Source organism: Vibrio sp. PID17_43 (assembly GCF_002608565.1).
Lineage (GTDB): Bacteria > Pseudomonadota > Gammaproteobacteria > Enterobacterales > Vibrionaceae > Vibrio.
In genome coordinates this window covers 57,672-115,342 of sequence record NZ_LIXM01000009.1, presented here as the reverse complement: position 1 = coordinate 115,342, position 57,671 = coordinate 57,672, and the positions used below count along the sequence as shown (strand labels likewise).

The 57,671-nt window shown below is 47.5% G+C and carries 54 protein-coding genes (2 of these 54 cut by a window edge); 28 read left to right on the top strand and 26 right to left on the bottom strand.

Annotated elements, in window-relative coordinates:
- From AK965_RS08435 to AK965_RS08380, 11 genes are all read left to right on the top strand, one after another.
- On the top strand, nucleotides 1-1,280 hold the 3' portion of the coding sequence (locus AK965_RS08435) for a MotA/TolQ/ExbB proton channel family protein (RefSeq protein ID WP_099079188.1). It extends 82 nt beyond the left edge of the window; 1,280 of the gene's 1,362 nt are visible here — the last part of the coding sequence; the start codon falls outside the window, past its left edge; its stop codon occupies nucleotides 1,278-1,280.
- A 9-nt stretch (nucleotides 1,281-1,289) separates the two neighbouring features.
- Complete coding sequence (locus tag AK965_RS08430) at nucleotides 1,290-1,817, top strand: MotA/TolQ/ExbB proton channel family protein (RefSeq protein WP_010445056.1); 528 nt, start codon at nucleotides 1,290-1,292, stop codon at nucleotides 1,815-1,817.
- A 25-nt stretch (nucleotides 1,818-1,842) separates the two neighbouring features.
- The gene (locus AK965_RS08425) at nucleotides 1,843-2,250 is read left to right on the top strand and encodes a biopolymer transporter ExbD (protein ID WP_010445055.1); all 408 of its coding nucleotides are present in this window, start codon (nucleotides 1,843-1,845) and stop codon (nucleotides 2,248-2,250) included.
- A gap of 4 nt (nucleotides 2,251-2,254) precedes the next feature.
- A complete protein-coding gene (locus AK965_RS08420) occupies nucleotides 2,255-2,887 on the top strand; it encodes an energy transducer TonB (RefSeq protein WP_099079187.1) in 633 nt (210 codons plus the stop codon).
- 11 nt (nucleotides 2,888-2,898) lie between these two features.
- The gene (locus tag AK965_RS08415) at nucleotides 2,899-4,113 is read left to right on the top strand and encodes a lipopolysaccharide assembly protein LapB (RefSeq protein ID WP_099079186.1); all 1,215 of its coding nucleotides are present in this window, start codon (nucleotides 2,899-2,901) and stop codon (nucleotides 4,111-4,113) included.
- A gap of 324 nt (nucleotides 4,114-4,437) precedes the next feature.
- On the top strand, nucleotides 4,438-5,061 hold the full coding sequence (gene gmk, locus AK965_RS08410) for a guanylate kinase (RefSeq protein WP_099079185.1): 624 nt from the start codon (nucleotides 4,438-4,440) through the stop codon (nucleotides 5,059-5,061).
- Nucleotides 5,062-5,224: 163 nt separating this feature from the next.
- Nucleotides 5,225-5,497, top strand: coding sequence for a DNA-directed RNA polymerase subunit omega (gene rpoZ / locus AK965_RS08405; protein ID WP_005379346.1), 273 nt, complete (start codon nucleotides 5,225-5,227; stop codon nucleotides 5,495-5,497).
- A 39-nt stretch (nucleotides 5,498-5,536) separates the two neighbouring features.
- A complete protein-coding gene (gene spoT / locus AK965_RS08400) occupies nucleotides 5,537-7,657 on the top strand; it encodes a bifunctional GTP diphosphokinase/guanosine-3',5'-bis pyrophosphate 3'-pyrophosphohydrolase (RefSeq protein ID WP_099079184.1) in 2,121 nt (706 codons plus the stop codon).
- Between the two features lie 55 nt (nucleotides 7,658-7,712).
- The gene (gene trmH / locus AK965_RS08395; RefSeq protein WP_099079183.1) at nucleotides 7,713-8,396 is read left to right on the top strand and encodes a tRNA (guanosine(18)-2'-O)-methyltransferase TrmH; all 684 of its coding nucleotides are present in this window, start codon (nucleotides 7,713-7,715) and stop codon (nucleotides 8,394-8,396) included.
- A 250-nt stretch (nucleotides 8,397-8,646) separates the two neighbouring features.
- Nucleotides 8,647-10,728, top strand: a complete 2,082-nt coding sequence (recG, locus tag AK965_RS08390) for an ATP-dependent DNA helicase RecG (protein WP_099079182.1) — start codon at nucleotides 8,647-8,649, stop codon at nucleotides 10,726-10,728.
- Between the two features lie 234 nt (nucleotides 10,729-10,962).
- Complete coding sequence (locus AK965_RS08380) at nucleotides 10,963-12,354, top strand: uracil-xanthine permease family protein (RefSeq protein WP_172438111.1); 1,392 nt, start codon at nucleotides 10,963-10,965, stop codon at nucleotides 12,352-12,354.
- Nucleotides 12,355-12,428: 74 nt separating this feature from the next.
- Here AK965_RS08380 and envZ read toward each other — a convergent pair whose 3' ends face one another.
- Both envZ and ompR read right to left on the bottom strand, forming a co-directional pair.
- Nucleotides 12,429-13,721, bottom strand: coding sequence for a two-component system sensor histidine kinase EnvZ (gene envZ / locus AK965_RS08375; RefSeq protein ID WP_099079180.1), 1,293 nt, complete (start codon nucleotides 13,719-13,721; stop codon nucleotides 12,429-12,431).
- Nucleotides 13,722-13,843: 122 nt separating this feature from the next.
- Nucleotides 13,844-14,563 carry a two-component system response regulator OmpR gene (gene ompR, locus AK965_RS08370; protein WP_099079179.1) on the bottom strand — a complete coding sequence of 240 codons (720 nt, stop codon included), beginning with the start codon at nucleotides 14,561-14,563 and terminating at the stop codon, nucleotides 13,844-13,846.
- A gap of 213 nt (nucleotides 14,564-14,776) precedes the next feature.
- Between ompR and greB the strand changes: the two genes are divergently transcribed.
- Entirely contained in the window at nucleotides 14,777-15,262 is a 486-nt protein-coding gene (gene greB, locus AK965_RS08365) for a transcription elongation factor GreB (RefSeq protein ID WP_099079178.1), read from the top strand.
- 54 nt (nucleotides 15,263-15,316) lie between these two features.
- On the opposite strand, the gene AK965_RS08360 is transcribed toward greB, so the two are convergent.
- The gene (locus tag AK965_RS08360) at nucleotides 15,317-17,227 is read right to left on the bottom strand and encodes a RimK/LysX family protein (protein ID WP_172438110.1); all 1,911 of its coding nucleotides are present in this window, start codon (nucleotides 17,225-17,227) and stop codon (nucleotides 15,317-15,319) included.
- 321 nt (nucleotides 17,228-17,548) lie between these two features.
- Here AK965_RS08360 and AK965_RS08355 point away from each other — a divergent pair, with 321 nt between their 5' ends.
- The gene (locus tag AK965_RS08355; RefSeq protein WP_099079177.1) at nucleotides 17,549-19,864 is read left to right on the top strand and encodes a Tex family protein; all 2,316 of its coding nucleotides are present in this window, start codon (nucleotides 17,549-17,551) and stop codon (nucleotides 19,862-19,864) included.
- A gap of 73 nt (nucleotides 19,865-19,937) precedes the next feature.
- On the opposite strand, the gene AK965_RS08350 is transcribed toward AK965_RS08355, so the two are convergent.
- Nucleotides 19,938-20,402, bottom strand: a complete 465-nt coding sequence (locus AK965_RS08350; protein WP_099079176.1) for an ATP-dependent Lon protease — start codon at nucleotides 20,400-20,402, stop codon at nucleotides 19,938-19,940.
- 116 nt (nucleotides 20,403-20,518) lie between these two features.
- A complete protein-coding gene (bioH, locus tag AK965_RS08345; protein ID WP_172438109.1) occupies nucleotides 20,519-21,286 on the bottom strand; it encodes a pimeloyl-ACP methyl ester esterase BioH in 768 nt (255 codons plus the stop codon).
- Between the two features lie 84 nt (nucleotides 21,287-21,370).
- On the opposite strand from bioH, the gene AK965_RS08340 reads away from it, so the two are divergent.
- The 4 genes from AK965_RS08340 to cysQ all read left to right on the top strand — a co-directional run bounded on the left by AK965_RS08340 (nucleotide 21,371) and on the right by cysQ (nucleotide 24,435).
- Entirely contained in the window at nucleotides 21,371-22,096 is a 726-nt protein-coding gene (locus tag AK965_RS08340) for a phosphoribosyltransferase family protein (protein ID WP_099079174.1), read from the top strand.
- A gap of 97 nt (nucleotides 22,097-22,193) precedes the next feature.
- Complete coding sequence (nfuA, locus tag AK965_RS08335) at nucleotides 22,194-22,778, top strand: Fe-S biogenesis protein NfuA (RefSeq protein WP_099079173.1); 585 nt, start codon at nucleotides 22,194-22,196, stop codon at nucleotides 22,776-22,778.
- Between the two features lie 214 nt (nucleotides 22,779-22,992).
- Nucleotides 22,993-23,562 carry an ADP compounds hydrolase NudE gene (gene nudE, locus AK965_RS08330; protein WP_099079172.1) on the top strand — a complete coding sequence of 190 codons (570 nt, stop codon included), beginning with the start codon at nucleotides 22,993-22,995 and terminating at the stop codon, nucleotides 23,560-23,562.
- A 45-nt stretch (nucleotides 23,563-23,607) separates the two neighbouring features.
- The gene (gene cysQ / locus AK965_RS08325) at nucleotides 23,608-24,435 is read left to right on the top strand and encodes a 3'(2'),5'-bisphosphate nucleotidase CysQ (protein ID WP_099079171.1); all 828 of its coding nucleotides are present in this window, start codon (nucleotides 23,608-23,610) and stop codon (nucleotides 24,433-24,435) included.
- A 291-nt stretch (nucleotides 24,436-24,726) separates the two neighbouring features.
- On the opposite strand, the gene AK965_RS08320 is transcribed toward cysQ, so the two are convergent.
- From AK965_RS08320 to gspC, 12 genes are read right to left on the bottom strand one after another with little or no spacing between them, the layout of a single operon-like run.
- A complete protein-coding gene (locus AK965_RS08320) occupies nucleotides 24,727-25,488 on the bottom strand; it encodes a type II secretion system protein N (RefSeq protein ID WP_099079170.1) in 762 nt (253 codons plus the stop codon).
- A 1-nt stretch (nucleotide 25,489) separates the two neighbouring features.
- Nucleotides 25,490-25,981 carry a type II secretion system protein M gene (locus AK965_RS08315; protein WP_172438108.1) on the bottom strand — a complete coding sequence of 164 codons (492 nt, stop codon included), beginning with the start codon at nucleotides 25,979-25,981 and terminating at the stop codon, nucleotides 25,490-25,492.
- An 8-nt stretch (nucleotides 25,982-25,989) separates the two neighbouring features.
- The gene (gspL, locus tag AK965_RS08310) at nucleotides 25,990-27,192 is read right to left on the bottom strand and encodes a type II secretion system protein GspL (protein ID WP_172438107.1); all 1,203 of its coding nucleotides are present in this window, start codon (nucleotides 27,190-27,192) and stop codon (nucleotides 25,990-25,992) included.
- Nucleotides 27,161-28,171, bottom strand: a complete 1,011-nt coding sequence (gene gspK, locus AK965_RS08305) for a type II secretion system minor pseudopilin GspK (RefSeq protein WP_099079167.1) — start codon at nucleotides 28,169-28,171, stop codon at nucleotides 27,161-27,163. Before gspK ends, gspL begins: the two co-directional genes overlap by 32 nt.
- A complete protein-coding gene (gene gspJ / locus AK965_RS08300) occupies nucleotides 28,164-28,883 on the bottom strand; it encodes a type II secretion system minor pseudopilin GspJ (protein WP_099079166.1) in 720 nt (239 codons plus the stop codon). Before gspJ ends, gspK begins: the two co-directional genes overlap by 8 nt.
- A complete protein-coding gene (gene gspI, locus AK965_RS08295) occupies nucleotides 28,870-29,265 on the bottom strand; it encodes a type II secretion system minor pseudopilin GspI (RefSeq protein WP_172438106.1) in 396 nt (131 codons plus the stop codon). Before gspI ends, gspJ begins: the two co-directional genes overlap by 14 nt.
- Complete coding sequence (gene gspH, locus AK965_RS08290) at nucleotides 29,246-29,851, bottom strand: type II secretion system minor pseudopilin GspH (protein ID WP_099079165.1); 606 nt, start codon at nucleotides 29,849-29,851, stop codon at nucleotides 29,246-29,248. Before gspH ends, gspI begins: the two co-directional genes overlap by 20 nt.
- 31 nt (nucleotides 29,852-29,882) lie before the next feature.
- Complete coding sequence (gene gspG / locus AK965_RS08285) at nucleotides 29,883-30,326, bottom strand: type II secretion system major pseudopilin GspG (RefSeq protein ID WP_099079164.1); 444 nt, start codon at nucleotides 30,324-30,326, stop codon at nucleotides 29,883-29,885.
- 60 nt (nucleotides 30,327-30,386) lie between these two features.
- Nucleotides 30,387-31,604, bottom strand: a complete 1,218-nt coding sequence (gene gspF / locus AK965_RS08280; RefSeq protein WP_099079163.1) for a type II secretion system inner membrane protein GspF — start codon at nucleotides 31,602-31,604, stop codon at nucleotides 30,387-30,389.
- Nucleotides 31,604-33,106 (bottom strand): type II secretion system ATPase GspE, encoded by a 1,503-nt coding sequence (gene gspE, locus AK965_RS08275; RefSeq protein ID WP_099079162.1) that lies wholly within the window; start codon nucleotides 33,104-33,106, stop codon nucleotides 31,604-31,606. Before gspE ends, gspF begins: the two co-directional genes overlap by 1 nt.
- Complete coding sequence (gene gspD / locus AK965_RS08270; protein ID WP_099079161.1) at nucleotides 33,106-35,130, bottom strand: type II secretion system secretin GspD; 2,025 nt, start codon at nucleotides 35,128-35,130, stop codon at nucleotides 33,106-33,108. The genes gspE and gspD overlap by 1 nt, the downstream gene beginning before the upstream one ends.
- Nucleotides 35,131-35,166: 36 nt before the next feature.
- Nucleotides 35,167-36,090, bottom strand: a complete 924-nt coding sequence (gspC, locus tag AK965_RS08265) for a type II secretion system protein GspC (protein ID WP_099079160.1) — start codon at nucleotides 36,088-36,090, stop codon at nucleotides 35,167-35,169.
- A 251-nt stretch (nucleotides 36,091-36,341) separates the two neighbouring features.
- Between gspC and hslR the strand changes: the two genes are divergently transcribed.
- From hslR to AK965_RS08245, 4 genes are all read left to right on the top strand, one after another.
- Complete coding sequence (gene hslR / locus AK965_RS08260) at nucleotides 36,342-36,728, top strand: ribosome-associated heat shock protein Hsp15 (RefSeq protein ID WP_099079159.1); 387 nt, start codon at nucleotides 36,342-36,344, stop codon at nucleotides 36,726-36,728.
- 31 nt (nucleotides 36,729-36,759) lie between these two features.
- The gene (gene hslO, locus AK965_RS08255; protein WP_099079158.1) at nucleotides 36,760-37,635 is read left to right on the top strand and encodes an Hsp33 family molecular chaperone HslO; all 876 of its coding nucleotides are present in this window, start codon (nucleotides 36,760-36,762) and stop codon (nucleotides 37,633-37,635) included.
- A 335-nt stretch (nucleotides 37,636-37,970) separates the two neighbouring features.
- On the top strand, nucleotides 37,971-39,599 hold the full coding sequence (pckA, locus tag AK965_RS08250) for a phosphoenolpyruvate carboxykinase (ATP) (RefSeq protein WP_099079157.1): 1,629 nt from the start codon (nucleotides 37,971-37,973) through the stop codon (nucleotides 39,597-39,599).
- A 163-nt stretch (nucleotides 39,600-39,762) separates the two neighbouring features.
- The gene (locus AK965_RS08245) at nucleotides 39,763-41,859 is read left to right on the top strand and encodes an AsmA family protein (RefSeq protein ID WP_099079156.1); all 2,097 of its coding nucleotides are present in this window, start codon (nucleotides 39,763-39,765) and stop codon (nucleotides 41,857-41,859) included.
- Here AK965_RS08245 and AK965_RS08240 read toward each other — a convergent pair.
- The 3 genes from AK965_RS08240 to AK965_RS08230 all read right to left on the bottom strand — a co-directional run bounded on the left by AK965_RS08240 (nucleotide 41,845) and on the right by AK965_RS08230 (nucleotide 44,243).
- On the bottom strand, nucleotides 41,845-42,762 hold the full coding sequence (locus AK965_RS08240) for a bifunctional GNAT family N-acetyltransferase/hotdog fold thioesterase (protein WP_099079155.1): 918 nt from the start codon (nucleotides 42,760-42,762) through the stop codon (nucleotides 41,845-41,847). The genes AK965_RS08245 and AK965_RS08240 overlap by 15 nt on opposite strands.
- 130 nt (nucleotides 42,763-42,892) lie before the next feature.
- The gene (gene dtd / locus AK965_RS08235; RefSeq protein ID WP_099079154.1) at nucleotides 42,893-43,327 is read right to left on the bottom strand and encodes a D-aminoacyl-tRNA deacylase; all 435 of its coding nucleotides are present in this window, start codon (nucleotides 43,325-43,327) and stop codon (nucleotides 42,893-42,895) included.
- Nucleotides 43,299-44,243 (bottom strand): virulence factor BrkB family protein, encoded by a 945-nt coding sequence (locus tag AK965_RS08230; protein WP_099079153.1) that lies wholly within the window; start codon nucleotides 44,241-44,243, stop codon nucleotides 43,299-43,301. The genes dtd and AK965_RS08230 overlap by 29 nt, the downstream gene beginning before the upstream one ends.
- Before the next feature lie 35 nt (nucleotides 44,244-44,278).
- Between AK965_RS08230 and AK965_RS08225 the strand changes: the two genes are divergently transcribed.
- Nucleotides 44,279-44,920, top strand: a complete 642-nt coding sequence (locus tag AK965_RS08225) for a DUF2959 domain-containing protein (protein WP_099079152.1) — start codon at nucleotides 44,279-44,281, stop codon at nucleotides 44,918-44,920.
- Between the two features lie 51 nt (nucleotides 44,921-44,971).
- On the opposite strand, the gene AK965_RS08220 is transcribed toward AK965_RS08225, so the two are convergent.
- On the bottom strand, nucleotides 44,972-45,505 hold the full coding sequence (locus AK965_RS08220; protein WP_099079151.1) for an AAA family ATPase: 534 nt from the start codon (nucleotides 45,503-45,505) through the stop codon (nucleotides 44,972-44,974).
- 140 nt (nucleotides 45,506-45,645) lie between these two features.
- The gene (gene typA / locus AK965_RS08215) at nucleotides 45,646-47,478 is read right to left on the bottom strand and encodes a translational GTPase TypA (protein ID WP_099079150.1); all 1,833 of its coding nucleotides are present in this window, start codon (nucleotides 47,476-47,478) and stop codon (nucleotides 45,646-45,648) included.
- A 528-nt stretch (nucleotides 47,479-48,006) separates the two neighbouring features.
- Here typA and glnA point away from each other — a divergent pair.
- The 6 genes from glnA (at nucleotide 48,007) to add (ending at nucleotide 54,718) form a co-directional block, all read left to right on the top strand.
- On the top strand, nucleotides 48,007-49,416 hold the full coding sequence (gene glnA, locus AK965_RS08210; RefSeq protein ID WP_099079149.1) for a glutamate--ammonia ligase: 1,410 nt from the start codon (nucleotides 48,007-48,009) through the stop codon (nucleotides 49,414-49,416).
- Nucleotides 49,417-49,612: 196 nt separating this feature from the next.
- The gene (locus AK965_RS08205) at nucleotides 49,613-50,194 is read left to right on the top strand and encodes a DUF4124 domain-containing protein (RefSeq protein ID WP_099079148.1); all 582 of its coding nucleotides are present in this window, start codon (nucleotides 49,613-49,615) and stop codon (nucleotides 50,192-50,194) included.
- Between the two features lie 165 nt (nucleotides 50,195-50,359).
- Nucleotides 50,360-51,370, top strand: coding sequence for a nitrogen regulation protein NR(II) (gene glnL / locus AK965_RS08200; protein ID WP_253252678.1), 1,011 nt, complete (start codon nucleotides 50,360-50,362; stop codon nucleotides 51,368-51,370).
- 61 nt (nucleotides 51,371-51,431) lie between these two features.
- Entirely contained in the window at nucleotides 51,432-52,835 is a 1,404-nt protein-coding gene (glnG, locus tag AK965_RS08195) for a nitrogen regulation protein NR(I) (RefSeq protein ID WP_099079146.1), read from the top strand.
- 395 nt (nucleotides 52,836-53,230) lie between these two features.
- Nucleotides 53,231-53,533, top strand: coding sequence for an EAL domain-containing protein (locus AK965_RS20670; RefSeq protein WP_367379306.1), 303 nt, complete (start codon nucleotides 53,231-53,233; stop codon nucleotides 53,531-53,533).
- A gap of 180 nt (nucleotides 53,534-53,713) precedes the next feature.
- A complete protein-coding gene (gene add / locus AK965_RS08185; RefSeq protein ID WP_099079145.1) occupies nucleotides 53,714-54,718 on the top strand; it encodes an adenosine deaminase in 1,005 nt (334 codons plus the stop codon).
- 68 nt (nucleotides 54,719-54,786) lie between these two features.
- On the opposite strand, the gene hemN is transcribed toward add, so the two are convergent.
- From hemN to AK965_RS08165, 4 genes are all read right to left on the bottom strand, one after another.
- Nucleotides 54,787-56,178, bottom strand: coding sequence for an oxygen-independent coproporphyrinogen III oxidase (gene hemN / locus AK965_RS08180; protein WP_099079144.1), 1,392 nt, complete (start codon nucleotides 56,176-56,178; stop codon nucleotides 54,787-54,789).
- A gap of 183 nt (nucleotides 56,179-56,361) precedes the next feature.
- A complete protein-coding gene (locus AK965_RS08175) occupies nucleotides 56,362-56,850 on the bottom strand; it encodes a DUF2489 domain-containing protein (protein ID WP_099079143.1) in 489 nt (162 codons plus the stop codon).
- 7 nt (nucleotides 56,851-56,857) lie between these two features.
- Complete coding sequence (gene yihI, locus AK965_RS08170) at nucleotides 56,858-57,400, bottom strand: Der GTPase-activating protein YihI (RefSeq protein WP_099079142.1); 543 nt, start codon at nucleotides 57,398-57,400, stop codon at nucleotides 56,858-56,860.
- On the bottom strand, nucleotides 57,400-57,671 hold the 3' portion of the coding sequence (locus tag AK965_RS08165) for a class I SAM-dependent methyltransferase (RefSeq protein ID WP_172438105.1). The gene runs 367 nt beyond the window's last position; the window shows 272 of its 639 coding nt (coding positions 368-639); the start codon falls outside the window, past its right edge — the gene reads right to left on this strand; it ends in the stop codon at nucleotides 57,400-57,402. Before AK965_RS08165 ends, yihI begins: the two co-directional genes overlap by 1 nt.

The window sequence follows — 57,671 nt, the reverse complement described above, 5'->3', positions numbered from 1 at the left end:
ACCTTTCTGAGCTACTGAAAAACGTCAAGTCAGAGAGTATTGTTGAATCAAAAGAGAACAAAGAACGTGAAGCGGCGTTCAAGCGTGACCGCGATCAGCAAGCTGCGTTACTGCAGCAAGCTCGTCAAGAGTTAGCATCGCAGCAAGCGCTAGGTGATCAACTAAAAACCACGTTTGATGAAAACGACAAGCAGTTGACTGAGCTAACCGAAACACTACGCGTTCGTTCTGGTACGCTAGGCGAGATGTTTGGTGTCGTTCGTCAGTACGCGGGTGAATTTAAAGGTCTGTTTGCTGCCTCTCAAAACGCAGTTCAATTCCCAGAGCGTAATGAACTGCTAGCGAAACTTGCCGAAAGTAAAGAACTCCCATCAACGCAAGAGCTTGAAGCGTTTTGGCACACAATCCTACAACAAGTCGTGGCTTCAGGTGACACAACAACCACACCAGCAACCGTTGTATACGGTGAAGGTAAAGAAGCAGTACGTGACGTCACTCTAGTGGGTGAGTTCAACGCAATCGCAGATGGCAAGTACGTTACTTACGTCCCTCAAACAGGTAAGTTCGAAGAACTATCGCGTCAGCCTCGCAAAAACATCACTCGTCATGTTGGCGGTTTTGAAGCGGCAGACGGCACTTACGAACCACTGTTTATCGACCCATCTCGTGGTGTGATTCTGTCTCTACTAGTCCAAAGCCCTACCGTTCAGGAACGTATTGACCAAGGTGGTATCGTTGGTTACGTAATCCTCGCTATGGGTGCTGTTGGTGCATTGATTGCACTTGCTTGTTACCTACGCCTATTGGTTATTGGTGGCAAGATGCGTAAGCAAGCGAAATCAGACACCGTTATTCCTGGCAACCCTCTAGGTGAAGTTATCCAAGCTTACCAAGAGCACAAAGGTGACAACCTTGAAGATCTTGAAGCGAAACTGGACGAAATCATCCTACGTAATGCACCGAGCATTGAACGCTTTATCAGCTCAATCAAACTGTTCGCTTCTGTAGCACCACTTCTAGGTCTACTGGGTACGGTGATGGGTATGATCGGTACGTTCCAAGCCATCACCCTATTTGGTACAGGTGATCCGAAGCTAATGGCTGGCGGTATCTCTGAAGCACTTGTTACTACGATGCTTGGTCTGGTTGTCGCAATTCCTCTACTGTTCCTGTACACCATCGTACACAGTAAAGGTCGTCGTTTGGTTCAAACTCTTGAAGAACAGAGTGCAGGCTTCATCGCTCGCTATCAGGAAAAACTGCATAAAGCCGAAAGCTAAGGAGGCATTATGTGGTGGTTAGTTGGAGAACTTGAATCAATTAGGCGCTTCTTGGGAATGGGTGGCGACGTACTTGTCGTCATCTTTATCCTCAGCTTCATGTTGTGGGCAGTATTGCTAGAACGTTGGTTTTACTTCGCTGCCGTCGCTCCAAAAGCAATGAAAAAAGCCGTTAGCTTTTGGGAAGAGCGCTCAGAACATAAAAGCTGGAACGCTAAGATGATCCGACAAGAAATCGTTTCTCGTCAGGATATTGAGAATAAGAAAGGGCTGCCAATCGTTAAGGTACTGATTGCACTTTGTCCCCTACTTGGTCTACTCGGCACTGTTGTCGGTATGATTCAAGTATTCGATATCTTAGCGGTTACAGGTACAGGAAGCCCTCGAGCAATGGCCTCGGGGATCTCAAAGGCAACAATCCCAACATTAGCGGGAATGGTGGCTTCTCTATCAGGACTTTTCTTTAGTACTCGTCTTGATCATTTAGCCAGAGTCACCACGCAGAAGCTTGAAGACAAGCTAAAGCACATTGCCTGAGTAAACGGAATTAGAGGTATAGGTCATGAAGAGACGCTATAGCAGTGATAGTAGCGAAGAAGCCGCTATCGATATGACACCGATGCTAGACATCGTATTCATCATGTTGATCTTCTTTATCGTAACAACATCGTTTGTTAAAGAAGCAGGTCTAGAAGTAAATCGTCCTACGGCAAGCTCCGCGCAAACCGTTAAGAAAGGTAACATCATGGTTGCCATCGGCGCAGCCGGAGATGTTTGGGTTGATAAGCGCCGTATCGAAGTTGATGCTGTACGTGCCAACATCGAACGTCTACGTGCTGAAAGCCCAGATGGTGCGGTTGTTATCCAAGCGGATACAGAAGCTAATGCTGGCGTAGTCGTGAAGGTAATGGACCAGATTAAGATGGCAGGTGTAGAAAGCATCTCCATTGCCGCAACCAATAAGGATTAAGCTTATGCGGTATCTGGCCTCAATTGCACTGGCGCTCATTGTCTCCCTCGGATTGTTCTGGGGGATGGACAAGCTAGTAAACAAAGAGCGCCACGAGCTAGTGTCGAATGAAGACCTTCGTATGGTGGAATTTATTCGCATTAAACCGGACGAAAAAATACAGGAGAAGAAACGCGAACTCCCGAAACCACCACCGCCTAAGCGACCGCCGCCACCTCCAGAGATGAAGGTTACGTCGACTGTTAAGCCGGTGATGGATCAAATTCCAATGGATATGCCAAAGCTGGACTTGCCGGTCAATGTAACCGGTGGCTCAGTACTCGGTCACTACACCCAAGGTGGCGGTGCTCAAATGGCAGGCAGCGGAGGCCCAGTTCCTCTTGCGACATTCCAACCGCAAATGCCGCGTAAAGCAGCTAGAGCAGGAATTGAAAAAGGTATTGTACTGATCGAATTTACCGTTAACGAGCGTGGCAGTGTTCAGGACGTCAAAGTACTGAAAGAAACACCACGTAAGTTAGGGTTAGGTAAAGCGGCGAGAAAAACCGTGTCTAAATGGACCTTTAAACCGAAAATGGTGGATGGTAAGCCGGTTGCCTCTCGCCTTTCTCAAGAGATCGAGTTCTCTACCAACTAAGGAGTCGCAATATGAAAGCATACACAAAATTGTTGGCTTCTCTGGTGTTTATTTCAGGCGCGTATTGCGCGCCTGTTTTTGCCAGTAATCCAGAGCTGTCAAACAGAACGTTCAAAACCGTAAATAAGGTACAAGAACTCATAGCAACAGAGCAGTACTCTGAAGCAATTGCAAAACTAGATTCCGCACTAGAAAGTTCAAGCAAAAAACCTTATGACAGAGCGGTCTTACTGCAACAAAAAGGCTTTCTGTTTTCTCTGCAAGACAACTACCCCAAAGCGGCTAGTTACTTTGCTAAGTCATTGGAATTAAATGCACTCCCTACACCTATTGCACAGCAAGTCCGTTACAGCCTTGCTCAACTGTATTTGGCTGAAGGGCAGTTCAAAAAATCCATCAAGACGATGAACGAGTGGTTCAAAATTGCGGAAACAACCGAAGAAAAGCCACAAGCACACGCTTACATCACGTTAGCCAGCGCCTATATTCAACTAGATGACTACAAAAACGCGATTCCGCCAACCAAGAAGGCGATCGCATTGAGTAAAAACCCTAGTGAATCTTGGTACCAATTGCTGATGTCAGCCCACTACGAACTCAAGCAGTTTAAGAGTGTTGCTGGTGTGCTGAAAATTCTGACCACTAAGTATCCAAAAAACAAACGTTACTGGACGCAGTTATCTGGTATCTACATGGAACTTAATCAGGAGCGAAACGCACTTTCTACGTTAGAAATGGCACATAAAATGGGCCTATTTGATAAAGAGAAAGAGTACTTACGCTTAGTCAACTTTCAAGCTTACCAAGGTGTACCCTACCGTGCGGCCAAGACGTTGAAAGAGGCGATAGAACAAGGCCATGTTGATGGTAACGTCGACAACTTAGAGAAGTTAGGTGAGTTTTGGCAACAAGCTCAAGAGCTTGGGTTCTCGATTGAGGTCTACCAGCAAGCCTACCGACTTGCGCCAAAGGCAAAGACTCAGATCAAAATTGCCCGCTTAATGGTCTTGGATAAGCAGTATGTGGCGGCCACAAAGTTTGCCAAGAATATCGCCCCCGACGCCAATCGTGAGCAGAAGGGTGAGCTGAATTACATTCGTGGTATGGCTTACTTTGAATTGAACCAACCGGGCAACGCACTCAAAGCGATGAAAAGTGCCGCTCAATCTCCGGACATGAAAGCAGCAGCGAACCCTTGGATTAACTTCCTCGAGTCGCAAGGCTAATTTGACGTAGATATAAATGTAAGTCGCAAGCGAATTTATCCGATTGCACCGAAAATTAAGTGTGAGTCAGTCGCACGCCTGGGGAAGTGAAAGCTTCCCCTTTTTTCGTTTCTATATTCAATCACGACAGCAAATCAAAGTTCCAAAAGATCGGCTGGCAACAAATAGGAGATCGTGATACTCTTCGCCTCCATTTTTCTGGCGAGATTATCACCAACCTCAAATCCATTTGGTGGCTGACTCTTAAATGCCAGTGCTATCGTTATAAACTGTCGAGTCTATCCTTCGGCATTCACTCAATCCAACCAAAAGTGGAACAGTACAATGGGCAAAGGTACTCTCTATATCGTATCTGCACCTAGCGGCGCAGGTAAATCTAGCTTGATCTCAGCAATGTTGGAACGTAACCCAACGTACGCAATGAAAGTGTCTGTGTCTCACACCACTCGTGGCATGCGCCCAGGCGAAGAGAACGGTATTCACTACCACTTCGTAGCAAAAGAAGAGTTTGAAGCTCTGATTGCACAAGGCGACTTCTTAGAGTACGCAGAAGTGTTTGGTAACTACTACGGCACATCACGCGTATGGATTGAAGAAACGCTAAACAAAGGCATCGACGTTTTCCTAGACATCGACTGGCAAGGCGCGCGTCAAATCCGCGAGCAAATGCCAGAAGCGAGAAGCATCTTTATCCTGCCACCATCAAATGGTGAGCTAGAGCGCCGTCTAAACACTCGTGGTCAAGACAGCGAAGAAGTGATCGCAAAACGCATGGCAGAAGCCAAGTCAGAAATCTCGCACTACAACGAGTACGATTACGTGATCGTAAACGACGATTTCGATACGGCATTGATGGACTTTAAAGCCATCCTACGTGCGGAAAGATTGAAGCAAGAAAAACAAGCTGCTAAATATAAAGGTATGCTTGATGCGCTTCTAGCAGAGTAATTCTGCACTAAAATACAAATTTTCGCTTCTTTATTACGGTAAGGAAGCTTATATTGCTTATATAGAAAGTCATTGTTGTTGCACGTCTTATCGCTAGTAAATATTACGCTGAGACTGTATACTTTCTCGTCATTCAAAATTTAGTTAACTATTTGGAGTCCTCATGGCACGCGTAACTGTTCAAGACGCTGTTGAAAAAGTTGGCAACCGTTTCGACCTAGTACTGATTGCGGCTCGCCGCGCTCGTCAAATGCAAACTGGCGGTAAAGATGCACTAGTGCCAGAAGAGAACGATAAGCCAACGGTTATCGCTCTACGCGAAATCGAAGAAGGTTTAATTACTAAAGAAGTTCTAGACGCTCGCGAACGTCAAGAACAACAAGAACAAGAAGCGGCAGAGCTAGCGGCAGTAAGCAGCATCGCTCACAACCGTTAATTCTGGCTTTAGAATTCAACAACCTCCCGGGCCTATAATTTGTATCTATTTGATAGCCTCAAAGACGTTGCCCAAGAATACCTAACAGAGCCTCAAATTGAGGCTCTGCGTCAATCTTATGTGGTAGCGAGAGATGCCCATGAAGGGCAAACCCGTTCAAGCGGGGAACCATATATCATCCACCCCGTCGCTGTTGCTCGTATCTTAGCTGAGATGCGTCTTGATATCGAAACCCTCCAAGCTGCTTTACTGCATGACGTCATCGAAGACTGTGACGTAACCAAAGAAGATCTCGAAGAGAAGTTCGGCACGACCGTCGCAGAATTGGTTGATGGTGTCTCTAAACTGGACAAACTCAAATTCCGCGATAGAAAAGAGGCGCAAGCTGAGAACTTCCGTAAGATGGTTCTGGCGATGGTGCAAGACATCCGCGTTATTTTGATCAAACTGGCTGACCGTACGCACAACATGCGCACGCTAGGCGCACTTCGCCCAGATAAAAAGCGTCGCATTGCTCGTGAAACCCTCGAGATCTACTCGCCACTGGCTCACCGTCTTGGTATTCACAATATCAAAACAGAACTCGAAGAGCTTGGTTTTGAAGCGCTTTACCCGAACCGCTACCGTGTTCTAAAAGAAGTGGTACGAGCGGCACGTGGTAATCGTAAAGAGATGATCCAACGTATCCACAGCGAGATTGAAGGTCGACTGCAAGATGTGGGTTTAAATGCTCGCGTGTTGGGCCGTGAAAAGAACCTGTTCTCCATCTACAACAAGATGAAGACCAAAGAACAGCGCTTTCACACCATCATGGATATCTACGCCTTCCGAGTGGTTGTTGATACGCCGGATACCTGCTATCGCGTGTTAGGCCAAGTGCATAGCTTGTATAAGCCACGCCCGAGCCGCATGAAAGATTACATCGCGGTACCAAAAGCGAACGGCTACCAATCGCTGCACACTTCAATGGTTGGTCCTCACGGCGTGCCGGTTGAGGTCCAAATCCGTACCGAAGATATGGATCAAATGGCGGATAAAGGGGTCGCGGCTCACTGGTCTTACAAAGACAAAGGCGAAAAGTCTGGCACTACAGCACAAGTGAAAGCACAGCGTTGGATGCAAAGCTTACTTGAGCTACAACAAAGTGCAGGTAACTCGTTCGAATTCATCGAAAACGTAAAATCCGATCTGTTTCCTGATGAGATTTACGTCTTCACGCCAAAAGGCCGCATTGTCGAATTACCATTAGGCGCAACAGCCGTTGACTTCGCTTACGCGGTGCATACTGACGTGGGCAACTCATGCGTTGGTGCTCGTGTAGACCGTAATCCTTACCCACTGAGTAAGGCGCTGAAAAACGGTCAAACGGTGGAAATCATCAGCGCGCCGGGGGCTCGCCCAAATGCCGCATGGCTAAACTACGTGGTGACATCGCGTGCCCGCACCAAGATCCGTCAAGTATTGAAGACCATGCGTCGTGAAGAGTCGATTACGCTTGGGCGTCGTCTGCTAAACCATGCACTAGGTCGACACTCGATTGATTCTATCTACCCTGAAAATATCCAGGAAGTTTTAGCGGATCTACGCCTAGAAAGCGTCGATGATCTGTTAGCCGCGATTGGTTTGGGCGAATTAATGAGTATCGTCATCGCTCGTCGTTTGTTGGGTGATACGGAAGAGCTCACCACGACAAGCTCCATTCCAACCGACTCGAAGAAAAAGCTGCCAATTCGTGGGGCTGAAGGCATATTACTGACCTTCGCTAACTGCTGTCACCCGATCCCGGATGACCATATCATTGCGCACGTATCACCGGGTCGTGGCTTAGTGGTTCACCGAGAAACGTGTCCAAACGTACGTGGTTACCAAAGAGAGCCAGACAAGTACATGGCCGTCGCTTGGTCTGAGGATTACGACAAAGAGTTCATTGCTGAACTGAAAGTCGACATGCTCAATCACCAAGGTGCCCTTGCTGAGTTAACCAATGTGATTTCGAAAACAGGCTCGAACATCCATGGTCTCTCGACGGAGGAACGCGACGGACGTTTGTATACCGTTACGGTACTGCTCACCACCAAAGACCGTGTTCATCTTGCTAGTATCATGCGAAAAATCAAAGCGATGCCACAGGCGACACGCGTCAGACGCAGAAAGAACTAACCTTTATCGCCACCCACTCAAACTGGGTGGCGATTTTTTATATCCCAAATTGACTATGAATCTAGAACGTTACAACCGCATCCATCAAGTCCTTACCGCACGCCAGACCGATCTGACTCTTTGCCTTGAAGAAGTACACAAGCCCAATAACGTCTCTGCCGTGATCCGCACTGCCGACGCAACTGGATTACACAAAGTTCATGCTATCTGGCCTGATAAAATGCGCACACTCACCCACACTTCCGCAGGTGCGCGTAACTGGGTAGAGGTCGAGACGCATCGCTCGATTGAAACGGCCATCACCGAGCTCAAAGCGCAAGGCATGCAAGTGTTGGTCACCAACCTGTCAGACACAGCGGTTGATTTTCGTGACATCGACTACACCAAGCCAACCGCAATCATATTGGGCAGCGAAAAAATAGGGGCATCAGAACAAGCGAAAAAACTGGCTGATCAAGACATCATTATTCCAATGATCGGTATGGTGCAGTCTTTGAATGTCTCCGTCGCCAGCGCTGTGATTCTGTATGAAGCGCAGCGTCAACGCCAAGCAGCAGGCATGTACGATAAAGAAGAAAGCACACTGCCAAAAGAGACCATCAACCGCATTCTATTTGAGCGTGGCCATCCGGTATTGGCGAAAGTTGCAAAACGTAAAGGGCTTGATTACCCACAACTCGATGATGAAGGCCAAATCATGGCCGATGAAGCGTGGTGGAAAGAGATGCAAAGTAAATAATCAACTCTTGTCATCCTGAACAGCGACGAAGGAGCGTGATTCAGGATCGACTATCTGAGTGCACTAATGTTACTGGCGTTAACTTCGCTGGCACACTAGCGACAAGTAGATTCCTGATGTCGCTCCGGCTCCTCGGAATGACGGGGCAGCGAAATCCTACTCCTCATGAAGACTTACCTATTTTTTCCTGTACAAAAACACAGCTCCATGGTTAACATACTGCTATGTTAACCATTTTCTTGAGCCCATTATGTCTGCCCAACTGTTATCTGCTATTCCTTTAACCTCACTGTCTGGGGTTGGCGCTAAAGTCGCAGAAAAACTGGCCAAGGTCGGCTTACATACGGTTCAAGATCTGCTATTCCACCTTCCTTTACGGTACGAAGACCGCACGCGCATTTACCCAATAGTCAAGCTGCATGCTGGCCTTTGGGCTGCTGTGCAAGGCAAGGTCATGGCTGTCGATACCATTTTCGGCAAGCGTAAAATGTTGACGGTAAAAATCAGTGACGGCAATGGCACCATCACACTGCGTTTTTTCAACTTCACCGCCGCAATGAAAAACAACTTCTCGCAAGGTAAGTTAGTGCATGCTTACGGCGAGATTAAGCGTGGCGGTATGGGCCTAGAGATTGTTCACCCTGACTATAAATTTTATGCTAGCGAACAAAAGCCCGATGTGGAGCAAAGCTTAACACCGGTTTATCCAACCACTGATGGGCTGCGTCAAATCACCCTGCGTAATCTTACCCAGCAGGCACTGGCTCTACTCGACAAAGCGGCGGTACAAGAGTTGCTGCCATCCGGCTTGTACAATCACCAAATCACCATGTCGCAAGCGCTGCACACCATCCATCGCCCACCACCAAACATCAACTTAGATGAATTTGACCAAGGTAAACACCCTGCACAAATTCGCCTGATCATGGAAGAGTTATTGGCGCAAAACCTTTCTATGCTGGCGGTACGCAGTAAAGGCCAACAAGATGTGGCGCTGCCACTCCCTCCTTGCGATAAGCTCAAAAAGAACTTGCTAGCACAGCTGCCGTTTTCACCGACCAATGCGCAAGCACGAGTGGTGAAAGAAATTGAAGCCGACTTAGAAAAAGCCCACCCAATGATGCGCCTAGTGCAAGGTGATGTGGGCTCAGGTAAAACTTTGGTTGCCGCTTTAGCCGCCGTCAGAGCCATCGAACATGGCTACCAAGTCGCCTTGATGGCACCGACCGAACTGCTTGCTGAGCAGCACGCAACGAACTTCGCCAACTGGTTTAAAACAATGGGCATTCAAGTTGGTTGGCTCGCGGGCAAGCTCAAAGGCAAAGCTAGAGAAGCCGAGATGGCACGCATTGCCAGTGGTGAAGCACAAATGGTAGTGGGTACTCACGCCCTATTCCAAGAACATGTTGATTTCCATCATCTCGCTTTGGTCATCATTGATGAACAGCACCGCTTTGGTGTCCACCAGCGCTTGGAGTTGCGCGAGAAAGGCGCGAAACAAGGCGCTTATCCACATCAGCTCATCATGACAGCAACGCCGATTCCGCGGACGTTAGCGATGACCGCCTACGCTGACTTGGAAACCTCTGTGATTGATGAGTTGCCACCAGGGCGAACACCCATTCAAACCGTGGCGATCCCTGACACCAAACGTGATGACATCGTCGAACGTGTGCGCAATGCCTGCTTAAACGAAGGCAAACAAGCGTATTGGGTATGTACCTTGATTGATGAATCCGAAGTGCTGGAAGCTCAAGCCGCCGCCGACACCGCCGAAGAGCTGCAACGTAAACTGCCCGACGTAAAAATTGGTCTAGTGCACGGACGAATGAAGCCGACAGAGAAACAAGCGGTAATGCAAGATTTCAAAGACAACAAGCTGCACCTGCTCGTCGCAACCACCGTTATTGAGGTCGGCGTGGACGTACCAAACTCTAGCTTGATGATCATCGAAAACCCAGAGCGATTAGGCCTGGCTCAACTACACCAATTACGAGGTCGTGTAGGGCGAGGCTCAGTTGCCAGCCACTGCGTGCTCCTCTACCACTCTCCCCTATCGAAAACCGCCCAGAAACGCTTAGGCGTACTGCGTGAAAGCAACGATGGCTTTGTGATTGCACAGAAAGACTTGGAGATTCGTGGGCCGGGTGAACTACTAGGAACCAAGCAAACCGGCTTGGCAGACTTTAAAATTGCCGATTTAGTGCGAGATCAGCGCTTAATTCCAGAAGTTCAGCGCATTGCTCGCCATATTCATGATACTTACCCAGACAATGCGAGTGCCATCATCGATCGCTGGCTTGGTGAGCGCGATATTTACTCTAAGGCGTGAGCGACAGTGGCGAGCAAATTAGCTCGCCTTTTTTTTTATCCAAAAGGCAAACGTTTGCTTTCTAAATAAATACCTCTATAATCGCGCTCAAAATTGATGATGTGCGCCTTGTCACATCAAACCAACCTGAGTTGACACTGATTAACAGCAATCACAGGCAATAACGTCAACTCCACCCAGCACTCCCATTCAGCGAGCTCTGGGCAAGAACTATTGCGACTAGCGAGACAAACAATGACAACTTCAAACCGAGCTTCGGAACTGGTCTATCAGTTAAACGATCGTCCACCACTACCTCAAACTCTTTTTGCGGCACTTCAGCATCTATTGGCGATGTTCGTTGCGGTCATCACCCCATCTCTGATCATATGTCAGTCATTGGGGGTGCCAGCAGACCAAACCAACACCATCATCAGCATGTCCTTATTCGCATCCGGGGTATCTTCATTCATTCAGATTCGTACTATTGGCCCTATTGGCTCTGGCTTGTTATCAGTACAAGGCACCAGCTTTAACTTCTTAGGTCCAATTATTGGTGCAGGATTGTCGCTTAAAGCCGGTGGGGCTGATATCAACACCATGATGGCGGCCATTTTCGGTACTATTTTGGTCGCCTCATTTGCAGAGGTGTTCTTATCTCGCGTTCTAGAACACGCACGCCGCATTATTACCCCCTTAGTGTCAGGGATCGTCGTAACGCTTATCGGCCTAACCCTAATCCAAGTGGGCTTGGTATCGATGGGCGGCGGCTACGCAGCGATGAGTGATGGTACATTTGGCAGCTTAGATAAACTCGCGCTAGCCGGTACCGTGCTTGGCTTGATCGTGATACTAAACCGCTCTAAAAACCCATACTTACGCGTTGCTTCTATCGTGATTGCGATGCTGGTTGGCTATGTGATGGCGTACTTTATGGGCATGGTCGATACCGCTAAGCTCGGCAAAACAGAGCTGATTGCGCTACCGATTCCAATGCAATACGGCCTTAGCTTCGACTGGTCACTGTTCATTCCATTAGTGCTGATCTTCTTCATTACCGCACTAGAGGCGATTGGCGACATCACCGCAACGTCTGAAGTGTCCGGCGAGCCAGTAAAAGGCCCGGTCTACATGAAACGTATTAAGGGTGGTGTTTTATCCGATGGCCTCAACTCAGCAATCGCAGCCGTATTCAACAGCTTCCCAAACTCTACCTTCAGCCAAAATAACGGCATCATTATGCTAACGGGCGTTGCAAGCCGTTATGTGGGTTACTTCATTGCGGGTATGTTGGTTATTCTCGGGCTATTCCCTGGGGTCGCAAGCTTCGTGCAGTTGATTCCTGAACCCGTGCTTGGCGGATCAACGATTGTGATGTTCGGTACGATCGCGGCAGCAGGTGTACGCATCATCTCTCGTGTTGAGTTAGACCGCCGTGCTGTCCTGATCATGGCACTGTCATTCTCAATGGGGTTGGGAATCGCACAAAAACCGGAAATTCTTCAGTTTATGCCGGAATTCATTAAGAGCATTTTTTCAACCGGTGTTGCCGCTGGCGGTATCACTGCGATCGTATTGAACCTGTTGCTTCCAGAGAAATTGGAAGAGGAAGATGAGCTCGTTGCTCAAGAGGGACAAAAATCCTAACCTTGCCTAGGATTATCGGGTAGCCCAACCTAGCAATAGGTTGGGCTTTTTTATTGGAAGCGTTTGAGAAAAGATTACTTGGTAGGGAAACTGATCTGTGCAATTAAGCCGCCTTCGCTGCGGTTACGCACCACAACCGAGCCTGAATGCTGACTAACGATGCGCTTCACGATAGCTAGGCCCAACCCCGTCCCTTCACTGCCTCGCGCCGTATCGCCACGAGTGAAAGGTTCAAACAAACGCGCAATTTGGGATTGCTCGATACCCGGACCATTATCTTCAACGCACACCCACACCAGCTGTTTGTCCGCAGTCACGCCAGTACTGATTTTCACCCAGCCATTACCGTAACGCAGAGCATTGACCACAAGGTTACTCACCGCGCGTTTAATTGCGATTGGGCTGCCCTTGGCGGTCGGCATCGTTGGGTTGAACTCAGTTTCGATTTCGACTTCATAACCCCCTTCCGACGTCGCGACATCGCTAGTGATGGTATTGATGTCCACCTGCTCAAACGATTCTTTATTTACCGGCTTGAGGTAGTCCATAAACTGGCTGATGATCTCATTACACTCTTCAGTATCGCTGATGATGCCTTCGGCTAAATAACTGTCTTCTGGCGACATCATTTCTGTCGCGAGGCGAATACGCGTCAGTGGCGTCCGTAAGTCATGACTGATACCCGCCATCAATAGCGCACGGTCTTCTTCCAGTTCTTGGATGCCTTTCGACATCTGGTTAAACGCACGGGTTACTGAACGAATCTCCGATGCGCCTTTCTCCGGCAATAGTGGTGGAATTTCACCTCGACCGACGCCTTTTGCCGCCTTCTCCAGTGCGATAAGTGGACGATTCTGCAAGCGAATAAACAGCCACCCTCCCGCAATGATCAGCAGTGCCATGATTAAGCTATTACGGAACAGCGGTGCAAAGTCCTCTTCTTGCAGTTCAGAAAGTGGAATGCGAATAATGGAATTCGGTAGTTGATCAATACGCATCCACAAGATGTAGCTCTCGCTGCCTAGCTGTAAGCGTACTTCCGTTGGTGAACCCAGTTCCTGCGTCATCTCTTCAGACATCAGGTCGATAGGCATCGCATGATTGAATTCATTCATCACCTCACTATCTACGCTATGCACCGTCACACCCAAGCTTTCCAACAGCTGATGACGCAATGGTGCATCCGATTTGAGTGGACCATTTTCATCCAGTACTAGATTCAATTCATGAGCGAGAATTTTGTTGAACTGCTGCAAACTTGGCATCAACGCATAATTAAAAACAGCGTAATAAGAAAAGACTTGGCTAGCGAGCAACAAGGAGATAAACAACAGGATAGATTGTGTAAATGAACTTCGGATTCGCATGGAGAGTTCCTAATGGACCGTTCCTAGTGGAAAGCCTTAATTGCGAGGTTCCAGCCCTCAATCAGGAAGGAGGCTTGAGGGCGGAATATGAGTTGCGAATATCGGCAAACCTTTTTGAAAGATTATGTCTCTTTACCGTCTGGGACAAATACGTAGCCTAAGCCCCATACTGTCTGAATGTAGCGAGGCTTGCTTGGATCATCTTCCAACATGCGGCGCAAACGCGAAATTTGCACGTCAATTGAACGCTCCATTGCTGAGTACTCGCGACCACGAGCCATGTTCATCAGCTTATCGCGAGACATAGGCTCACGAGCGTTTGTTACCAAGGCTTTCAGTACCGCAAACTCACCAGAAGTGAGCGGCATTGCCTCTTCACCATGGAACATTTCGCGCGTACCTAAGTTCAGACGGAAGTCACCGAATTCCACCACTTTTTCTTCCGTGCTTGGCGCGCCTGGCAGTTCAACCGTTTGGCGACGCAATACCGCCTTAATGCGTGCGAGCAGCTCACGAGGGTTGAACGGCTTCGGCAGGTAATCATCAGCCCCGACTTCCAAGCCAACGATACGGTCGACTTCGTCACCTTTTGCGGTCAGCATCAAGATCGGTAACATGTTATTGGCATGACGAAGACGACGACAAATCGACAAGCCATCCTCGCCCGGCAGCATTAAATCGAGCACCATAAGGTGGAAATTTTCACGGGTCAGAAGACGGTCCATCTGTTCGCCATTAGCAACACTTCTCACCTGAAAACCTTGCTCAGAAAGGTAACGCTCCAAAAGAGCACGCAAACGAGCATCGTCATCAACCACTAAAATTTTATGATTTTCCTGCATTGAAACATCCTTTCAAAAGCATCTAATGGCAAAAATGTATCACTGTTTTTTCAAACGTGCTTGTGCAAATTGTTACTCTTTTTATCTTAGCCACTGTTTTTGCATTTATTTCGGGTTGCTAGAGGCTTTATCTCCCTTTCACAACAATTTACAGTCGGCTTAATTCAAGGCTAATATGAGCAGCAGAACCCAATAACCTCTGATTTACGTCTGATGAAAACCAATCTAATTACTCGCGAAGGCTACAACCGCTTAAAAACTGAACTCGATTTTTTGTGGCGAGAAGAACGGCCGGAAGTCACCAAGAAAGTCACTTGGGCAGCAAGTTTGGGCGATCGCAGTGAGAACGCAGATTACCAGTACAACAAAAAGCGTCTGCGTGAAATTGACCGTAGAGTCAGATATTTACGCAAACGCCTTGAGCAAGTCAAAGTCGTGGATTATGCCCCCCAGCAGGAAGGAAAAGTCTTCTTTGGGGCATGGGTAGAAATTGAAAACGAAGCAGGTGATGTCAAAAGCTTCCGCATTGTTGGACCGGATGAAATCTACGGCGATGCAAAGGGCTACATCTCCATTGACTCACCAATGGCACGCGCTCTACTAAAAAAAGAAGTCGACGACGAGTTCGCGGTAAAAACCCCGGAAGGGTACAAAGAATGGTTTGTGAATAACATTCGCTACCAAGCAGACGAACAGTAAAACAATGCCGCCCTTTTTGTTCAAAAGGGCGGCATTGTTTATTTCTCATACAGATCACTCTTCGTAATCCGGTTTATCCGTCAAGATATAGTTCGTATCACTGGCCACCAACGCGCCATTTTTTAAGAAGTTCTTGCCCAAAATCATGCTGTAATGGAAGCGGCTACGATCTTGTAAATTCACTCGAACTTTCTTCTCTAAGTCACCAAGTTTGACATGCATTTCTACAACCGGCCGCACATTTGCTTTTTCGCCTTTCTTAGCGGTAATGCGCATGACCCCCACCACTTCTTTGGTGAACGATTTCGTCATTCCCAGATCGTTCTCGTAGGTAAAGCTCACCATATCAACGCCATCTTTCTTAAATTGTTTGATGTCCTTCGCGTTAATCGAGCTCACATCTGCGCCCGTATCCAGTTTGACAGGGAACGACATGCCTTCGACTTCCGCCACTTCAATATGACCCGCTTTAAACAGTGGTCTCGCATCCAGTAAATGGTCTGTGCGGGTATTTAAGAAAACGCCCCCCTTGGCCATGTTGTGGCCAAAGACAAAAAATGGCTGCGTTTGATTCTCTTTCTCCAGCACATCAATCGCGAATTCGATGGGTTTCTCTTTGCCTTCAAGCATAAAGTCCCCCTCGACGACCGGACGAACCGCCTCACCCACTTTTAACTTTTTCAGTACAGGTTTGGTGATTTTCTCTTCTTTTCCTTTACTTGTCGGTAGGTAGAAGGTCACCACTTCTTCTTTGCCTTTTTCACTCAGCTCAAATCCATTGACGCGCAATAGTGGTGTTTTTACCGCAAAGGTGGGATAAGCAGGCAGTAGATAGCCATCAATATTGATCGACTCTTGTGGGGAAATCACCAGAGGCTTGGACTTCAGTGCGCTCTTATAGGATTTCTCAACACCACCTAACAAGTTTTCTTTATCTGTATCAATCACAAAATGTTGGCTAGCGACATCTTTGCCAAGGCGAATTTGTGAGCTGAGCTTACTGCGATCTCGCAAGTAAACCAGCCATTGTTGCGTTTCGTTTTCACCCACTTTAACCGGTAAGTAGACCAACGGACGCTCAGTCTTACTGGTTTTCAGCATACGCACCAGAGGCAATGTCATAGAGTGACGCTTACCGTTTTCACCTTCTAAGGTAAAGGAGACCTGTTTTTTATTTTTATCAACGTGAATATCCAGCGCATGTACGTTGGTGTAACGACTGGTGGTCGAAACGCTGACTTTGTACGGAACCCCTTCAACGTCGACGGTCTCTTTTTTGCCAATCATCTGCGCATTGGGTTGCTCTTGCAGATAGTCGTAGCCTGCAAACACCCAAGCGTTATTATCAAGGTACGTTTTACCAATTAAAATAGGGGCAGAAAACTGACTACGCTTGGTTAAATTCACCTCGGTATCGACCGTTTTACCCGCAATGGTCATCGGCAAACTGATGGTTGGTCGTAAAATCGGCGTTTCACTAGTACGATTGCGGATAATGCTCAGCCTCTCGAGCTCATCATCCACCTTGATCTGCTCACCCGTAAATGGGTGCTGCATGGTAAATGTGACATGCACTTGATAAGCATCAAAATCCTCTTTATCCCAATCTGCACGAGCAAATTTCTCCGCATCCCACGTTCCATCTGTGCCAATGAGATCGCCGAGTACTGCCCACATTAACTCGTTATCTTTCAGTTTATTGAACTGAGGATGATTGCTGTATAAATGAATATTTTCAGCATGCATCGATGTGGTATCCGCACCAGTATCGATCTTACCGATAAAAGGAACGCCACTTAACTCAGGGATATCACTGTAATAGACGCTTTCTACTCGCCCCAGAACAGGTTTGTCATCCAGTTGATAAATTGGGTTTTGCGTGGTCGCAGAAAGCGATTGTGACCACGCGAATGGTGCCCCCAGCAAGGCTGCCGAAAGCGCTAAAGCCAAAGGGATTTTCTTCATCAGTGTTTTCCGTATGGGCAAAATTACAAGGGTTAGTTGACAACCAGGCGTATAAGTTCTCAATTTAATTACAGTTTTGACATAAATCTGACCAATGTCCATCAGCGCTAGGTAAATTTTTGCTCGGTTTAGAGTTACGTTGAATCATTGTTGCACAAAAGTCGCTGATAAAGCGCAGCACCTCGTATTTCGAAGCTCATTGGGGATAAAACATTGCAAATTCCCGCAATAACCCCAATGTTTAAACCTAACAATACAAACCCACTATACCCAAGTCACCTCGAGATGCTTGGTTTATAGAGAATTAAAGAGAATACACGGATGAGCCAAGCTATCTGTCGCATGATCGCTCAAGAGCTGAATGTTCGCCCAGAGCAAGTCACTGCTGCTGTCACCTTAATTGATGACGGCAATACCGTCCCTTTTATTGCCCGTTACCGTAAAGAGGTAACGGGCGGTCTTGATGACACCCAACTGCGTAATCTGGACAGCCGTCTGTCTTACCTTCGTGAATTAAACGATCGCCGCCAGACCATTCTGAAATCGATTCAAGAGCAAGGCAAACTAACGCCCGAGCTTGAGCAAGCGATTACTCAGGCAGACAGCAAAACTCGCCTAGAAGACCTGTATCTCCCATACAAACCGAAGCGCCGTACTAAAGGCCAGATAGCCATTGAAGCCGGGCTTGAACCATTAGCGGATCAGCTTTGGGATCACCCACAGACCGAGCCAGAAAGCGAAGCCGCCAAATACCTAGATGCAGATAAGGGCATTGCCGATACCAAAGCCGCCCTTGATGGTGCACGTGCCATCATCATGGAACGCATTGCTGAGGACGCAAACTTACTGGAAAAAATCCGCGGTCACCTAAACCGTCATGCCGATATAGTGGCGCGAGTTGTGGAAGGCAAAGAGCAAGAAGGTGAGAAGTTTAAAGACTACTTCAACCACAACGAAGCACTAAGCAAAGTGCCATCACACCGTGCTCTAGCGATGCTACGTGGTCGTAACGAAGGCTTCCTAACGCTAGCGATGAATGCCGACCCTGAGCAGGAAGAAGGCGCTCGTCAGTCTTATTGTGAAACGATTATCGCGGATCACTATGGCGTAACACTGAGCAGCGCACCAGCGGATACATGGCGCAAGCAAGTGATCAGTTGGGCATGGCGCATCAAAGTGTCGATGCACATGGAAACCGAGCTGATGGGCGCAATGAAAGAGCGCGCAGAACTCGAAGCTATTGAAGTGTTCGCGACCAACCTCAAAGATTTGTTGATGGCTGCGCCGGCTGGTCCTCGCGCCACTCTGGGTCTGGATCCGGGGCTGCGTACAGGCTCAAAAATCGCCGTTGTCGATTCAACCGGTAAGGTTCTGACCACAGAAACCATCTACCCTCACCCACCGCAAAAACAATACGACAAATCAGCGCAAATCGTTGATCAGTTAGTGCGCAAGTACAATGTGGATTTGATTGCGATTGGTAACGGCACCGCTTCGCGTGAGACGGACAGTTTTGTCGCAGATCTCATCAAACGCGGCAACCTCAAAGTACAGAAGATCATGGTTAGCGAAGCCGGTGCATCGGTTTACTCTGCCTCTGAACTCGCGGCGAAGGAATTCCCGAATATGGACGTATCGCTGCGCGGTGCGGTTTCGATTGCACGCCGCCTGCAAGATCCACTTGCAGAGCTGGTGAAAATCGATCCGAAATCGATCGGTGTAGGCCAATACCAACACGATGTCAGCCAATCGATGCTCGCGAAACGTCTAGATGCCATTGTCGAAGACTGTGTAAACGCAGTGGGTGTGGATGTGAACACCGCCTCTGCGGCACTATTAACGCGGGTGGCAGGTCTATCCACCACCATCGCACAAAATATTGTCGATTACCGTGATGAAAATGGCCGCTTTGACGCACGCACCACCTTGAAAAAGGTGCCGCGCTTAGGGCCAAAAGCGTTCGAACAGTGTGCAGGTTTCTTACGTATTATGGATGGCAAGAACCCACTTGATGCCTCTGCGGTTCACCCTGAAGCGTACCCAGTGGTCAAAGCGATTTCTGAGAAAAACAACAAAGACATCAAAGCACTGATTGGCGATTCGAGCTTCCTAAAAGGTCTGCACGCCGTGGATTACACCAATGACAGTTTTGGTATCCCAACCGTCACCGACATTATCAAAGAGCTGGATAAGCCAGGTCGTGACCCGCGTCCAGAGTTCAAAACTGCCACATTCACCGACGGCGTCAATTCCGTGTCCGATCTAGAGCCTGGTATGATTCTAGAGGGCGTGGTCTCTAACGTCGCGAACTTTGGTGCGTTTGTCGACATCGGTGTTCACCAAGATGGCCTGGTGCATATCTCTGCCCTAACCGACCGCTTTGTGTCTGATCCACGAGAAGTGGTGAAAGCGGGCGACATCGTAAAAGTCAAGGTGATGGAAGTCGACGTACAGCGTAAGCGTATTGGTCTATCGATGCGTTTGAACGACGAACCAGGCCAAGACAATCGCAGCCAGCGCGCCTCCGCGCCAAGCCGCAATGACCAACAACGTCGCCAGCCTCGCCGTGATGATGCCTCACAAAACAATGCGATGGGTGGCGCTTTTGCCGCCGCATTTGCTAAAGCGAAGAAGTAATCGCATTCAACCGCGCTATTGCTAAAAAACGCACCAGTCAGAAGCTCTGACTGGTGCGTTTTTGTTTGAGTCGTCATAGTACTGCAATCACTTCTGACGGTGTATGGGGCGCAACTGAGTGACCATAATGAAACTTAATCACCTTCCTGCGCTTTTCCATCAATCCCTCTTTGATCGCTGCATCCAAAATGCGCTTAGGTAACCGAAAGCGTATCGTGTAACCCTTCCCCTGCTCTTCACTGTAGGACTTGAGCGCTAGCAAACCGAAAAGACGCTCAAGCGCATCCTCAGATTCGTTGTGATAACGGCTATCCACTTCTGGCTCCACTTCATAACCTGGATGTTCTGAAGGATCCCAAGCCGACTGGCGTCGCCTTTTCTCATCACTTTTTACTTTGCGCTCTGCATTGGCTTTCGCTAATGCGACTGTCGGTGTCACAGGTTCTCGGATTTTATTATCCCGAGCCGCTTGTTCCGTTTGCACATTCACAGATGGGGCGATCAACGGCACACTTACGTTCGCCGGTGACACAATCATTGCGAACCCTCCTCAGAGCCGCCCACTCATCAATATGACCGGTTTATTCACATAAAACGAGGTCAATATTTATATCGACCACTTTTTGAACAGCTTTAGTGTTTTTCGGTGCTTCTTTATCTGTGAGCAAAATCTCGAACTTGTGAGCAAAACGCGTCATGTTCAGTCATAAATGGCGCATGAGAAGATTGATTAAATACAAACTGTTGTGTGTTAGGCAACTGCTCGTTCAAATCCGTAGCCACTTTTATCGGCACTAAACCATCCAGTCGACCATAAAGGCGCAGCATTGGCATCGTCAGAGCCGTTAAAGCATCTCTCAGATCAACGTCAGCAAGAATATTCAAGCCCACTAACAACGAGTCGGGGTTCGGTTGGGGACGCGATAATACCGCTTGTTTAAGTTGCTTCACATCTTGACGCGCAGATGGACTGCCCATGGCTTGCAATGCCATAAAGCGCTCAACAGTAAGAGAAAAGTCTTCCATTAACTGTTCGGTAAAAGCACTGAGTACATTAGGTTGAATCCCTCGCCAAGGACGCTCAGCCGCAAACTTAGGTGAGCTGGCTACGGTAATTAACTTACTGACTCGCTCCGGTGTATTGAGCGCAATATGTGTCGCAACTAAGCCTCCCAGAGACCAACCTAGCCAAACTGCTTTTGATGGCGCGCCTTGCAAGACCATCTCTGCGATCTGTGCTAAATCCTGTGCGTGATGTTCGGCACTGTGTCCATAGCCAGGTAGATCAACGACATGCAAACGAAAGTAAGGCTGAAGTGATTCTACGGTTTGCTGCCACACAGCACCATTCATACCCCAGCCATGAAGCAACACCAAGTCGGGCCCTTGACCAAACGACTGCCAGTGTAAATTCGTGTTCATGCTCTCGTTCTCCCCCACTATTTTTATTCCTTAGCACTTTAAACAAGCGTTAGCCTAACTAGACTCCAACCTTGAATAAAATGTATGTTATCTCATCAATGGCAAAACATCATGCATCGCGTACTCGGCAGCCAATGTGGCTTATGCCGATTTCCTCTCGATGTCACTCACCAAACGAATAGCATCCGTTGGTGTGGCAGCTGTTTTGAATTATTAGCCCCTATCAAGCGCTGCCATCGCTGTGGCCTCGTACTCAATGAAGAGGAGCTACCCTTGGGAACTGAGTGCGGGGGATGTCTCAAAGAGCCTCCGCCTTGGCAACGGCTGTTCACACTTGGCGATTATGACTTTCCTCTTGCAAATGAAGTGAGGCGCTTTAAAGACCATGGTGAGTCTTGGCATGTGAGTGCGTTAACCCAACTGCTGGCAGAACGAATAGTACAACCGGCCCCTGTCGTGACAAGCGTGCCACTACACTGGCAAAGGTACTTACGACGAGGTTTTAATCAAAGCCACGTCTTAGCCACGCACCTCGCTCATCACCTGAATGTGTCATTTGATGGCGAGATTTTTCAACGCGCAAAGCCGACAAAAACTCAGCGTGGCAACAAAAAAATCACCCGTGAGCAGAACCTAAAAGGGGCGTTTTCGTTGCGAACCCAAATAGATTACTCTCATGTCGCCATTGTTGATGATGTGGTGACAACAGGCAGTACCGTTCGACAATTATGTCATTTACTACTTGAAGTTGGCGTAGAAAGCATTGATATTTACTGCATATGCAGAACTCCTGCTCCCGGTTCAACTTAGATGACTTCGCCATGCCTTAGCATCAAAAAGACTAGACCGAGACATAAACAGGAGTAAAATAGCATCAATAACCTACAAATTCACTCAGGTATTCGTCGTGTCAAATATTACTATTACAGAATCTGCGCAAACACACTTCGCCAACCTCTTAGGCCAACAGCCTGAAGGGACTAACATTCGTGTATTTGTCGTAAACCCAGGAACACAAAACGCTGAGTGTGGCGTATCTTACTGCCCACCGGAAGCGGTTGAAGCAACCGATACTGAGATCGCTTACAGCGGCTTTTCAGCATTCGTAGATGAGCTAAGCTTGCCTTTCCTTGAAGACGCGGAAATCGACTTCGTCAATGACAAAATGGGTTCACAACTGACCCTAAAAGCACCTAACGCGAAAATGCGTAAAGTGGCTGACGATGCACCATTAGTAGAACGTGTTGAGTACGCACTTCAAACTCAGGTGAACCCACAACTGGCTGGTCACGGTGGCCACGTAAACCTCGTTGAAATTACAGACGATGGCATTGCTATCGTTGCATTCGGTGGCGGTTGTAATGGCTGTTCAATGGTTGATGTAACATTGAAAGAAGGCATCGAAAAAGAGCTATTGAACCAATTCGCTGGTGAACTGACGGCCGTGCGCGACGCAACGGAACATGACCGTGGCGACCACTCTTACTATTAAGAGCATCAACCATCGTCTTCTGAATACGTCTGCACCGAGTACTTGCGAAAGCGACCTGCTACTTATTTAGATCGATTTAACTGAATAAAATGGGAGGCATTTGCCTCCTATTTTTGTTTTCACCCGTTTATCAAACTAGAAACTCAAGCGTTCTTCTCATATATTAAGAAATCTCATTTCCCTTATTGAGTCAATGCACCAAGGAACCAGCACTATGTCGAAAAGGACCCCACCAGAGATTCTCTCTTGCCAGACGGTCGCAAAATCAAACCTGTTTGTAGTGGAAGCCCTCGACCTTCGCTTCTCCAATGGCGAACACCGTATTTATGAGCGCTTGAAACCAAGCGGACGCGATGCCGTGATGATAGTGCCAGTCACAGAGCAAGGTGATTTGCTGCTGGTACGCGAGTATGCTGCAGGAACGGAACGCTATGAGTTAGGTTTTCCTAAAGGACTCATCGATCCAGGGGAAACACCACAACAAGCGGCCGATCGCGAGCTCAAAGAAGAAATCGGCTTTGGTTCTCGAGACTTAGTCCCTCTAAAACGGGTGATCCTCGCACCATCCTACTTCTCAAGTAAGATGACACTGTTTTTAGGGCAAGCTCTTTATCCAGAGAAACAACAAGGTGACGAGCCAGAATCCTTGGAAATCGTTCGCTGGCCACTGGCGCAAGCTGAAGAGCTATTAGCCCACTTGGATTTTTGTGAAGCACGAAGCATCACAGCGTTAATGTTGGCACTAAAACACTTACAAAACACCACTCACATCCAAAACCAATAACGGTTTTAAAAACCGAGCAATCATTGTGAGAAAGGATCCATACTTATGCCAATGACCAAAGATTTATCTCATCTGCTTCCGCAAGTTATCGAGGTCGCCCGCAGCGCTGGGCAAATGATTTTGGATATCTACGAAAATAAGCAGTTCAAAGCCTACACCAAAAGTGACAAAACCCCAGTCACCAGTGCCGACATTGCTGCGCACAAACTGATCACAGAACGCCTAAGCGAGCTAACCCCTGATATTCCGGTACTTTCTGAAGAAGATGCAGACATCAGCTTAGAACAACGCGCTCAATGGCAGCGCTACTGGCTAGTCGACCCTCTCGATGGCACACAAGAATTCATTGCAGGTAGTGGTGACTTCGCAACCATTATCGCTTTGGTCGACAACAACAAACCGACCATGGGCGTCGTTTATGGCCCTGTCTCAGGTGTTACTTACTACGCCTATAGCGGCAAAGGTGCATGGAAAATTCCTGACATGTCTGAGAGCGTGAAAATTCACACGCACAAGCATGAACAACCAGGGCAAAACATCGCGATTGCCATCAGCCGCCGTCAAGATATCAACCGCATCACCAGCCGCATGAGCAGCGCTTGGAACTACGACTTAATTCCACTCGGTTCAGCAGCACTGAAAGCATGTTTGGTTGCAGAAGGTGCCGTGGATTGCTATCTGCGCTTGGGCCCGACGGGAGAATGGGATACCGCCGCGACTCAGTGTATTGTGGAAGAAGCCGGTGGACGCATTCTAAGCACCCAACTTGAGCCCCTGTCTTACAACGAACGCGAGACGCTGGAGAACCCGAACTTCATCGTTCTTGGGGATGCAGACTTACCTTGGGATGAGATTTTACAACGCAAAGATTAATTGCCAGACTCACCATTCTTTCCATTCATTCAATAAGGTCACGAAGTCTGTTCGTGACCTTCCTTTTTATCGACGGTACAGCGTTAAGCACATTTTTCCTATGGCAACCCAAAGACTTTCATACCTGTACGCCAACCAGATAAGCATTTAAAAATCAATTTTTTAACCAATGCGGCAATGTTGGATAAAAATGACTGTACAGCAAAATTAGATTTTGGCCTATGATGATCCAAAAGCAAAAAGAGCTGCACATTGGCAGCTCTTTGACGATGAGATAGTTTCTAGATGTGATTAAAAACGCCCTTTGTAATCAAACTCGTATTGGCCTTGAGGGTTTGGATTCCCCAACCACTTAAGCTGATCGGCCATGCCAGAAGGAAACTCTGCCCCCGGCTTAAACCATGCTTTGGTTGAGTACTGCTGATTCGGTGTCAGCTCCGCAGAAAATGCGGCCGATACCTGCTTACTTTGCTGCTCGCCTGATGCGGTTAGCACACTGTCTTTACAGTTCAAATCTGCAATGACAGGACCAAGCTCAAGGCTACCTAGCGGGCTTTGAATACCACTCGCACTCCAAACTAACGTACCTTCGCCTGTCTTACACCAAGGCGCGGCGTAAGTCGCATGACGGATATTAAGCTCTAGCTGACCTTCCACACCGACTGGTACCGGAATTCGCGCTTGCTCAACCACTTTGGCAGCAGGGATCGAAGCAACAAGGTTTTCTGCATAAGGACCGCTCGTTAAGCTATAACCCACTAAGCCACGGCCACGCACATCCATATCGCTGCCACGGCCAAAGCGAACCGAAAACTCGGTTTTACCAGCAAACAAGCTCGATAATTGGAAGTCCCAGTTCACTTCTCCAATGTCTTGGTTCTGCCAACGCACGCTCGTTGCACTGCCTTGCCATACTGTGCCTTGTGCACCTTGAATATCCAAGCCTCTCACGGTAGGTGCTTGCTTCAACACCCAAGAGACAGGCAAACCAGCAAGTAAGCTAACTGAGAAAAAGGCAATAAAAATAACAACGTAAAGTACTGCTCGTTTCACCTTAACCTCGCTTAAATTGCAAACGGTTGACATCGATCATACCGGCTTGCTCTGTTCGATCGATATCTAGGAATTCCACTTCAATGCCTTGCTGTTCTTTCAAGTATCGCAGCCAATCTACCATCTGGTTGAACGCTAATGGCTTGATCCAAACTTGAACACTGTCATTTCGTGGTTGCACTCGAATTAATTCAACCTTGTATCGGCGGGCAGAAGAGGACACCACTTGGTTAAGTGGCTGGCTAGAAAAGCTGACACCACCGCTTTTGCGCAGCGTTGTAATGTCATCGGCTTTATCTTGCACCCAGTTCAGCAACTGCTTTTCACTTTGAATGCGAGATTGAACTAACTCAGCACGCTGATTCATTGGTTGCAGAATTCCCCAATAGAGAACGCCCACCACCGCCATCGCGCCGCAACCCATCACTAGACGTTGCTCGCGTTGCGAGATGCTGCTCCACCAAGTTTGAACTGGAGAGATTAAGTTCTTCATCATCAACCTCATAAACGCTTCAACACAAAGCTGCCCATTACCACATCCCCGTTGCGGTTAAGCTGGCCTTGTTCGACATTAAATTTCTCGGCCAACTTCACTCGCGCTTCCTCAAATGGTTGGAAGCCGGAGCTACTCGCTTGAATTCGGACTTCACCTCGTTGGCCATCATATTTGAAGCTGGTGATCTGCAATGCTTTTACCTGACCAAGAGTAGAGGGCAACGCTGCCAACCAAGAGAGCATAGACTCATCACTTGCACCACCGGATAAACGACGCTCTTCATCTGTCATCTGACGTTTCAGATAACTAACGGTTGGAATGCGGCGCTTGTCCGGAAAAACTTGGCGGAAGATACGTTCACTTTCATCTCGGTAAGCTTGAGCTTGCGCCTCGTACTTGTGCACCATCAACAATTGTTGAGCCACCATCACAACCAGTAACACGCCAGCGGCGATCGCCGTGGTTTGCCATACCTTCACGTATTTGCCCCATGAAGATTTTGGCTTAAAGCGACCAGTCAGAAGATTGGTTTTGCTATCTGCCACGCCTTTTGCGAGTAACGCCATGGCCATCTCTTCTGGCTTCGCAACCCAAAGCTCATTGGCGGCTGACTCTGGCAGTGAACTGTAGCACTCCAACTTCCACCCCGGGTTACTTTGCAGATAAGCCGACAGATATAAGTCCAGCCAAGAGGTATCCACCGCGACACCTTGAGTGTGCGTATGACGGATCAACCATTGCTCTCCGATTGATACCGCCGTGCTGCTTTCATTCGCAGCTGGCAGCGCCAATACATCCGGTAAGAGTCGTTTAATCGTAATACCTTGACTGGAAAAGCGCTTCAAAATGGTTTGAATCCATGCCCGTTCAACCGCACATATCTGCGCTTTGTCAGCTTGCTTACCTAATACGGTAAAATGCAAACCTTCGACATCTTGCGCGACGTCGTCTTCAACCAAGTACGGCAACATGCTATCAAACTGACGTGCGGCACCCGGTGGGATATCCACTTCGGTGAGTACCACATCATTACTTGCCAACAACGCCACCACGGGACGCTGCTCAGCATACGCGACCAGTTCATCCAGATGTTCCCATCCGGCGATTTCACCACTGGCAATCACTTCTTGCTGTTGTGTCGACCAAACCAACCATGGAATGGTGCTTTGTTGTTCGCTACTCAGCCGAACGGTCAGAAACTCGCTCACTGATTCCTCCAAAACGACGGCGAACGACTGTCACCGTTTCTCTATTCGTACTTTGCAAAAGACTGCGGATACGTACTCGGGATTCATCCACCAGCACTTGCGCATCCAACTCAAAAAAGGCGCTGTCTACACCCAAATAGCCTTTGGCCTTTTTCTTTACATCATCACTTAAGCCAGCTAATTCTGACTCGGCTAAAAATTCATCAACACTGTCCCAACCATCGAAAGGGCGTTTCTCGATCAACTGCACCGCATCACTGTTGCTCAATCCTGGAGTAAACATCGCCACCAGAATCGGCGCTTGCTCTACCTCAATGGTATTGACATTCAATCGCCAATCATCGCTAGGGAGTGCACAAATTAAAGGCGCCACCTTTTGAAAAATGTCACCCGAAACCTGGTACACCGCGCGAAGCTCACTGGCATCCGCCATCCAAGCATTTGGCGGCAAGTAAGCAGGCTTCATCGCTTCGTAAGTACTGTCTTCTACGCCCGTTGTCGAACGCACGCTATTGTCACTGTCAACGTATTCCCAGGTGGAGTCAGCAATAACTTCCGCTTGATACGGCTCAACATCAGACTCTTCCAACAAACGCTGGAGCACTTGCACTAAATACGGCCGTGTTGTTTGTTCACCTGTCGGTTGGACACTTGCGAGTGCATTCAGATTGAAGCAAGCTTGCTTATCAATAATGCGCCCCGCGGCTTGGCCATAATCAAGCGGATACACTTGATCTTTAATTGCCCAAGGCTGGCTTAAGTTAATGGTATCGCTGTCTTTATAGCTCTGTTCGATACCCACTTCGGCCAACGCTTCGACTCCCAAGCTGTACCAATAGGCTTGCTGGTAATGAATCTGATTTGCGCCGCGCTGAAACTGCAAAAACAAACGCTCAGACATGCTCGCTGCAATCGTGGTCATGATCGCGAGCAGCATCAGGACAATAATGAGCGCAACGCCGCGCTGACGGTTAGCCATTGTTGCCTCCGGATCCGCCATTGGCAGAGTCATTTCCCGAGGCCTCCTCTTGTTCACTTGCGATCAACTTGCCATTGGGCGTCAAATAAGTACGCGTAATTTCACCGTAATCTTTCAACTGCAAGATCACCGAGACGGCTTGGGGTAATTCTTGATTGCTTTCCCACGTTTTTTTCCACGATTTACCATCGTAAAATCGCATATCCAACCCGTCGACCTGAGTCAAAAGTGGGGTAATAACCCCTTCTTGACCAACTGGCGTGTCAGGATAGCGCCACCAGACTCGCTGCAACACATTGTCTTTAATGCGGTAACCCACTTTCGTCACTTCGCCTCGTGGGAATTGCTGTTGTGGGTTGTGCCACCCAACACGCGTAAACATCACCCCTTTCGCGTCCGAATCCAACAGATAATCCGACCAAAAAATCAGTTGATTCGACGGTTCTTCACCGTTGGTGCGCATTTGCCGCATTGCCATCTGACGAAAATCGTTATCCATCATCACCATGGCACGCTGCAGTTCATTCAAACGCTGTGTACGCTCTTGTGATAACACATTACTGCGCTGTACCTGAGACACCACTTGATAGGCTGCAACGCTCAAACTGGCAAAAATCGCAATGGACACCAACACTTCGATCAACGTAAAGCCACGTTGCTGACGCTGTCGATTGGCGCGTTTAGCGGTATGTTGAATTCTACTGAGCCACATAACTTCTCACCGTCACCACTGGACTCGCGTTTTTCTCCGTCGCAACGCTAATATCAAATGCTTTCAGCAATGGCTGCGTAGTGGCAACCGGCGTGACTTTCCAGTACCAAGTGCGCCCTGCTAGCTCTTCGGTACCGTTTTTAGCTTTTAACTTTTCAGTTGCGAGCATCACATTGGCCATTTGGTTATCCACAACCATGGCTGCAAACATTTTTTCTTCTAAATAGCTGACGGTATTGATGTGCTGGCTCACCGAGCGAATGACACTGATCGCCGCCGTGGCAAAAATCGCGAGCGCTACCAACACCTCAAGCAACGTCATGCCTCGTGTTTGTCGGTGCGATGCGCCAATACGATTTGGCTTAGAATGTCGTATTGTCATCGTCTTCCGCTTCTTCTCCTGGTGCGAGTAGTTTTATCTCACCAGTTTCTTTACCAATGATTCGCCAACCGTCATTAAACGTATCACCATCTTCAGGAAAGAAAGAAAGCGTGAATGGCGTAATCTCTGCACTTGAAAAAATGAACACCTGAGGTGGCTTCACTTTTTTCTTCTCTTTGTCCTCTTCCTCAGCAAACATGTCCTCATCAAACAAAGAGCCAGGTTCAAACAACCGTTCGTCTTTATCCCACGCACCGCCACCTAAATCCAATTGCAGTGAAATATCCCCCTCGAGCTTTGTTTCGCTTGGGATCTGCTTTAATTCAAGTGGTTGCCAACCGTCTTGGGTCAAACTGAGCAATGCATAACTAGATTTAACGTCATCAACACGCAGACCGAAATCTTTGCCACTTAGCACCGCTTCTTCATTGAGCAGTTGTAAGCGCTGAAAAAAACTTTGTGCGTACTGTTTAGAAAGGTCTTTTTGACTGGTCGGCAAAGTAGCGATCACCGCAACGGCGGTAAGAGATAACAAAACCAGCACCAATAGAATTTCTATTAATGTAAAACCTTGATGTTTTTGCATTTGCTTCATTAGCGCTGGTTTAAGCTCAATATTATTGGAAATCTTGCATGTTCCAGTTGCCGATATCTGTTGCAGGGCCTTCACCACCCTCTTGGCCATCTGCGCCTAGGGTGAAAATATCAATCGTACCGTTATCGCCAGGACTTAGGTACTGGTACTCGTTACCCCAAGGATCGTTTGGCAAACGCTTAATGTAACCACCATCACGGTAGTTGCGTGGCTCTGGGTTAGACGGTTTGCTTACTAATGCGTCTAGACCTTGGTCTGTCGTTGGGTAAACGCTGTTATCCAACTTGTACATGTCCAATGCGTTTTCCAACGCCACAATGTCTGTGATCGCTTTTTGTTGATCGGCTTTCTCTTTGTTACCAAGTAGGTTTGGCACCACAAAGCTCGCCAGAATACCCAAGATAACGACAACAACCATCACTTCTAAAAGTGTAAAGCCTTGCTGTTTACTACGCTTAAATTTCATTGTTTTCTCCAAAAGTTAGATTCAAGCCATGTCATCAATAGACACGTCTTAACCCGAATTTTATCCGCTCATCAAGTTATTCATTTCCAACATTGGCATCAAGGTCGCCATCACGATGAAAAGCACCAGGCCAGCCATCAATGCAATCAATGCGGGCGTAAAAATACCTAAAGCAATATTAACTGTGGATTCAAAGTTTTGATCTTGGTTATCTGCCGCACGAGTCAACATGCTTTCCAGTTCACCACTTTGTTCACCACTGGCGATCATATGCAGCATCATAGGTGGAAACAGACGAGTCTGATCCAATGCCTTACGCAAGCTCGCCCCTTCTCGTACGTTATCTGCCGCAATGAGTACTTGCTGTTTCACGTAACGGTTCGACATCACGTCCACCGCCACTCTCATGCCTTCAAGAATTGGAATCGCGCTTGATGTACAAATAGACAAGGTACGCGCAAATCGTGCCGTGTTGAGTCCTTTTGAAATTTTGCCGACCAGCGGCAAACTGAGTATTTTTCTATCCCAAGACAAGCGAAAGTTTGGTTTTTGCAATGCGAGTTTGAGGCCGTAAAAAAACACCACCACCACGACAAAGATAATGAAGCCCCACGCTTGAACAAACTCACTGGCTGCCAGCAGAATTTGGGTCGATTGCGGTAATTCTTGTCCCATTTGAATGATAGGTTCGATGATTTTCGGCACCACAGAAGAGAGCAGCAAAGAGACGATGCCCACAGCAAAGACCACCAATACCACTGGGTAAATCATCGCTTGCAGCAATTTAGATCGCATCTTCTGACGGTTTTCTACGTAGTCGGCCAAACGCGCCAAAACCGCATCAAGATGACCCGACTTTTCACCCGCCGCCACCATTGAACGATACAGCTCATCAAACACATGCGGGTAATCACCTAAGCTATCAGCCAGTGGGTAACCTTCGGTGACCTTGGAGCGAACAGCAGCAATCATCGAACGAATACGCGGCTTCTCTGCTTGTTCTGAAACCGCCTTGAGGCACTCTTCAAGCGGCATGCCTGACTGTACTAACGTAGAAAGTTGGCGCGTGATCAGTGCGAGCTCGGCAGTCTTGATGCCACGCTTAAACCCCACCGTCGTTGAAGACTTAGCGGCTTTTGCTTTGGCTTCCATCACCTCTACAGGGATCATTCCCTGCTCTTTTAGGCGTTGGCGCACCTGACGGGCATTATCCCCTTCAATCGTGCCTTTCTTTTGCTTGCCTTTCGCATCCAGCGCTTTGTATTCAAATGCCGCCATTACACTTCCTTGGTTACGCGCATCACTTCCTCAAGAGAAGTAATACCAAGACGTACCTTACTCAGTCCATCGCTGCGAATACTTGGCGTGTGCGCACGTACCGCTTTTTCAATTTCTTGTTCACCCGCTTCGCGATGGATAAGTTCTTGCACTTTCTCATCCATCATCAGTAGCTCGTGAATACCAGTACGGCCACGATAGCCTTTATGGTTACACGCTTCACAGCCATTGGCACGATGCAGAACCAGAGACTCATGCTCTGCCATGCCAAACAATTTCTTCTGTTCTTTGTCCGCTTCGTAAGGCTCTTTACAGTCTCGACAAAGCGTACGAACTAAGCGTTGCGCAAGTACGCCAAGTAGCGAAGATGAAATGAGGAAAGGTTCAATACCCATATCACGCAGACGCGTAACCGCACCAATCGCGGTATTGGTGTGCAGGGTCGACATCACTAAGTGACCCGTCAACGAGGCTTGAACGGCAATCTGCGCCGTTTCCAAGTCACGGATCTCACCCACCATCACCACGTCCGGGTCCTGACGTAAAATCGCACGCAAACCACGGGCGAAAGTCATGTCCACTTTTGGATTGACCTGTGTCTGACCAATACCATCGATATCAAATTCGATCGGGTCTTCAACCGTCAGAATGTTACGTTCGTTGCTGTTAATCTCTTGCAAGCCCGCATACAAGGTGGTTGATTTACCAGAACCGGTTGGGCCGGTCACCAAAATGATGCCGTGAGGGCGCTGAATCAGGTGAGCAAAGCTGCTATGCACCGATGGCGTCATACCTAGGCTATGCAAATCAAGCCGAGTGGCATTTTTGTCTAATAGACGCATTACCACACGCTCGCCGTGTGAAGAAGGCATGGTCGAGACACGCACGTCAACGGCACGCCCACCAATACGTAGTGAGATACGACCATCTTGAGGCACGCGCTTTTCTGCGATATCCAGTTTCGCCATGACTTTCACACGGGAGACCAGCAACGGTGCCAGCTTACGGCTTGGGGTTAAGACTTCACGTAGAACACCATCGACACGGAAACGAATAGAAAGGGTTTTCTCAAATGTCTCGATATGGATATCCGACGCCCCTTCTTTGATCGCTTCACCCAACATGGCGTTGATCAATTTGATGATTGGCGCGTCATCTTCAGACTCTAACAAGTCCTCATCATGTGGCAGCTCTTCCGCCAGAGAGAAGAAGTCATCGCTATCCGCACCAATGTCCTCCATCAACTGACGTGCTTCAGAAGAGTCGCGTTGATACGCTTCTGTCAGCTTTTTATCAAATGCCTCTTTGTCGATAGGCTGAGGTATAAAGCTTTGTTTGAGTACGCGGCGCACTTCAACCAGAGCCGCTGGATTAAGCGGCTCAACGTAATACAACATTGGAGGGCGCTCAGGGTACTCCGTCTCCAATACCAGTTTAAAGCGATTGGCAAAACTGAATGGCAGACGACGCAAGCTTGGCGCTGTGTCTAACATATCCACCATTACTTCACTTCCATTTGGTCGATGAATACTTGAATTTCTGCTGGGTGCTTACGTTCGTGACCAAACTCTGGAAGCACTGGAATATGGTCATCCGCCATTAGCTTCAAACCTTGGTCTGCTTTATAGAGCTGCTCTGCACGAATAAAGTTGTACTTACGTTGCGTAATGCCATCGGCCGTCACGCCATCGCGAATAATCGTTGGCTTAATGAACACCATCAAATTTTTCTTTTCTACCTGAGTGCTGGTCGATTTGAACAAATGGCCAAGCACGGGAATGTCACCAAGCAGTGGCACTTTCGATTCGCTTTCTAACGCACGCTCATCAATCAAGCCGCCAAGTACCAGCATTTGGCCGTCTTGCACCATGACGGAGGTATTCAATTGACGTTTAGCAAAGCGCACATCAACAGCGCCGTTGGCACCGAGAACGTTGGAGACTTCTTGCTCAATGTTCAACTGCACGGAATCACCTTCGTTGATCTGAGGGACCACTTTCAGCTTGATGCCCACTTCTTTACGATCAACGGTTTGGAATGGGTTATCGTTATTTGAGCCCGCCGTAGAGCCCGTAATCACAGGGACTTCTTCACCGACGATAAAGGATGCTTCACCGTTGTCCATCACGGTAATGCTTGGTGAAGACAAAATATTGGAATTTGAATCAGACGCCACCGCACTGATCAGCGCCGTCCAGTCACCCATAACGATGCTCATTGCCGCGCCATTAACACCGCCGAGTGCAGCGGCGAGTGTCGAGTAATCCCCATCTTCAGTGTATTCACGGGTTTCCCACTGATTGTTTTCACTATCCCAGAAACTTTCTGTTTTAGTGATGTCTTTCGCTTCTTCCAGACCAACCATAACTTGGCCGATCGGTGCGCCAGTGTTGCCATATTGAATCACCGCGCCTGTCTCTAGCGAACCCCACTGCACGCCCAAGTTCACGCCGTCGCCTTCAGCCATCTCGACAATCAGTGCCTCAATCAATACCTGCGCGCGGCGAATGTCTAATTGAGCAATCACGTCTTGCAAGGCCATCATGATATCTGGCGGCGCCGTTAATACGAGTGAATTGGTCGCTTCGTGAGCCGCAATCACGACTTCACCGCGTTGCGTACTCGATGCACCATTTTGACCTGCTTGCTTCTCTGCTTGCAGGTTGTCAGAAACGCCTTTAAGCACGTCAACCAAGTCTTCTGCTTTGGCATACTTGAGGTAAACCACTCGGTTATTGCCTTTGGTCGCCATTTCTACATCAAGTTGACGAATCAAACGTTTCAGGCGAGCACGTACTTTCGGATCACCAGAAATCAACAGCGAGTTAGTACGCTCATCAGCCACAATTTTTGGCTCGAGGAATTCAGGTGTGCTTTTCTGATTGGTGGTTTTATTCAAGGCATCAACGATACGTACCATTTCCGCAGCAGAAGCATTACGTAACTCCACCAGTTCCACTTCTTTGTCGCCAGCTTGATCTACACGCTTGATGATCTCTGCTAAACGGTTGACCACCGCAGCGCGACCTGTGATCAAAATGATGTTGGCTGGATCGTAGTGCACCACGTTACCCGCGCCAGCATTATCAATAAGCTGACGCAGCAAAGGAGATAACTCACGCACCGAAACGTTACGCACCGCCACAACGCGAGTGATGACGCTATCACCCGGTTCCGCGTTACTGCTCACCACAGGAATCGCCGACGTTTTTGCATCTTTGGCTTTGATGACCTTGAGAATACCATCTTCCATTTCAACCACGGCGTAACCGTACACTTCGAGTACATTAAGGAAAAAGCTGTAGTACTGCTTTTCATTTAATACGTCATAGCTGCGTACGTCGATTTTTCCGCGTACTGAGGGGTCAACAATAATGGTCTTTTCTAAGTTACGACCAACAATGTTGATGAATTCTTGAATATCCGTGCCTTTAAAGCTGGCACTGTATTCGTTCGCCATCGCACTTGGTGCGCAGAGAAGAGTCCCTGCCAATAACCAAGCACTTTTGCTAAACCAATGTTTCACGTATGTCTCCCTGAACTTACGCAGATTGCCTAAGTATTACAATTGGATATAGATGTCGTACTGCTGGCCATCACGCTCAACAGTCAAATTCAGCTCTTGCGGATCGTTCATCACCTGCATCAGTTGTACTGAAGATGACGGATCACTTAAATCGATCCCATTTAATTGCACCGCAATATCACCCGCTTTTAGACCGACATCATTAAACAGCGCCGGATCACGACCTGGTGAGACGCGATAGCCGACAATTCCCCCCTCTTTTTTCACTGGGGAAATGTTGATGTACTTAAATACGCTCTGCGGATCTTGTGCGATTTCCGCTCGAATTTGATCTAACTTATCACCCACGGTTGACGAGACAGCTGACTTCGTTGCTTGTGGTCGGGTCGCCTGAGGTGTTTCAGACAACTTCTTGTATTCAATACCCTGCAACATCAGAGTTTCATCACGGCCTTGATTATCAATGATCACACGATCCACCAATACCGCTTTTAATTTCGCTCGTGTCCCTTCGATCTCTTCACCAATGCCGTAAGTCGCTTGTTTACCACGATTCGCGATAACGGCCAGGCTCGTGTTGGCATTGGAACTTGCCACTGCCCCAACCAAAGTAAGGTTTAACCGAGTTTTCGGCGCATCTTTCACCACGGGCTGCTCAATGACGACCGGCTTTTGCTCCGTGTATTGACCGAATAAATTGGCGCTTTGGAGGGCATTAAAGTCGATGACATCACGCTGGTTGTTCAATGAGACGTCGCTGACTGACGGTTTCCATTGAGCCACATCCGCCGTTTGAGGCATGACTAACCACACCACTTTACCGAGAATCCACCCAGTAATGGCAATAAATAGGCAAGTTAAAAACAAACTGAGTTTTGCTTGAATAGCACGATGATTGGACTTGATCTGAGCCAGTAGCGGGCTACTTGATAATCCTGCACTTAGCTCTAAACGCTTCACTGAACTCATTCCTTTATTCTAACGTCAGCCGTCCTTGTTATAGGCGAAAACGACTCTACGTTGCTAAATTTGCAATAAAATTACTACTCAACAAAGAGCGCCAAACTATATCACAACTTAAATTTTGTACCTTTTTTCTTATTGAGTTTTTGCCAACTCCCTTGAAAAAAAACCGCCTTAACACCATCTATAGGTGAATAATCCACCAGTCATTGCACCATTCGTGCAGTGATTAGATAGTGTAGAGTTCTATGAGTTCCGAAAATGAAGCCGTAAGGCTAGATAAATGGCTTTGGGCAGCCCGATTCTATAAAACCCGCTCTATCGCTCGTAATATGGTCGATGGTGGCAAAGTCCACTATAATGGCCAACGAAGCAAACCGAGTAAAATCGTAGAGCTGGGTGCAGAGATCCGCCTTCGTCAGGGTAACGAAGAGAAAACCGTGGTTATCGAGAAAATCTCCGACCGACGTATGGGTGCACCTGTCGCACAAACGCTCTATCGCGAAACTGAAGCAAGCATCAGTCAACGTGAAGAGATGGCGACGCAACGTAAACTGAACGCCCATAACCCAAGTCCCGAGCGCCGCCCAGATAAAAAGCAGCGTCGTGACATCATCAAGTTCAAACACCAATAGAAGCCGGAATTACCCACGAGGAAAGCACTCCATGGCAAATAATGTTTTAAACCGCTACCTGTTCGAAGACCTTTCAGTGCGTGGCGAGTTGGTACAATTGGATGAAGCATACCAACGTATTATCTCCAGCAAGGAATATCCGGCAGCATTGCAAAAGCTGTTGGGTGAGCTACTCGTTTCAACCACACTTTTGACGGCAACTTTGAAATTCGAAGGCTCAATCACCATCCAACTGCAAGGTGATGGTCCGGTGTCTCTCGCGGTTATCAATGGTGACCATGACCAGAAAATCCGTGGCGTTGCACGCTGGGAAGGCAACATTGCTGATGACGCTAGCCTGCATGACATGATGGGCAAAGGCTACCTAGTGATCACTATCGAGCCGAAGAAAGGTGAGCGCTACCAAGGTGTCGTAGGCCTAGAAGGTGACACGCTAGCAGAAGTGATCGAAGGTTACTTCGCAAACTCAGAGCAGCTAAAAACGCGTCTATGGATCCGCACTGGCGAGCATGAAGGTAAAGCACACGCGGCGGGTATGATGATTCAAACCATGCCAGATGGTACAGGCACACCTGAAGATTTCGAGCACTTAGAGCAACTAACCGACACGGTAAAAAATGAAGAGTTGTTCACGCTAGAAGCCAATGAGCTGCTATACCGACTGTACAACCAAGACAAAGTTCGCCTGTACGAGCCGCAACCAGTGGAGTTCCATTGCGGTTGCTCACGCGAACGCAGTGGCGCAGCCATCATCACGGTAGAAAAGTCTGAAATTTATGACATTTTGGCCGAAGAAGGATCAGTTTCTTTACATTGTGATTACTGCGGCACGTCATATTCATTTGACGAATCTGAGATCACCGAGCTATATGTACAAGCTCAGCCAAAGAGCAAAACGCTACATTAATTTTCATAGCTTACCAAGCTTGTAATTTACCTATCAAAAGGCCAGCGCTATGCTGGCCTTTTTGTGACCCAACCCCCGTAACATCTAGCTTTGCATGTAATAAAGCAACCTCTTAATTTTAAAAGATTAATAATCACTTTGCTCTGGCGCAATGGATTGTGCACACGATAAACTACTCAAACCAATATGTGACGGGACACCTAAATCCACATGTAAATAGTGGGTATTTTTTGACCTATATCCCTGTTTTCTCCCCGCCCCGTTGCTAGCATGTGAGTAGATAAATTTAAAAACAATATTACAAAATCCCTACAAAATCCTAATAAGGAGCACCTATGACCGTTATGGAACATACAAAGGCTGCAACACTTGATCTAACCAAGCATGGACTGCATAACGTCAAAGAGGTTATTCGTAACCCGAGCTATGAAATGCTGTTCGAGGAAGAAACCCGTCCTGACCTGGAAGGTTATGAACGTGGTGTGGTGACAGAACTCGGTGCGGTAGCCGTAGATACCGGCATCTTTACTGGTCGCTCACCAAAAGATAAGTACATCGTTAAAGACGAAACCACTGAAGAGCACATGTGGTGGACTTCCGATGCAGTGAAAAACGACAACAAACCAATCAACAAAGCAGTATGGAATGACCTAAAAGCGCTCGTGACCAACCAGCTTTCTGGTAAGCGCCTATTTGTGATTGACGGTTATTGTGGTGCAAACCCAGACACTCGCCTGAGCATTCGAGTGATCACTGAAGTCGCATGGCAAGCGCACTTCGTAAAAAACATGTTCATCCGTCCAACAGAAGAAGAGTTGGCAACGTTTGAACCAGACTTCGTGGTAATGAACGGTGCGAAATGCACTAACGAGAAGTGGGAAGACCACGGTCTTAACTCTGAAAACTTCACGGTATTCAACCTAACAGAGCGCATGCAACTGATCGGCGGTACTTGGTACGGCGGCGAGATGAAGAAAGGCATGTTCGCGATGATGAACTACTTCCTGCCGCTAAAAGACATCGCATCTATGCACTGTAGTGCCAACATGGGTGAAGAAGGCGACGTAGCGATTTTCTTCGGTCTATCTGGTACAGGTAAAACTACCCTATCGACCGATCCTAAACGTGCACTGATTGGTGATGATGAGCACGGCTGGGATGATGACGGCGTGTTCAACTTCGAAGGCGGCTGTTACGCGAAGACCATCAAACTATCGAAAGAAGCGGAACCAGATATCTACAACGCCATCCGTCGCGATGCGCTGCTAGAGAACGTGACGGTTCGCAATGATGGTTCTATCGACTTTGATGACGGTTCTAAGACAGAGAACACTCGCGTGTCTTACCCATTGCATCACATCGACAACATCGTGAAGCCAGTATCGAAAGGCGGTCATGCAAACAAAGTGATCTTCCTATCGGCAGACGCATTTGGCGTACTTCCTCCCGTGTCTAAACTAACACCTGAGCAAACTAAGTACCACTTCCTATCAGGCTTTACGGCCAAACTAGCAGGTACAGAGCGTGGTATTACAGAGCCAACACCAACCTTCTCTGCCTGTTTCGGCGCAGCGTTCCTAACGCTACACCCAACTAAGTACGCAGAAGTACTGGTGAAACGCATGGAAGCGGCAGGTGCAGAAGCTTACCTGGTGAACACGGGCTGGAATGGTAGTGGCAAACGTATCTCTATCCAAGATACACGCGGCATCATTGATGCCATCCTTGATGGTTCAATTGAAAACGCACAAACGAAGCACATTCCAATCTTCAACCTAGAAGTGCCAACTTCACTACCAGGTGTGGATCCAAGCATCCTTGATCCTCGTGATACCTACGTTGACCCACTACAGTGGGAAAGCAAAGCGAAAGATTTAGCAGAGCGTTTCATCAATAACTTTGATAAATACACTGACAACGCAGAAGGTAAGTCATTGGTGACTGCTGGTCCTCAACTCGACTAAACCACGATCTACGTCTTCGTGACTTAGCTACAAAAACCATCGTCAAGCCCCTATTTTGAGGGGCTTTTTATTGAATCCCACCCAAGATTGATACAAGCTTAAGCCTATCTAAGTAAGTCAACGACTCGCGACTTACTCCACATTACGTACAGGCTTTAGTCGGATGAAAACAGCAGGTCGGATTCTACTTTTTATACTCATACTCGCCATTGCAATTCCAGCGGCCTTTGTAACCATGCTGACCACCTCCTATTCTCGCCAAACATGGCATCTGATTTCGGATCTGGTCGACCTACCACTGCAAGCAGATAACGTTCAGTACGAGTTCCCATACCATCTCACCCTCAACAGAATTGCGTTCAAGCAAGAAAGCCTGCCGTTCATTGATCAAGTGGATATATGGCTTAACCCAGACATTCGTCGAGATGGACAATGGATTTTCGATAGTTTGCTGATCGATGGTCTAGATCTTCAGCAAGGGATGCCAACTCTGCCAAACCTAGCCACGGTTTACTTCCACCAAATTGCCTTGAAGAACCTCGACTACGCCGATGATGCATTCAGCATCAATGGGGTGAACATACAAATCCAGGAACCGACTTGGTCAAGCGACACTCAGCAAATACCATATGGAGAGATCCAACTTTCTGCCGAACAATGGTATTGGAATGGAGAAGCGTTTAATAAGCTCCTACTGGACGTAGACTACAGAGCGCAAGACAGCACGCTCTATGGTGCATCGTTTAACTGGCGCGGCAGCGAAGTTTCAGGCCAAGGCGAGCAATACCCACAAGGTTGGTCACTGGTGAATGTGACCGTAGATAAGCTGAATATCAACAACCTACAACTGCAATCCTTGCTCGCTAAGCCTTGGCAAGAACTGCCAATTACGATCACTCATATCAATAGTCTCGATCTGCTCAATGCCGATATCGAGTACGGTGATTGGCACTGGAAAAACCTAGAATTGTCACTAGAAAATGCCACTCTGCCGCTCTCACTATGGAATACAACCGCTCAACTTTCTCTGCAAGCAGACAGCGTGCATTTTCAACAACAAACTGCGGTAGAACCTAGACTGAATGCCCAACTCAAACCGGGCGAGATCCGGCTGCAAGAACTGAGCTTAGATTGGCAGCAAGGCGCAGTACGAGTATCAGGCCACTTCGAGCCACACCATTGGCAAATCAGCAACGCTACCATCAGTGGCTTGAAGTGGGCAATTCAACCCGAAGATAAGACCGATTGGTGGCAAACCGCCACAAAAAAACTCCAACAAGTCGATATTAAGCAATTAGAGATTGAACGCAGCCAAGTCATCCAATTATCTAAACAACCTTACTGGCAGCTTTCTGGTTTGAATTTGGAAGGCGACCAACTTGAAGTGAAACATCGCCACGGACACTGGGGGATGTGGCATGGAAAACTCGATGCCAGCGTCGTCAATGCCAGCTATGGCCAAGTACTGTCCTCTCATGCGGCGCTTTCAATGCAAAGTGACAACGGTCAGTGGCAGCTCACTCGCTTATTTGCACCGCTTGAACAAGGCTATATTGAAGGCTTTGGCCAAGTAGAATTAAGCCCCCCTAGCCAACCGTGGACGCTCAATCTCAATGCCGATGGCATCCCATTGCAACTATTCCACCCATATTTGCCAAAGGCACTGGCACTGAATGGTTTCTCCGACCTGAGCCTAGATTTGCAAGGCTTGGTTGGCGATCGCAATATGCTTGCCTATAGCTTAACGGGCCATGTTGAGGCCAACTTGCGTGACACCACCTTGAAATCACAAGCTGACCATTCACTCAAAGCCGTCATATTGAGCCCACTTCGTTTAGATGCTCAGCGTGGCGAGGTCTCCATCCAGCCTATTGCCCTCTCTGGCAAAAGCATAACTGGCAAAATATCGGGCGAGTTTGATATGGCAAATAATCCACTGAGTGGCATTGTATATACGCTAAATGACGTATGCGGGGCCATCAGAGGTGACGTACTCAGTAAAGAAGTGGAGATAAACGAATGTGTAAGTAGCCCCAAGCAACAGAAGGAAGTGGCGCAAGTTCAAGCGGAAGCGGTCCAAATGACAAGTGAACCCGCAAAGCACAATGCCTTCGATAAACCGACTATAGAGGAACCGAGAGAGGAGTTCCCCGAAGAAATTATCGAAGAAAATGAGCCAGCTAAGCCCTCTATTTCCGAAGATCAATCTGCCTCAGGTGACAAAGATAACGCAACAGAACAAACACTAACAGCGGAGTAATTTCGAGTAGTTAGGCAGTAGCATGTAAGTGCCAACAAAATCGACGGCTGGCACATCCCCACTGTAAATCACCACATGAATAACAATGCGAGCTTTACGCCCAGATGCTAAGCGATCCAAATCACCACTGATACCATCAAGTGACGTGCTAGCGACGGGATTTTGCTCCACTGGGTGACGATATCGAATCGAACTGTCGGCTAAAACGATATCGCCATGTAAACCACGTTCTTTCATCAACAGCCATGTCATCCCCCAGCCAGTCAATGTCGCTAAGGTGAAAGCAGATCCCGCAAATAAGGTGTTATGCGGATTCAAATTTGGATTGAGCTGCGCACTGCACTCAAACTGATAGCCTGTATACTGATTGATTTTGATGCCCATTTTGTCACTAATTGGGATCTGCTCTTCCCAACGTTGTTGCAACTCCATACACCAATCAGGACGACGCAATACCTCCGCCATTGGATCGAGCGGCTTCACCATTTGCTGGTGACGAACTGGACCTCGTTCATCGGTCAGTTCACCTCGACGTTCAAAGCCACTCTTTTCATAGAAAGCGATCGCGTCTTCGCGCGCATTACACACCAGGCGCTTTGCTCCCTCCTGACGGGCCAAAGATTCTAATGCCACCAACACCAAGGAGCCCACCCCCTTACTACGACGATTGTTTTTCACTGCCATATAACGGATCTGACCATCGTTATCTGGGGTGATGTACAAACGCCCAATCGCCATCGGGCGGCCACGACCATCGACAATCATCCGGTGGTGGCTCATCGCATCAAATTCATCGCGCTCCGAACCGACCGGCATCTGCCAAGGCTCTCGCAGCATCTGCCAACGAAACTGATAGTACTTATTAAGCTGATTTTCTGTTTTTGGCGTTATAAGTTTGAACATATCAATCCTTGAAAGTACAAATCAAATGAAAGTCTTATGGAAAAATACCCAAGCAAATTCAATACACTTGGGCTTAAAGCTTAGACCATGATGTTATGGTTGCTAGGGCACATTGGTTTTTCGAGTGCAATTAAACCTGCAGCCAAAACGTCACTGGGCCATCATTTACCAGGGACACCTTCATATCAGCCGCAAATCGGCCTCGCTGCGTTGGCAACTCTTGCTCACACAGATCAGAAAAATAGTCATACAGACGTTCTGCATCGGCAGGGTGTGCACCACGAGAGAACCCCGCGCGAGTGCCTTTTTTGGTGTCCGCTGGTAACGTAAACTGCGACACCACCAAAACCTTACCGCTCACTTGCTTGACGTTCAGGTTCATTTTTCCTTCATCGTCTTCAAACACACGGTAAGTAGTTACACGCTCCATCAAACGTTTTGCTTTTGCTTCATCATCATCCTTCTCGACACCAAGTAGGACAAGTAGGCCTTGGTCGATCGCACCGACTACCTCACCATCGACTCGAACGGCCGCTTCACTGACTCGTTGGATTAGCGCTATCACGACTCTCGCTTCCTTCATTTGTTAATTGAGATTCAGCGGTCGAGTGTATCATTTCTAAGTTATCACTCCAGTGCTCTCTTTCACCAAGTGCAGCCGTGACTTCTGCGCCAATCAGTACAATCAACCAGCACAAATACACCCAAACAAATAGGATCGGAATGGCCGCTAATGCACCGTAAATGAGCTGATAAGATGGGAATTGAGTAATGTAAAAAGCAAACCCCTTCTTACTCAACTCAAACAATAACGCCGCAATGGCCGCCCCAACGGTACCATGGGACAGGTATACTTTCTTATTCGGAACAAGTAAGTACAGGCCCATAAAAGCAAAGAAAGACAACAGAAATGGTAGCCAACGCAAGAACACGTTATAGGCTCCTGTAAGCGTTTCATTGTCGATAATTTTTAACGATGTCACATACGACGTCGCCGCAATACTGGCCCCCACCAAAATAGGCCCTAACGTAAGCACCATCCAGTACATTGAGAATGAAAAAACTGGTCGACGCTTATCTTTTACTCGCCAGATATAGTTTAAGTTCTTATCAATATTGGAGATCAGCATTAACGCCGCGACAAACAAAAACGCACCGCCAACCGCCGTCATCTTACCGGTATTCGCGACAAACTCTTGTAGCGCCGTTCTTACTGCGTCTCCTGATGCAGGGACAAAGTTGTCGATGATATAGCCTTGAAGCACATCACCAACGTTTTCAAATACCGGGAATTGAGACAGTATCGATAACAGAACGGTCAACATCGGTACAATAGACAACAGAGTGATATAAGCAAGATAGCCGGCATTCACATTCACGCGATCATGTGTCATGCGCTTAAGCAAATATTTAACAAATGCGACGCTCCCCGGCACGAGCTTGATCAATCTCACCTTGTAACTCTCTGATAACTGGTTCATAGTTCATCTCATAAATTAGCGTCGAGGACATAAGAATGCCTTATTTATTAGCAATTGTACTATCAATTTTCACTTTGACAGGATGTCAGTCCGCTTATTACTCAGCGATGGAGCAAGTGGGCTATCACAAGCGAGAAATCATGGTCGACCGGGTTGAAGATGCCAAAGAGTCACAACAAGATGCACAGGAAGAGTTTACCAGCGCGCTTGAAGCACTTTCCGCTCTTACCAACTTCGATGGTGGTGAGCTAGAATCGGTCTACAACAATATTAATGATAAGTACGAAGACAGCGAGAAAGCAGCACAAGACGTGCGCGATCGTATTGCGGCAATTGAAGATGTCTCTGATGCTCTGTTTGATGAATGGCAAGATGAATTAGAGCTGTACACCAACGCAAAGCTGCGCCGTTCGAGCGAGCAAAAGCTGCGTGAAACCAAATCGTCTTACAAAAGCATGCTAAGTGCAATGAAACGTGCTGAGCAAAAAATGACGCCAGTATTGAACACGCTGCGCGACAATACCCTTTACCTAAAACATAACCTCAACGCCAGCGCTATCGGCTCTCTAAAGGGGGAGTTTTCTAGCTTAGAGAAAGACATTCAGTACGCGATCAAACAGATGAACGCGGCGATTGCTGAGTCAGACAAGTTCCTGCAAAAGCTCAACCAAAAATAAGCAGACTATATCTAACTACCCCCTCCTCCTCGTGAGGAGGGGTTCATTTTCTTATCGCCCAAGCAACCCACTAGCACGCCGAATAAAAGCGACTCTGTCTTCTACCGTTCCCCATGGCACATCGACCACTTGGTAACCCTGTCTAGCATAAGTATCGACTAACGTCTGATGAATCTGCAGTGCTTCCTCAAAACGGTGTGGACGAACCTCATCCTGCACATAAATAGCCGCTTCAGGTCGGCAGGCAAATACCAGGTGATGGTAGCCTATCCCCTCAACAGCAAAGGCTCTCTCCACACTACAACCGCCGATTTTCAAGTAAGCGGCGATATCTGGGATCGCGCGATCAACAAAAGCAATCTCATGGCACAAAGCCTGATGTTTTTGCTTCCTCATCAATGCAAGACATAACTTAGCGAACGCCGGCAAATTCGTCCAAGGGAGCACTCCATTAGGAATACGACTTTGCTCGGCAATTAACCGACGAGACGCTTCTTCAAAAGTGGCATAACCAAATTCAGACAGAGCCTTAACAAGTGTGGTTTTTCCGGCTCCCGGTCCGCCAGTAATGATGATGGGTTTCACTCATGACCTCATTGCTCATCGATCTAAGATCTCTCACCGATTCTGTCGTCATACGGAATCGGTGAGAATCAGGCAATAAAAAACCCTAAGTCGCAGTGCGGCTTAGGGCTTTCTGATATCAACTAACCTAGATTAGAGGATTACTTTGCATCACGTGAAGCACGTTTACGATCGTTTTCTGTCAGGTGACGTTTACGAATACGGATGCTTTCAGGTGTTACTTCTACTAGTTCGTCATCATCGATGAACTCCAGTGCTTGCTCTAGCGTGTATTTGATTGCTGGAGTAAGAACCTGCGCTTCATCAGTACCTGATGCACGAACGTTGGTGAGCTGCTTACCTTTCAGACAGTTTACTGTTAGGTCGTTTGAACGGTTGTGAATACCGATAACCTGACCTTCGTATACTTCATCAGCGTGCTCAGCAAATAAACGACCACGTTCTTGAAGGTTGAACAGTGCGTAAGTCAGAGCTTTACCTGTTGCGTTCGAAATTAGAACACCGTTGTTACGTTGACCGATCGTACCGCCTTTGTGTGGGCCGTAGTGATCAAACGTATGGTAAAGAAGACCAGAACCTGAAGTCAGTGTCATGAATTCTGTTTGGAAACCAATCAGACCACGAGAAGGCATCATGAAGTCCATACGAACACGGCCTTTGCCATCTGGAGACATATCAGTCAGTTCGCCTTTACGAAGACCGATAGCTTCCATGATACCGCCTTGGTTTTCTTCCATGACGTCGATAGTTACCGTTTCAAACGGTTCTTCTAGGTTACCATTTTCATCACGCTTGATGATTACTTCAGGACGAGATACCGCTAGCTCGAAACCTTCACGACGCATGTTTTCGATCAGGATAGATAGGTGAAGTTCACCACGACCTGATACGCGGAAGCGATCTGGGTTATCCGTCTCCTCAACGCGTAGAGCAACGTTGTGAACAAGCTCTTTTTGTAGACGCTCAAGGATGTTACGTGAAGTAACGAACTTACCTTCTTTACCCGCGAACGGTGAAGTGTTTACTTGGAACGTCATGGTTACTGTTGGTTCATCAACAGAAAGCGGAATCATCGCTTCAACGTTGTTCACGTCACAGATAGTGTCAGAGATCTTAAGTTCGCCAAGACCTGTGATCGCAATAATGTCACCTGCGTTAGCTTGCTCGATGTCATGACGTTCTAGGCCAAGGTAGCCCATTACTGTGCCCACTTTACCGTTACGTTTCTTACCATCAGCGCTTACGATAGTCACTTGTTGGTTAGGACGCACTGTACCACGAGTTACACGAGCCACACCGATTACACCAACGTATGAGCTGTAATCTAGCTGAGAGATTTGCATCTGTAGTGGACCGTCAAGGTCAACATTTGGCGCTTCTACTTGATCAACGATAGTTTGGAACAGTGGTTCCATGTTTTCGCCAGTTTCGCCTTCTTCTAGCGTCGCCCAGCCGTTTAGTGCTGATGCGTAAACCACTTTAAAGTCTAGCTGTTCATCCGTTGCACCTAGGTTGTCGAATAGGTCGAACACTTGGTCCATAACCCAATCAGGACGTGCGCCAGGACGGTCAATCTTGTTGATTACAACGATTGGCTTAAGACCATGCGCGAATGCTTTTTGTGTAACGAAACGCGTTTGTGGCATTGGGCCGTCAACTGCGTCTACGATAAGTAGTACTGAGTCTACCATCGACATGATACGTTCTACTTCACCACCGAAGTCCGCGTGTCCCGGAGTATCAACGATGTTGATGCGGTAATCATTCCAGTTAATTGCTGTGTTTTTAGCAAGAATGGTAATACCACGTTCTTTTTCGATGTCGTTTGAGTCCATGACTCGCTCTTCAGCTTCGCCGCGAGACTCTAGAGTACCTGATTGTTGTAGTAGTTTATCAACCAGTGTTGTTTTACCGTGGTCAACGTGCGCGATGATCGCGATATTTCTTAATTTATCAATCTGTGGAGTAGCCATGGATTTGATTCACTTAGATAGATGAAATGCCCCCACACTGAGAACGGGTGCTCTCTAGGTGACATTTGCTGATTAAAAAAACGGCCATAATGTACCAGATTTTAGCAAAAAGCATAGAAATATGTGATCTACTCCCGAGCATTTCTGTCAAATTTACGCTTAACGCTCACTTTCTGATGTACAGCGGATTGATTCAGCTCAATTTTATCCCCATCACCGTTAATAGAAATTGACCAACGCTCAAAAAACAGGCTGAATGAACAATAATTTTGTCACATGATGGTGCAACACTAGTTTGACGCACCAAACCTGTGCATCATTAGATCATTTTGGTGCAAAGGTTTGCACCAAATGAGCACCAAAAACCACAAGGCACTGAAAATACAGTAATATTTTTTTTGGCACGGTTTTGGCTTTAGATAAACAAGCATCGATTAACGATATGTCAAACAGATTAATCAATGCTGGATTTTATCAACGATTCATCAATCGAGTTTACCGCTTTATTAACACTGGAGGTTATCCAAGATGTCAGTAGAAAACGTTCTATCGCTGATCCAAGAAAACGAAGTTAAGTTTGTTGACCTACGCTTTACTGATACGAAAGGTAAAGAGCAACATATCTCTATCCCTGCTCACCAAATCGACGCAGACTTCTTCGAAGAAGGTAAGATGTTCGATGGTTCTTCAGTAGCGGGCTGGAAAGGTATCAACGAGTCAGATATGGTGATGATGCCAGACGCATCTTCTGCAGTGCTTGACCCATTCACAGAAGACGCAACGCTAAACGTTCGTTGTGACATTCTTGAGCCTGCAACAATGCAAGGTTACGATCGTGACCCACGTTCAATCGCTAAACGTGCTGAAGACTACATGCGCTCTACGGGTATCGCAGACACTGTTCTTGTCGGTCCTGAGCCAGAGTTTTTCCTATTTGACGATGTGAAATTCTCTAACGACATGTCTGGTTCTTTCTTCAAGATCGACGACGTAGAAGCAGCTTGGAACACCGGTACTGAAATCGAAGGTGGTAACAAAGGTCACCGTCCAGGCGTGAAAGGCGGTTACTTCCCAGTCGCACCAGTGGATTCATCTCAAGACATCCGCTCTGCAATGTGTCTAGTCATGGAAGAGATGGGCCTAGTTGTAGAAGCTCACCACCACGAGGTAGCAACGGCAGGTCAAAACGAAATCGCGACGCGTTTCAACACACTAACGGCTAAAGCGGACGAAATCCAAATCTACAAATACGTGGTACACAACGTAGCTCACGCATTTGGTAAGACGGCAACATTCATGCCTAAGCCTCTTGTTGGTGATAACGGCAGCGGCATGCACGTTCACCAATCTCTAGCAAAAGATGGTGTTAACCTATTTGCTGGCGACAAGTACGGTGGTCTATCTGAAACTGCACTTTACTACATCGGTGGTATCATCAAGCATGCTCGCGCTATCAACGCGTTTGCTAACCCATCAACGAACTCATACAAACGTCTTGTACCAGGCTTTGAAGCACCAGTTATGCTAGCTTACTCTGCTCGTAACCGTAGTGCTTCTATCCGTATCCCTGTGGTACCAAGCCCGAAAGCGCGTCGTATAGAAGCTCGCTTCCCAGATCCAGCAGCAAACCCATACCTAGCGTTTGCATGTCTACTAATGGCTGGTCTTGACGGTATCAAGAACAAGATTCACCCAGGTGAAGCGATGGACAAAGACTTGTACGACTTACCAGCAGAAGAAGCGGCAGAAATTCCAAAAGTGGCAGAGTCTCTAGAAGTGGCACTAAAAGCACTTGACGAAGATCGCGAGTTCTTAACTACAGGTGGCGTATTCTCTGATGACTTCATCGATTCTTACATCGCACTGAAATCTCAAGATGTAGAGCGTATCAACATGGCGACTCACCCACTTGAGTTCGAACTATACTACTCAGTATAAGACCCTCGCTGTGTAAGGTGTAAACACAGGTTACTAAATATTAGGCTCGCCTCGCAGGTGGGCCTTTTTTGTATTCGCTCGACTAACTAGGGTGTTTAACATGGAGGGATAACTGAAATACACTCAAACTATTTTTCTTATGAGTCAAAGAGTAAGCAACCAAAACGTGAAATCATCGATCAAAAGAAGGTGGGCAATGAAAGTTCAGCTTTTACCATCGCTATGCGCGATCAGCAGCTTGCTAATTACCACGGCTTCATTGGCCCAAGTGGCTTACACTTGGGTTGATAAAGAGGGGCAGGTGCACTTCAGTGATACACCAAACCAAGGTGCGCAAGCCATTTCTCTACCAAACCTCGAATCCACTTCACCTGCACCTAGAGTGGAAAATACCGAGTCTCTCGCTCCTCAAAAAAAAACACGCCCTGTACCACAAGCGAATGATAAACCAAAAACAGACAAGCCTTTACCGCTTTCCCTCGCTACGCTCACCCCTCAGCATGATGAAACCATTCGCAGTAATCAAGGAATCATCCACATTCAGCTCAAGGCCAACCGTAAATTAGGTATTGACGAACAGTTGCAACTCTTCCTTGATGGTAAGCCCCATGGCGTGCCACAACACCGTTTAACTTGGCAGCTGAACAATATTGATCGAGGCACCCACACCCTTGCGGTGCAAGCGAAGCGAAGCGGCAAGCTTATTGCATCTACTAGCCCTATAACGGTGCATTTACATAGAGCAAGTATCAAGCCGACCATTAAAGGGGCAAAATAGAATATTTAGTGAAAAAAACGAACTCTAACCACGCTTTTCGCTTTTTCTTCTGAGAATTATTCGCCATACTTACGCTCTATTGCACCAATGTAGTGCAACGCACAGTCACAACGCAAACAAGGACGTAATGTGGATACCAGCCTCTCCTGCGCCATTCTCAATAACATGGTGACAGCAACACTGATTCTTGATGATGAGTTGGCTATTCGCCATGCCAACCCTGCCGCTGAACTACTATTCTCTCAAAGTGCCAAACGCATTATCGATCAGCCGCTATCGCAACTTATCCAACATGCTTCGATGGACTTAGCCCTACTTACACAACCATTACAAAGCGGCCAAAGCATTACCGACAGTGACGTCACTTTTGTCGTCGATGGGCGCCCTTTAATGTTAGAAGTCACCGTTAGCCCGATCACTTGGCAAAAACAGCTGATGCTACTAGTAGAAATGCGTAAAATCGATCAGCAACGTCGTCTGACGCAAGAGCTCAATCAACACGCGCAACAGCAAGCCGCCAAGCTGTTGGTTCGAGGGCTTGCTCATGAAATTAAAAACCCACTCGGTGGCCTGCGCGGAGCCGCACAGCTCTTACAAAAAATGTTGCCAGATCCCTCACTACAGGAATACACCCATATCATCATTGAGCAAGCCGACCGTTTAAGAGCACTCGTTGATCGCCTACTAGGCCCACAAAAACCGGGCAAGAAAAGCGAAGAGAACCTTCATCAAGTTTTGGAAAAAGTTCGCCAACTGGTTGAGCTGGAGTCTCAGCATAATGTCGTGATTGAACGAGATTACGATCCGAGCTTGCCAGAAATATTGATGGATGCCGATCAAATCGAGCAAGCCATGCTTAACATCGTCAGTAACGCAGCGCAGATTCTGTCTCGCCAAGAACATGGAAAAATCACAATTCGCACCAGAACGGTGCACCAAGCGAACATTCATGGTCAGCGTTGTAAACTCGCCGCTCGCATTGAAATCACTGACAATGGTCCGGGAATACCACCAGAACTACAAGATACCCTGTTCTACCCTATGGTCAGCGGCCGTGAGGGGGGCACTGGACTTGGGTTGTCTATTTCACAAAACTTGATCGACCAGCATAGCGGCAAGATTGATGTCGAGAGCTGGCCGGGCCACACCAATTTTACGATTTATTTGCCAATCTGACCAACCTCTATAACTTGAGTATTCGTCAGTAATTAGGCCTTTTGCTGCAAGGATTTATGACATGAGTAAAGGATATGTTTGGGTCGTTGATGACGACAGTTCAATTCGCTGGGTGATGGAGAAAACCCTCTCTTCGGCCAATATCAAATGTGAAACCTATGCCGATGGGGAGAGCGTACTAATGGCGCTCGAACGTGAAGTCCCTGATGTATTGGTGTCTGATATTCGAATGCCAGGCATTGATGGCCTAGAACTGCTTAAGCAACTGCAACAGAATTACCCTGATCTGCCTGTTATCATCATGACAGCACATTCAGATCTCGATGCAGCCGTCAATGCGTACCAAAAAGGAGCGTTTGAATATCTACCGAAACCCTTTGATATTGATGAAACACTCACACTTGTAGAAAGGGCAATCGCCCATAGCCAAGAGAACAAGCGTGAGCATTTACTGCCTGACGATGTACCTGCTGATGCGCCAGAGATCATTGGTGAAGCACCTGCAATGCAAGAAGTGTTTCGAGCCATTGGTCGACTGTCTCGCTCATCAATCTCGGTATTAATTAATGGCGAATCAGGTACGGGTAAAGAACTTGTCGCTCATGCTTTACATCGCCATAGTCCACGAGCGAATAAACCTTTTATTGCCCTCAACATGGCCGCCATTCCTAAAGACTTGATTGAGTCCGAACTGTTTGGTCATGAAAAAGGCGCATTTACTGGTGCCAATAGTGTGCGCCAAGGGCGCTTCGAACAAGCCAACGGTGGCACCTTATTCTTAGATGAAATTGGGGACATGCCGTTAGATATTCAAACTCGATTATTACGCGTACTTGCTGATGGACAGTTCTACCGCGTCGGTGGGCATTCTCCGATCAGCGTTGATGTCCGGATTGTCGCCGCCACTCACCAAAACTTAGAAAAACTGGTCCACAATGGCGATTTTCGTGAGGACTTGTTTCATCGTCTCAACGTTATTCGCGTACAAATTCCCGCACTTCGCGAACGTCGACAAGATATCGAAAAGCTGACTCAACACTTCTTAGTGCGTGCCGCCGATGAACTCAGTGTTGAAACCAAAACTCTACACCCATCATCCGTTGAGATCCTCAATCGTTTAGCTTGGCCAGGGAACGTGCGACAACTGGAAAATATTTGTCGTTGGCTGACCGTGATGGCAAGTGGCAGTGAAGTCCTTCCGAGCGATCTACCACCAGAGTTACTGGAAGAGAAAAAGATCACGACAGATTCGGAACATGGCCGTTGGCAAGAGCAATTGTCTAAATGGGCGCGTCATGCTTTGGCTGCAGGAGATAAAGAGTTGCTGTCTTACGCCTTACCAGAGTTTGAACGCATTCTATTGGAAGCCGCGCTAGAACACACTAAAGGTCACAAGCAAGATGCGGCGAAAGTACTGGGTTGGGGTCGCAATACACTAACCAGAAAATTAAAAGAATTGTACTAACGACAATGTAAGAAATAGTTATCAAGCGAATATTATTCGACTCGCTTGATAGCTCAAACGTCAGTACAATCGCAGACCTCCATCCCTTGTGTGATTAGCTTAATGGAAAAATGCTTACTCAACTCGTTGCTTCACCTTTTATGCTGGAATGTGAGGCTGTGTTTATCAAAGTATCCATTGGTGTCGTACAAACTCATGCAAGACAAAACATGCCACTCTGGTTACGTAATGCAAGCATTGCTCTCAGTGACACTAAGCAAGATACACACACGGGGATGCGATTATCATCCAGAGATGGCGAGCGCATAAAAATTCCGCACGAAAGTGGTGACCCAAACTCAAACCGAAATTGATAACCGTGAGTTTACCCATCACTACCAACCACCTTGGGCAGTATGATGAAACTGTGTGAAATGGGGCTGGGTACTGCGATTGACGACTTGAGCACTGGATATTCATCTTTGGCCTATCTGCACACCCTGCCATTCACATGCTTAAAGATAGACCGCACCTTCATCACCCGACTAAGCAAAGAGGACTCAGGTAGCTCTGTGGTGGCCACCATCATAAGTATCACGAAAAGCCTGAAAGCGTACGTAGTGGCGGAGAGGGTGGAGAATGCCATGCAGCTCAACTACTTAGCTCATTGGCCGGTAATCAAGTTCAAGGGTTTTATTACCGCCGTCCTTTGCCGATAGAAGAATGGCCACCGAATTTCGTTAACATAAGTAGAAAAGAGCTAAAATCGTTGCTTTCATAGTCAACCTCTACTGACAATCTAGCTAACTGTTCATTATACTTAACTGCAAATCTTACCCATGCATTATCACTGATAATTCGGGGGCTTTGTTCCTGTTCACAACATTCGGATCGACATAATGATAACTAAGAATCTTCCCCTAACTGATTTGCACCGTCACCTTGACGGTAACATTCGTACTAAGACCATTCTCGAGCTTGGCCAACAGTTTGGTGTTGCTCTACCCGCTTACGATATTGAATCTTTAACCCCACACGTTCAGATTGTCGAAGCAGAACCATCGCTGGTTGCTTTCCTTTCTAAACTTGACTGGGGCGTCGCAGTTCTGGGTGATCTAGACGCATGTCGCCGTGTTGCTTACGAAAACGTAGAAGATGCGCTGAACGCACAAATTGATTACGCCGAACTGCGTTTTTCTCCTTACTACATGGCAATGAAACACAAACTACCCGTTGCAGGCGTAGTCGAAGCTGTTGTTGATGGTGTTCAGGCTGGTATGCGCGATTTCGGCATCAAAACGAACCTGATCGGTATCATGAGCCGTACTTTTGGTACTGATGCTTGCCAACAAGAGCTGGATGCCATCCTTAGCCAGAAAGATCACATTGTCGCTGTCGACTTAGCGGGTGACGAACTTGGTCAACCTGGCGAACGCTTTGTTTCTCACTTCAAACAAGTACGTGACGCAGGTTTAAACATTACCGTTCACGCAGGTGAAGCGGCTGGTGCAGAAAGCATGTGGCAAGCAATCAATGAACTTGGTGCCACCCGCATTGGTCACGGCGTGAAGGCAATTCACGATCCTAAGCTGATGGATTACCTTGCGGAAAACCGTATTGGTATTGAGTCTTGCCTAACATCGAACGTCCAAACCAGTACGGTTGAGTCACTGGCAAACCACCCTATCAAACCGTTCCTAGACCATGGCGTACTTGCGTGTCTAAACACTGACGACCCAGCGGTTGAGGGCATCGAATTACCATACGAATACGAAGTCGCGGCACCAGCCGCAGGTTTAACCCAAGCACAAATTCGCCAAGCACAAATCAACGGCCTCGACCTTGCATTCTTGTCAGAAGCAGAGAAATCTGAGCTAAAAGAAAAAGTAAAAGATCGCGTTTAGTTACAACGAAAGACATAAAAAATGCCAGCATCTGCTGGCATTTTTGTATTTGCTCTACGTGGCGTAGTTTAGATTACTCGAGAGAATTGCTGCTGGCGCGCTTTCGCTCTTAAGTACTTATCGAAGCACATACAGATATTGCGGATCAACAGACGACCACGTAGCGTAACGCGAATTTCATTGTCATCCACTTCCACTAGACCATCATTGATGAAGGTTTGCAGTAGCTGTAGATCTTCTTTGAAGTACTGATTAAAGGTAACTTTAAATTCAGATTCGATCGCTTTTTTGTCTAGCTTGAAGTTACAGATCAGCTGCTTAATCACTTCACGACGCAGTAAATCATCCGCATCCAGTGACACGCCTTTCCACAGCGCATGACGCAACTCATTCACCTGCGCGTAGTACTTCTTCAGCTCTTTCTGGTTTTGCGCATAAGCATCACCGATCATTGAAATCGCTGAAACACCGAAGCCAACCAAATCACACTCGCCTTGAGTAGTATAGCCTTGGAAGTTACGGTGCAAAATACCGTCACGCTGCGCCACAGCGAGTTCATCATCCGGCATCGCAAAGTGATCCATGCCGATAAACTGGTAGCCAGCGCCAGTAAGCGTTGCGATGGTGTCTTGTAGGATCGCCATCTTCTCTTCCGCTTTTGGTAGGTCTTCGTCTTTAATCTTGCGCTGCGCAGCAAACAGTTGTGGCATATGTGCGTAGTTAAACACAGACAAACGACCCGGCTGCATTTCTAACACTTGCTCAAGCGTCTTAGCAAAGGAATCCTTGGTTTGCTTAGGTAAACCGTAAATCAAATCCAAGTTAGTCGAGCGGAAACCAAGCTCTTTCGCACGAGCCACCATCGCAAAGATGAACGCTTCATCTTGTTCACGGTTTACAAGGAGCTGCACTTCTTTGTTAAAGTCCTGCACGCCAATGCTTAAACGGTTAAAGCCCTCACCACGCAGGTGATCGAGCATGGATAGCTCGATTTCACGTGGGTCAACTTCAATGCTTATCTCAGCGTCGACACTGAAGCTAAACTCTGCACGTAATAGGTTCATCACGCGAGTGATTTGCTTTTCAGACAGGAACGTTGGCGTACCACCACCAAAGTGCAGCTGAGTTACCTTGCGTCCAACCAACAATGCGGCGCGTTGACGAATTTCATGCTCAAGCACATCGAGATATTCGTCGGCTTTGTGCGAATGGCGAGTAATCACTTTATTACAGCCGCAGTAATAGCAAAGCTTATGACAGAACGGAATGTGAACGTACAGCGATAACGGACGATCTGAGTACTGAGTGCATGCCATATCGTAGTCCGAGATGGTAAATGCTTCATGAAACTCCAGCGCTGTTGGGTACGACGTGTAGCGAGGACCGGAATAGTTGTACTTATCCAATACCGCTTGATCCCAGACGATTTGCTGTTTCGATTCAGAGTGTTGATTCGACATGGTGGTACTTTCCGTAAAATGCTAGGGCAACGAAAACTGTCACCCGATATTCAGAAACCGTTATTTTGCCACACGACGGTGGGAACAAAGGTAACCGCTAACCGCTTTTTAAGTATAAAACCAAAGAAGTGCTAGCGTGATCACGATACCCCGGAGGTTAAAGGAAACCACCGGGTGTAACAATTAGATCATCTGAATATTAATTTGGTTATTCAGTGGTTGGACGTTTTTCTGCAATATTTTGAGTTCTTCAATGATCGCATCAGTTAAGCGACTTTCCGCATTATGACGCATCAAATTTTGTTGCATACGCTCTTTCTTGGCGAGCTGCTGGCGGTCTTCCCCGCGCGCCATATCTTTTACAATATGAAAAAGCTCAGAAATTGCAGGATAGGTTTTATCAAAATCCACCCGATCGTCACCTTGGACATAGTCCATGATGTTGTAAACACGGATGCTGATTTCAGACAAATCACACTGCCCCTGAATGCCAGCCTGACACAACGTATGCACGCTCTCAAAAATATTGGCGTTACGCTTGTCGATTGCCAATTTTTGATGCTTCAGCTGCAATTCCTTTTGCTTTTTCAATTGAAGCAGAAGGTAACCTGCATATGAAGCCAGCGCGATAATAATCACTGCACCCGCAATCGCTAATAAGGTTACGTTCATGAATTACTTATCCTTTATAGTCGTCGAAGTTAATATCGTCGAAGTCCGCCAGTAGATCATCATCACTGCGAGAGCCTTTTGCTGTAGGAGCAGTAAAGTCTTCCTCTTCTTCTGGCTCTAATAGACCCAATTGGTCCATCAGTTTTTCGATACGATCAAGCTTCTCATCAACGTACTGCTGCAGACCCTTACCTAAGTTTTCACCCGCTTCGATGCGATCCAGCAATACGTTCAATTGCGCATCATTCTCTAGCATCTCTAGCTCTTGTTGCGCTGACAGTTGACGCTCCTGCTTAGTCATCTTCTTCACTGGCTCAACAATCAAAGGAATTTTTTTCTTGCTGCCTAAACGAGGATCACGGTTTTGTGCCGCGGCCTGTTTCTTCTTCTCGTTGACTTCAGAGTTACGGCTACCTTTTTTTAAGCCTTTACGCTTTTTAGCGCGTTTGCGTAGACGGCCTTCCACATCCGATTCTGTACGGTTGCGAGTAACAATAACATCAGGTGCGCCTGCTGCACCTGGCTTTCTAGATTTCTTTGTACGGCTCATTACTGGGTCTTCCTCAGTAAAATAACATCATTACCAATAAATTCGAGTTCGAGCTTATCCCGCTCAGCTAGGAACTGGAAGGTATCACGGCTAAAGAACACCACATGAGTGAGATCATTCTTATAATGCCATGATTGAAAGGCTTCTGCGTCGATGACCATTTTCGTCATCAAGCCTATCCAGCCACCTGGCTTAACTAAATTCAACCATTGCTTCCACACCAAATTGGGGTGGTAGAGGTGTTCGATCACCTCTGTTGCTGTCATAAAAT

Bases quoted from the DNA above. Each gene is read 5' to 3' on its own strand.
- AK965_RS08430 (WP_010445056.1), top strand. From the start codon at position 1,290: ATGTGGTGGTTAGTTGGAGAACTTGAATCAATTAGGCGCTTCTTGGGA.
- AK965_RS08425 (WP_010445055.1), top strand. From the start codon at position 1,843: ATGAAGAGACGCTATAGCAGTGATAGTAGCGAAGAAGCCGCTATCGAT.
- AK965_RS08420 (WP_099079187.1), top strand. From the start codon at position 2,255: ATGCGGTATCTGGCCTCAATTGCACTGGCGCTCATTGTCTCCCTCGGA.
- AK965_RS08415 (WP_099079186.1), top strand. From the start codon at position 2,899: ATGAAAGCATACACAAAATTGTTGGCTTCTCTGGTGTTTATTTCAGGC.
- gmk (WP_099079185.1), top strand. From the start codon at position 4,438: ATGGGCAAAGGTACTCTCTATATCGTATCTGCACCTAGCGGCGCAGGT.
- rpoZ (WP_005379346.1), top strand. From the start codon at position 5,225: ATGGCACGCGTAACTGTTCAAGACGCTGTTGAAAAAGTTGGCAACCGT.
- trmH (WP_099079183.1), top strand. From the start codon at position 7,713: ATGAATCTAGAACGTTACAACCGCATCCATCAAGTCCTTACCGCACGC.
- recG (WP_099079182.1), top strand. From the start codon at position 8,647: ATGTCTGCCCAACTGTTATCTGCTATTCCTTTAACCTCACTGTCTGGG.
- AK965_RS08380 (WP_172438111.1), top strand. From the start codon at position 10,963: ATGACAACTTCAAACCGAGCTTCGGAACTGGTCTATCAGTTAAACGAT.
- envZ (WP_099079180.1), bottom strand. From the start codon at position 13,721: ATGCGAATCCGAAGTTCATTTACACAATCTATCCTGTTGTTTATCTCC.
- ompR (WP_099079179.1), bottom strand. From the start codon at position 14,563: ATGCAGGAAAATCATAAAATTTTAGTGGTTGATGACGATGCTCGTTTG.
- greB (WP_099079178.1), top strand. From the start codon at position 14,777: ATGAAAACCAATCTAATTACTCGCGAAGGCTACAACCGCTTAAAAACT.
- AK965_RS08360 (WP_172438110.1), bottom strand. From the start codon at position 17,227: ATGAAGAAAATCCCTTTGGCTTTAGCGCTTTCGGCAGCCTTGCTGGGG.
- AK965_RS08355 (WP_099079177.1), top strand. From the start codon at position 17,549: ATGAGCCAAGCTATCTGTCGCATGATCGCTCAAGAGCTGAATGTTCGC.
- AK965_RS08350 (WP_099079176.1), bottom strand. From the start codon at position 20,402: ATGATTGTGTCACCGGCGAACGTAAGTGTGCCGTTGATCGCCCCATCT.
- bioH (WP_172438109.1), bottom strand. From the start codon at position 21,286: ATGAACACGAATTTACACTGGCAGTCGTTTGGTCAAGGGCCCGACTTG.
- AK965_RS08340 (WP_099079174.1), top strand. From the start codon at position 21,371: ATGTTATCTCATCAATGGCAAAACATCATGCATCGCGTACTCGGCAGC.
- nudE (WP_099079172.1), top strand. From the start codon at position 22,993: ATGTCGAAAAGGACCCCACCAGAGATTCTCTCTTGCCAGACGGTCGCA.
- cysQ (WP_099079171.1), top strand. From the start codon at position 23,608: ATGCCAATGACCAAAGATTTATCTCATCTGCTTCCGCAAGTTATCGAG.
- AK965_RS08315 (WP_172438108.1), bottom strand. From the start codon at position 25,981: ATGAAGAACTTAATCTCTCCAGTTCAAACTTGGTGGAGCAGCATCTCG.
- gspK (WP_099079167.1), bottom strand. From the start codon at position 28,171: ATGGCTAACCGTCAGCGCGGCGTTGCGCTCATTATTGTCCTGATGCTG.
- gspJ (WP_099079166.1), bottom strand. From the start codon at position 28,883: ATGTGGCTCAGTAGAATTCAACATACCGCTAAACGCGCCAATCGACAG.
- gspI (WP_172438106.1), bottom strand. From the start codon at position 29,265: ATGACAATACGACATTCTAAGCCAAATCGTATTGGCGCATCGCACCGA.
- gspH (WP_099079165.1), bottom strand. From the start codon at position 29,851: ATGCAAAAACATCAAGGTTTTACATTAATAGAAATTCTATTGGTGCTG.
- gspG (WP_099079164.1), bottom strand. From the start codon at position 30,326: ATGAAATTTAAGCGTAGTAAACAGCAAGGCTTTACACTTTTAGAAGTG.
- gspF (WP_099079163.1), bottom strand. From the start codon at position 31,604: ATGGCGGCATTTGAATACAAAGCGCTGGATGCGAAAGGCAAGCAAAAG.
- gspE (WP_099079162.1), bottom strand. From the start codon at position 33,106: ATGGTGGATATGTTAGACACAGCGCCAAGCTTGCGTCGTCTGCCATTC.
- hslR (WP_099079159.1), top strand. From the start codon at position 36,342: ATGAGTTCCGAAAATGAAGCCGTAAGGCTAGATAAATGGCTTTGGGCA.
- hslO (WP_099079158.1), top strand. From the start codon at position 36,760: ATGGCAAATAATGTTTTAAACCGCTACCTGTTCGAAGACCTTTCAGTG.
- pckA (WP_099079157.1), top strand. From the start codon at position 37,971: ATGACCGTTATGGAACATACAAAGGCTGCAACACTTGATCTAACCAAG.
- AK965_RS08245 (WP_099079156.1), top strand. From the start codon at position 39,763: ATGAAAACAGCAGGTCGGATTCTACTTTTTATACTCATACTCGCCATT.
- AK965_RS08240 (WP_099079155.1), bottom strand. From the start codon at position 42,762: ATGTTCAAACTTATAACGCCAAAAACAGAAAATCAGCTTAATAAGTAC.
- AK965_RS08230 (WP_099079153.1), bottom strand. From the start codon at position 44,243: ATGAACCAGTTATCAGAGAGTTACAAGGTGAGATTGATCAAGCTCGTG.
- AK965_RS08225 (WP_099079152.1), top strand. From the start codon at position 44,279: ATGCCTTATTTATTAGCAATTGTACTATCAATTTTCACTTTGACAGGA.
- typA (WP_099079150.1), bottom strand. From the start codon at position 47,478: ATGGCTACTCCACAGATTGATAAATTAAGAAATATCGCGATCATCGCG.
- glnA (WP_099079149.1), top strand. From the start codon at position 48,007: ATGTCAGTAGAAAACGTTCTATCGCTGATCCAAGAAAACGAAGTTAAG.
- AK965_RS08205 (WP_099079148.1), top strand. From the start codon at position 49,613: ATGAAAGTTCAGCTTTTACCATCGCTATGCGCGATCAGCAGCTTGCTA.
- glnL (WP_253252678.1), top strand. From the start codon at position 50,360: ATGGTGACAGCAACACTGATTCTTGATGATGAGTTGGCTATTCGCCAT.
- glnG (WP_099079146.1), top strand. From the start codon at position 51,432: ATGAGTAAAGGATATGTTTGGGTCGTTGATGACGACAGTTCAATTCGC.
- AK965_RS20670 (WP_367379306.1), top strand. From the start codon at position 53,231: ATGATGAAACTGTGTGAAATGGGGCTGGGTACTGCGATTGACGACTTG.
- add (WP_099079145.1), top strand. From the start codon at position 53,714: ATGATAACTAAGAATCTTCCCCTAACTGATTTGCACCGTCACCTTGAC.
- hemN (WP_099079144.1), bottom strand. From the start codon at position 56,178: ATGTCGAATCAACACTCTGAATCGAAACAGCAAATCGTCTGGGATCAA.
- AK965_RS08175 (WP_099079143.1), bottom strand. From the start codon at position 56,850: ATGAACGTAACCTTATTAGCGATTGCGGGTGCAGTGATTATTATCGCG.
- yihI (WP_099079142.1), bottom strand. From the start codon at position 57,400: ATGAGCCGTACAAAGAAATCTAGAAAGCCAGGTGCAGCAGGCGCACCT.